The 56,337-nt window shown below is 68.3% G+C and carries 56 protein-coding genes (1 of these 56 only partly in view); 25 read left to right on the forward strand and 31 right to left on the reverse strand.

Annotated features, from left to right (window positions below; translation table 11 throughout):
• Positions 1-363 precede the first annotated feature (363 nt).
• Both AB0C30_RS27370 and AB0C30_RS27375 read left to right on the forward strand, forming a co-directional pair.
• Complete coding sequence (locus AB0C30_RS27370; protein WP_357950735.1) at positions 364-768, forward strand: Imm7 family immunity protein; 405 nt, start codon at positions 364-366, stop codon at positions 766-768.
• A gap of 522 nt (positions 769-1,290) precedes the next feature.
• A complete protein-coding gene (locus tag AB0C30_RS27375) occupies positions 1,291-2,244 on the forward strand; it encodes a serine hydrolase (protein ID WP_357949521.1) in 954 nt (317 codons plus the stop codon).
• 279 nt (positions 2,245-2,523) lie between these two features.
• On the opposite strand, the gene AB0C30_RS27380 is transcribed toward AB0C30_RS27375, so the two are convergent.
• Genes AB0C30_RS27380 through pstS form a run of 5 tightly spaced genes read right to left on the reverse strand, consistent with a single transcriptional unit; the run spans position 2,524 to position 7,008 of the window.
• On the reverse strand, positions 2,524-3,219 hold the full coding sequence (locus AB0C30_RS27380; protein WP_357949524.1) for a response regulator transcription factor: 696 nt from the start codon (positions 3,217-3,219) through the stop codon (positions 2,524-2,526).
• A gap of 26 nt (positions 3,220-3,245) precedes the next feature.
• A complete protein-coding gene (gene pstB, locus AB0C30_RS27385) occupies positions 3,246-4,022 on the reverse strand; it encodes a phosphate ABC transporter ATP-binding protein PstB (RefSeq protein WP_357949527.1) in 777 nt (258 codons plus the stop codon).
• Between the two features lie 14 nt (positions 4,023-4,036).
• Complete coding sequence (gene pstA / locus AB0C30_RS27390) at positions 4,037-4,912, reverse strand: phosphate ABC transporter permease PstA (protein ID WP_357949530.1); 876 nt, start codon at positions 4,910-4,912, stop codon at positions 4,037-4,039.
• Entirely contained in the window at positions 4,909-5,889 is a 981-nt protein-coding gene (pstC, locus tag AB0C30_RS27395) for a phosphate ABC transporter permease subunit PstC (protein WP_357949533.1), read from the reverse strand. Before pstC ends, pstA begins: the two co-directional genes overlap by 4 nt.
• 6 nt (positions 5,890-5,895) lie before the next feature.
• Positions 5,896-7,008, reverse strand: coding sequence for a phosphate ABC transporter substrate-binding protein PstS (pstS, locus tag AB0C30_RS27400; protein WP_357949536.1), 1,113 nt, complete (start codon positions 7,006-7,008; stop codon positions 5,896-5,898).
• A 121-nt stretch (positions 7,009-7,129) separates the two neighbouring features.
• Between pstS and AB0C30_RS27405 the strand changes: the two genes are divergently transcribed.
• Positions 7,130-7,603: a low molecular weight protein-tyrosine-phosphatase gene (locus tag AB0C30_RS27405; protein WP_357949538.1), complete on the forward strand. Its 474-nt coding sequence runs from the start codon at positions 7,130-7,132 to the stop codon at positions 7,601-7,603.
• Positions 7,590-8,375, forward strand: a complete 786-nt coding sequence (locus tag AB0C30_RS27410) for a fructosamine kinase family protein (RefSeq protein WP_357949541.1) — start codon at positions 7,590-7,592, stop codon at positions 8,373-8,375. The genes AB0C30_RS27405 and AB0C30_RS27410 overlap by 14 nt, the downstream gene beginning before the upstream one ends.
• Here the strand turns inward: AB0C30_RS27410 and hisN are convergent.
• The 3 genes from hisN to aroA form a co-directional block, all read right to left on the reverse strand.
• The gene (gene hisN, locus AB0C30_RS27415) at positions 8,370-9,155 is read right to left on the reverse strand and encodes a histidinol-phosphatase (RefSeq protein ID WP_357949544.1); all 786 of its coding nucleotides are present in this window, start codon (positions 9,153-9,155) and stop codon (positions 8,370-8,372) included. The genes AB0C30_RS27410 and hisN overlap by 6 nt on opposite strands.
• A 117-nt stretch (positions 9,156-9,272) precedes the next feature.
• On the reverse strand, positions 9,273-10,313 hold the full coding sequence (gene rsgA, locus AB0C30_RS27420) for a ribosome small subunit-dependent GTPase A (protein ID WP_357950738.1): 1,041 nt from the start codon (positions 10,311-10,313) through the stop codon (positions 9,273-9,275).
• 220 nt (positions 10,314-10,533) lie between these two features.
• Positions 10,534-11,835 carry a 3-phosphoshikimate 1-carboxyvinyltransferase gene (aroA, locus tag AB0C30_RS27425; protein WP_357949546.1) on the reverse strand — a complete coding sequence of 434 codons (1,302 nt, stop codon included), beginning with the start codon at positions 11,833-11,835 and terminating at the stop codon, positions 10,534-10,536.
• Between the two features lie 94 nt (positions 11,836-11,929).
• On the opposite strand from aroA, the gene AB0C30_RS27430 reads away from it, so the two are divergent.
• Together AB0C30_RS27430 and AB0C30_RS27435 are read left to right on the forward strand one after the other, a co-directional pair.
• On the forward strand, positions 11,930-12,676 hold the full coding sequence (locus AB0C30_RS27430; RefSeq protein WP_357949549.1) for an SOS response-associated peptidase: 747 nt from the start codon (positions 11,930-11,932) through the stop codon (positions 12,674-12,676).
• A gap of 153 nt (positions 12,677-12,829) precedes the next feature.
• On the forward strand, positions 12,830-13,162 hold the full coding sequence (locus tag AB0C30_RS27435) for a TraR/DksA C4-type zinc finger protein (RefSeq protein ID WP_357949551.1): 333 nt from the start codon (positions 12,830-12,832) through the stop codon (positions 13,160-13,162).
• A gap of 35 nt (positions 13,163-13,197) precedes the next feature.
• Here the strand turns inward: AB0C30_RS27435 and AB0C30_RS27440 are convergent, their stop codons facing one another.
• A complete protein-coding gene (locus AB0C30_RS27440; RefSeq protein WP_357949554.1) occupies positions 13,198-14,028 on the reverse strand; it encodes a methyltransferase domain-containing protein in 831 nt (276 codons plus the stop codon).
• A 234-nt stretch (positions 14,029-14,262) separates the two neighbouring features.
• Here AB0C30_RS27440 and AB0C30_RS27445 point away from each other — a divergent pair, with 234 nt between their 5' ends.
• The 7 genes from AB0C30_RS27445 to AB0C30_RS27475 all read left to right on the forward strand — a co-directional run bounded on the left by AB0C30_RS27445 (position 14,263) and on the right by AB0C30_RS27475 (position 20,991).
• On the forward strand, positions 14,263-14,868 hold the full coding sequence (locus AB0C30_RS27445; RefSeq protein ID WP_214640210.1) for a sigma-70 family RNA polymerase sigma factor: 606 nt from the start codon (positions 14,263-14,265) through the stop codon (positions 14,866-14,868).
• The gene (rsrA, locus tag AB0C30_RS27450) at positions 14,865-15,131 is read left to right on the forward strand and encodes a mycothiol system anti-sigma-R factor (RefSeq protein WP_225301833.1); all 267 of its coding nucleotides are present in this window, start codon (positions 14,865-14,867) and stop codon (positions 15,129-15,131) included. Before AB0C30_RS27445 ends, rsrA begins: the two co-directional genes overlap by 4 nt.
• A gap of 9 nt (positions 15,132-15,140) precedes the next feature.
• Entirely contained in the window at positions 15,141-16,079 is a 939-nt protein-coding gene (locus tag AB0C30_RS27455; RefSeq protein WP_357949558.1) for an NAD-dependent epimerase/dehydratase family protein, read from the forward strand.
• Positions 16,080-16,322: 243 nt separating this feature from the next.
• A complete protein-coding gene (locus tag AB0C30_RS27460) occupies positions 16,323-17,678 on the forward strand; it encodes an HD-GYP domain-containing protein (RefSeq protein WP_357949560.1) in 1,356 nt (451 codons plus the stop codon).
• Entirely contained in the window at positions 17,675-18,937 is a 1,263-nt protein-coding gene (locus AB0C30_RS27465) for an HD domain-containing phosphohydrolase (RefSeq protein WP_357949563.1), read from the forward strand. The genes AB0C30_RS27460 and AB0C30_RS27465 overlap by 4 nt, the downstream gene beginning before the upstream one ends.
• Before the next feature lie 441 nt (positions 18,938-19,378).
• Positions 19,379-20,737 (forward strand): biotin carboxylase N-terminal domain-containing protein, encoded by a 1,359-nt coding sequence (locus tag AB0C30_RS27470; RefSeq protein WP_357949566.1) that lies wholly within the window; start codon positions 19,379-19,381, stop codon positions 20,735-20,737.
• A gap of 41 nt (positions 20,738-20,778) precedes the next feature.
• Entirely contained in the window at positions 20,779-20,991 is a 213-nt protein-coding gene (locus AB0C30_RS27475; protein ID WP_357949568.1) for a biotin/lipoyl-binding carrier protein, read from the forward strand.
• A 74-nt stretch (positions 20,992-21,065) separates the two neighbouring features.
• Here AB0C30_RS27475 and AB0C30_RS27480 read toward each other — a convergent pair whose 3' ends face one another.
• Complete coding sequence (locus tag AB0C30_RS27480; protein ID WP_357949570.1) at positions 21,066-21,446, reverse strand: thioesterase family protein; 381 nt, start codon at positions 21,444-21,446, stop codon at positions 21,066-21,068.
• A gap of 257 nt (positions 21,447-21,703) precedes the next feature.
• Here AB0C30_RS27480 and AB0C30_RS27485 point away from each other — a divergent pair, with 257 nt between their 5' ends.
• On the forward strand, positions 21,704-23,416 hold the full coding sequence (locus AB0C30_RS27485) for a protein kinase (RefSeq protein ID WP_357949573.1): 1,713 nt from the start codon (positions 21,704-21,706) through the stop codon (positions 23,414-23,416).
• 78 nt (positions 23,417-23,494) lie between these two features.
• Here AB0C30_RS27485 and AB0C30_RS27490 read toward each other — a convergent pair whose 3' ends face one another.
• The 5 genes from AB0C30_RS27490 to AB0C30_RS27510 form a co-directional block, all read right to left on the reverse strand.
• Positions 23,495-25,141: an acetolactate synthase gene (locus AB0C30_RS27490; protein WP_357949576.1), complete on the reverse strand. Its 1,647-nt coding sequence runs from the start codon at positions 25,139-25,141 to the stop codon at positions 23,495-23,497.
• Positions 25,142-25,226: 85 nt separating this feature from the next.
• The gene (locus AB0C30_RS27495; protein ID WP_357949578.1) at positions 25,227-25,997 is read right to left on the reverse strand and encodes a hypothetical protein; all 771 of its coding nucleotides are present in this window, start codon (positions 25,995-25,997) and stop codon (positions 25,227-25,229) included.
• Positions 25,994-26,647 (reverse strand): response regulator transcription factor, encoded by a 654-nt coding sequence (locus tag AB0C30_RS27500; protein ID WP_357949581.1) that lies wholly within the window; start codon positions 26,645-26,647, stop codon positions 25,994-25,996. The genes AB0C30_RS27495 and AB0C30_RS27500 overlap by 4 nt, the downstream gene beginning before the upstream one ends.
• Before the next feature lie 37 nt (positions 26,648-26,684).
• Positions 26,685-27,845, reverse strand: a complete 1,161-nt coding sequence (locus AB0C30_RS27505) for a histidine kinase (RefSeq protein ID WP_357949584.1) — start codon at positions 27,843-27,845, stop codon at positions 26,685-26,687.
• Between the two features lie 100 nt (positions 27,846-27,945).
• Positions 27,946-28,914 carry a hypothetical protein gene (locus tag AB0C30_RS27510; protein ID WP_357949587.1) on the reverse strand — a complete coding sequence of 323 codons (969 nt, stop codon included), beginning with the start codon at positions 28,912-28,914 and terminating at the stop codon, positions 27,946-27,948.
• A 76-nt stretch (positions 28,915-28,990) separates the two neighbouring features.
• On the opposite strand from AB0C30_RS27510, the gene AB0C30_RS27515 reads away from it, so the two are divergent.
• A complete protein-coding gene (locus AB0C30_RS27515; protein ID WP_357949589.1) occupies positions 28,991-29,596 on the forward strand; it encodes a hypothetical protein in 606 nt (201 codons plus the stop codon).
• Between the two features lie 10 nt (positions 29,597-29,606).
• Here AB0C30_RS27515 and AB0C30_RS27520 read toward each other — a convergent pair whose 3' ends face one another.
• Positions 29,607-30,326 (reverse strand): GntR family transcriptional regulator, encoded by a 720-nt coding sequence (locus tag AB0C30_RS27520; protein WP_357949591.1) that lies wholly within the window; start codon positions 30,324-30,326, stop codon positions 29,607-29,609.
• Positions 30,327-30,811: 485 nt separating this feature from the next.
• On the opposite strand from AB0C30_RS27520, the gene AB0C30_RS27525 reads away from it, so the two are divergent.
• Positions 30,812-32,284, forward strand: coding sequence for a PAS domain-containing sensor histidine kinase (locus AB0C30_RS27525; protein WP_225301849.1), 1,473 nt, complete (start codon positions 30,812-30,814; stop codon positions 32,282-32,284).
• Positions 32,285-32,426: 142 nt separating this feature from the next.
• Here the strand turns inward: AB0C30_RS27525 and AB0C30_RS27530 are convergent, their stop codons facing one another.
• Entirely contained in the window at positions 32,427-32,681 is a 255-nt protein-coding gene (locus AB0C30_RS27530; protein ID WP_225301850.1) for a WhiB family transcriptional regulator, read from the reverse strand.
• Positions 32,682-32,960: 279 nt separating this feature from the next.
• Positions 32,961-33,926 carry a diacylglycerol kinase family protein gene (locus tag AB0C30_RS27535; protein WP_357949595.1) on the reverse strand — a complete coding sequence of 322 codons (966 nt, stop codon included), beginning with the start codon at positions 33,924-33,926 and terminating at the stop codon, positions 32,961-32,963.
• 90 nt (positions 33,927-34,016) lie between these two features.
• Between AB0C30_RS27535 and AB0C30_RS27540 the strand changes: the two genes are divergently transcribed.
• Entirely contained in the window at positions 34,017-34,409 is a 393-nt protein-coding gene (locus AB0C30_RS27540) for a hypothetical protein (RefSeq protein ID WP_357949598.1), read from the forward strand.
• 47 nt (positions 34,410-34,456) lie between these two features.
• Here AB0C30_RS27540 and AB0C30_RS27545 read toward each other — a convergent pair whose 3' ends face one another.
• The 3 genes from AB0C30_RS27545 to sodN all read right to left on the reverse strand — a co-directional run bounded on the left by AB0C30_RS27545 (position 34,457) and on the right by sodN (position 36,208).
• Complete coding sequence (locus AB0C30_RS27545; protein ID WP_357949601.1) at positions 34,457-35,236, reverse strand: RNA polymerase sigma factor SigF; 780 nt, start codon at positions 35,234-35,236, stop codon at positions 34,457-34,459.
• A 17-nt stretch (positions 35,237-35,253) separates the two neighbouring features.
• Positions 35,254-35,679 (reverse strand): anti-sigma factor, encoded by a 426-nt coding sequence (locus AB0C30_RS27550; protein WP_214640148.1) that lies wholly within the window; start codon positions 35,677-35,679, stop codon positions 35,254-35,256.
• A 127-nt stretch (positions 35,680-35,806) separates the two neighbouring features.
• Positions 35,807-36,208 (reverse strand): superoxide dismutase, Ni, encoded by a 402-nt coding sequence (gene sodN, locus AB0C30_RS27555; protein ID WP_214640147.1) that lies wholly within the window; start codon positions 36,206-36,208, stop codon positions 35,807-35,809.
• A gap of 30 nt (positions 36,209-36,238) precedes the next feature.
• On the opposite strand from sodN, the gene AB0C30_RS27560 reads away from it, so the two are divergent.
• Complete coding sequence (locus tag AB0C30_RS27560) at positions 36,239-36,595, forward strand: S24 family peptidase (protein WP_357949604.1); 357 nt, start codon at positions 36,239-36,241, stop codon at positions 36,593-36,595.
• Here AB0C30_RS27560 and AB0C30_RS27565 read toward each other — a convergent pair.
• From AB0C30_RS27565 to AB0C30_RS27580, 4 genes are all read right to left on the reverse strand, one after another.
• A complete protein-coding gene (locus tag AB0C30_RS27565; protein WP_357949607.1) occupies positions 36,565-37,002 on the reverse strand; it encodes a CGNR zinc finger domain-containing protein in 438 nt (145 codons plus the stop codon). The genes AB0C30_RS27560 and AB0C30_RS27565 overlap by 31 nt on opposite strands.
• Positions 37,003-37,100: 98 nt before the next feature.
• Complete coding sequence (locus AB0C30_RS27570) at positions 37,101-37,844, reverse strand: amino acid ABC transporter ATP-binding protein (RefSeq protein ID WP_225301855.1); 744 nt, start codon at positions 37,842-37,844, stop codon at positions 37,101-37,103.
• Positions 37,841-38,719 carry an amino acid ABC transporter permease gene (locus AB0C30_RS27575; protein WP_357949610.1) on the reverse strand — a complete coding sequence of 293 codons (879 nt, stop codon included), beginning with the start codon at positions 38,717-38,719 and terminating at the stop codon, positions 37,841-37,843. The genes AB0C30_RS27570 and AB0C30_RS27575 overlap by 4 nt, the downstream gene beginning before the upstream one ends.
• Positions 38,674-39,540: an ABC transporter substrate-binding protein gene (locus tag AB0C30_RS27580; RefSeq protein ID WP_357949613.1), complete on the reverse strand. Its 867-nt coding sequence runs from the start codon at positions 39,538-39,540 to the stop codon at positions 38,674-38,676. The genes AB0C30_RS27575 and AB0C30_RS27580 overlap by 46 nt, the downstream gene beginning before the upstream one ends.
• A gap of 261 nt (positions 39,541-39,801) precedes the next feature.
• Between AB0C30_RS27580 and AB0C30_RS27585 the strand changes: the two genes are divergently transcribed.
• Entirely contained in the window at positions 39,802-41,004 is a 1,203-nt protein-coding gene (locus AB0C30_RS27585) for an NADP-dependent malic enzyme (RefSeq protein WP_357949616.1), read from the forward strand.
• A 117-nt stretch (positions 41,005-41,121) separates the two neighbouring features.
• The gene (locus tag AB0C30_RS27590; RefSeq protein ID WP_357949618.1) at positions 41,122-42,468 is read left to right on the forward strand and encodes a hypothetical protein; all 1,347 of its coding nucleotides are present in this window, start codon (positions 41,122-41,124) and stop codon (positions 42,466-42,468) included.
• A 65-nt stretch (positions 42,469-42,533) separates the two neighbouring features.
• Here AB0C30_RS27590 and AB0C30_RS27595 read toward each other — a convergent pair whose 3' ends face one another.
• The 6 genes from AB0C30_RS27595 to AB0C30_RS27620 all read right to left on the reverse strand — a co-directional run bounded on the left by AB0C30_RS27595 (position 42,534) and on the right by AB0C30_RS27620 (position 51,956).
• Positions 42,534-44,021, reverse strand: coding sequence for a hypothetical protein (locus AB0C30_RS27595; RefSeq protein ID WP_357949620.1), 1,488 nt, complete (start codon positions 44,019-44,021; stop codon positions 42,534-42,536).
• Between the two features lie 214 nt (positions 44,022-44,235).
• Entirely contained in the window at positions 44,236-45,744 is a 1,509-nt protein-coding gene (locus tag AB0C30_RS27600; RefSeq protein ID WP_357949622.1) for a hypothetical protein, read from the reverse strand.
• Positions 45,745-46,177: 433 nt separating this feature from the next.
• Positions 46,178-47,680 carry a hypothetical protein gene (locus tag AB0C30_RS27605; RefSeq protein WP_357949625.1) on the reverse strand — a complete coding sequence of 501 codons (1,503 nt, stop codon included), beginning with the start codon at positions 47,678-47,680 and terminating at the stop codon, positions 46,178-46,180.
• Positions 47,681-48,074: 394 nt separating this feature from the next.
• Positions 48,075-49,241: a hypothetical protein gene (locus tag AB0C30_RS27610; RefSeq protein ID WP_357949628.1), complete on the reverse strand. Its 1,167-nt coding sequence runs from the start codon at positions 49,239-49,241 to the stop codon at positions 48,075-48,077.
• Positions 49,242-49,430: 189 nt separating this feature from the next.
• Positions 49,431-50,531, reverse strand: coding sequence for a hypothetical protein (locus AB0C30_RS27615; protein WP_357949630.1), 1,101 nt, complete (start codon positions 50,529-50,531; stop codon positions 49,431-49,433).
• A 303-nt stretch (positions 50,532-50,834) separates the two neighbouring features.
• Positions 50,835-51,956, reverse strand: coding sequence for a serine protease (locus tag AB0C30_RS27620; RefSeq protein ID WP_357949632.1), 1,122 nt, complete (start codon positions 51,954-51,956; stop codon positions 50,835-50,837).
• Positions 51,957-52,231: 275 nt separating this feature from the next.
• Between AB0C30_RS27620 and AB0C30_RS27625 the strand changes: the two genes are divergently transcribed.
• From AB0C30_RS27625 to AB0C30_RS27645, 5 genes are all read left to right on the forward strand, one after another.
• Positions 52,232-53,680: an acetyl-CoA synthetase gene (locus tag AB0C30_RS27625; RefSeq protein ID WP_357949635.1), complete on the forward strand. Its 1,449-nt coding sequence runs from the start codon at positions 52,232-52,234 to the stop codon at positions 53,678-53,680.
• A 97-nt stretch (positions 53,681-53,777) separates the two neighbouring features.
• Positions 53,778-54,050, forward strand: coding sequence for a DUF2191 domain-containing protein (locus tag AB0C30_RS27630; protein WP_357949637.1), 273 nt, complete (start codon positions 53,778-53,780; stop codon positions 54,048-54,050).
• Positions 54,037-54,462, forward strand: a complete 426-nt coding sequence (locus AB0C30_RS27635) for a type II toxin-antitoxin system VapC family toxin (RefSeq protein ID WP_357949640.1) — start codon at positions 54,037-54,039, stop codon at positions 54,460-54,462. Before AB0C30_RS27630 ends, AB0C30_RS27635 begins: the two co-directional genes overlap by 14 nt.
• Positions 54,463-54,501: 39 nt before the next feature.
• On the forward strand, positions 54,502-55,389 hold the full coding sequence (locus AB0C30_RS27640; RefSeq protein ID WP_357949643.1) for a hypothetical protein: 888 nt from the start codon (positions 54,502-54,504) through the stop codon (positions 55,387-55,389).
• 9 nt (positions 55,390-55,398) lie between these two features.
• Positions 55,399-56,337, forward strand: partial view of a zinc-binding dehydrogenase gene (locus AB0C30_RS27645; protein WP_357949646.1) — the 5' portion only. Its footprint extends 18 nt past the window's final position; 939 of the gene's 957 nt are visible here — the first part of the coding sequence; it begins with the start codon at positions 55,399-55,401; the stop codon falls past the right edge of the window.

Below are 56,337 nucleotides of genomic sequence, written 5' to 3' on the forward strand. Positions count from 1 at the left end.
GAGGGTGGTGGCGCGCTGGGCTCGGTCAGGGCTTACGGGCGCCAGAGCGCTCGGCTCGTTCGCGGTGATGGGTCTCACGTCTTGGGCGTGGGGCCTTTTGCGTTCCTGGGCCTTGAGAGCTCGGTCCGCACGAGGCGGCCTGAAGGCGGCCTGCTGGAGCCGCGTCGAAGGCGCTGGAGGGACGGCTTGGCGCGTGGGAACCTTTCTTGCGTTATGGGTTAGGGGTCCGTTCCCGGGCCTCGTGCTGTTCTCGGCGCCCGGAGAGTTCGGACCGCACGAGGCGGCCTGCTGGAGGGATGGCGAAGGTTGGAGGGGACTGCGAGGGTGATGAGGCACGGCGACGTCGGGAGGAGGATGGCGGTGATGGAGTACCACGGGTGGGTGACCATCCGTCAGACGGCCCGCGCTGACGACGACGGCTCCGACGGCCTCCTGAAGCGGCAGGTGGAGGATATCCGTGCCTATCTGGCGCAGCTCCCCGACTACGGTTTGATCGACCTGCGCTGGCTGAACGGCATTCCCTCCTTGCACGTAGCCGGCCAGCCCAACCGCGACGGCGGCTGGAGCGGCATCATCATCGAGCTGTTCCAGCGGGTCGGCCAGATCGCGCCCGGCTCCTACGGGCTGCTCCACCTCTGGGACGACGAAGGCGCTCACTCGAACGAGTTCCGCGTCTACCGGCTCGTACGTGGTCGGCTGAGCGAGCACGCTGACACCCTGCTCTCTCCCACGATCCCGACCCTTGAAGACCCCGAGCCTCACTCCTGACTCGAGGTCCACTCCTGACCCGAGCTGGAGTCCTGACCCGAGCCGCACTCCCGACCCGAACAGGACTCCCGACCCGAACCGGACTCCTGGTCTGGCTCCTGACCTGAGCCATCCGTCCGTCAGTAGGAACTCGAGATAATACGACTTGGCCGGCTAGCGAGATTGTGGTGTTCGCGCGAGCAAGCCCCTGGTGTCCGTGCGAGCGCAGGAACGTTGGCGTCCGTGCGCCCGTTCGAACTGACCGAGCTCGTTGGTGAGCACCTCCTGCGGGAACAGCCGCGCTGGCAGCTCGTGCTCGCCCTGGCCAGGCCGGGCTGCCAGGTACCTGCCCACTGAGCGGGGCCGCCTCACTCAGCGGGCAGCCTCACAGGGCGAGGCCGACCCACTGAGCGAGTCGGTCCCGCAGGGCGAGGCCGACCCACAGGGGTTGCCGAATGGGACATCTGTGGCGTCGACTTGATCGTCAAACTGGGCACCACTGGCCACTAGCGTCACATCAGCACCATTCGTGATAATTCACGAATGGTCGGGGGCAGGGGCGTCGGGGGATTCTTCCGCGTGGCCCTAACGGGGTTTCTCCTGCTGCTCTTGGGCGTCTGGCCGGCGCCACCCCAGCGAGAGTCGGTCCAGCGTCCCGCCGCCTTCCACCAGCAGGCCCCGGTCCTGGTCCAGCGGCAGGCGCTGGTCGAGGTCCCTGCGCCGGTGAAGCATCGTAAGAAGCTCAAGCCGGATCCGCCGATCGCGGCCAAGAAGATCACCAAGCGGCTCGATCGTTACCTGGCCGGGCGTCCGGGGCCTGTCACAGCCATGGTCGAAGATCTCACCACCGGGCGCCTCTACCGTTATCACCGCAACGAACACCTCATCACCGCGAGCACCGCCAAAGTGCAGATCCTCATGACGCTCCTCCTCAAGACCCCCTGGCACAAGCTCTCGAAGGCCACCAGACACGACGCCGATCTCATGATCCGCTACAGCGACAACCACGCCGCCGACCGTCTCTGGCTGCGCATCGGTGGGGCCGCCGGGTTCACGAAGGCGGGCAAGAAGTTCGGGCTCCGCCACACTCAGGGAGTTCCGGGTGACTGCGTCGACCTGTATTGCTGGGGCATCACCAGCACCTCGGCCGAAGACCAGGTGCGGCTGATGAAGGCCCTCGTGTCGGCCAAGAGTCCGCTCCGGGCCAAGGATCGTGCGCAGGTGCTCAGGCTGATGGGCAAGGTGATCGACGGCCAGAACTGGGGCGTGAGCGCTGCCAAGTGCAAGGGCGACCATGTCGCGCTGAAGAACGGTTGGCTGAAGCGCGTGTCCACCAAGCGCTGGGCCATCGTCAGCGTCGGCCTCATCCACGGCCACGGCCATGACTACGCGCTGGCCGTACTGACCGAGAACAACGCCGACACCGGCCAGGGCATCGCGACCGTTCAGGGCGTGGCCGAGCGGATCATGAAATCTTTCCGCTCCTGCCACGCCTGACCGCATGGGGCCACGGCAGGGCCGCTCCTGCCACGCCTGACCGCACGGGGCCACGGCAGGGCCGGTCGTGCCACGCCTGACCGCATGGGGGGCACACGGGGCCGGATGGGGCGTCCCACCGGCTGAACGGGGTTAAGCAGGGTTAAGCGGGGCGGAACGTAGTCGCACAGAGCTGAACAGCTGCATAGGGCCACACAGAGCCAAGCAGGGTCTCGCCGGGGCCGTGCAGGGCCGCACAGGGCCGCACAGGGCCATGCCGGTCGTACGAGCCGAGCAGGGTCACACAGAGTCGGAGGGGGCGGGGGCGATCAGGCGGTAGCCCACGCCGCGGACCGTCTGGATCAGTGCGTCCTCGTCGTCGCCCAGCCGAGCCCGCAGCCGCTTGACGTGCACCGCGATGGTGTTCGTCGAGGTGCTGGACACCGTGTGCCACACATGCCGCATGATCTGCTCGCGCGTGACCGTGCGGTTCGCGTTGCGCATCAGATACTGCAGCAGCTCGAATTCGCGCAGCGGCAGGTGCACGACCCGTCCGTCCACCCGTACCTGGTAGGCCTGCGCGTCGAGTTCGACGCCGCCCACGACCAGCACCTCGCGGCCCTCCGGGGAGGCCGCGTGGATGAACGGCAATAATTCCGGCACCCGGTACGGCCTGGCCACGCAGGCGACGGCACCGGCGGCGAGCGCCTGTACGGCCTGCTCGGCGTGCCCCTCGCCGACGCCGAGCAGAACGGGCACGGACCTTGAGAGCCGTACCGCCCGTACGAAGTCGACGGCGCCGATGACCGGCAGCGTGGCCGACACGAGTACCACGTCAGGCTGCAGCGCCCCTGCCTGGATCAGGCCCTGGGCGCCGTCGGGGACGCCGGTGACCGAGACGCCCTCGCGTTCGAGGGCGGTGGCCACGTCCTCCACGACCCCGTTGTCCGGGTCCGCGATGAGCAGGATGGGCTTCGTCCTCGTGTCCCCGTTCACACTGGATGCCGCCTGCTGGTGGATCATCAGCCGAAGCGCCCGGTGATGTAGTCCTCGGTCGCCTTCTCTGTGGGATTGGTGAACATGCGGGAGGTCTCGTCCATCTCGACGACCTTGCCGGGCTTGCCCTGCTCGGCAAGGTTGAAGAAGGCGGTCCGGTCGCTGACCCGGGCGGCCTGCTGCATGTTGTGGGTGACGATCACGATCGTGTAGTCGTCCTTGAGCTTGGCCATCAGGTCCTCGATGGCCAGCGTGGAGATCGGGTCGAGCGCGGAGCAGGGCTCGTCCATCAGCAGCACCTGCGGCTGGACCGCGATGGCCCTGGCTATGCAGAGTCGCTGCTGCTGGCCGCCCGACAGGCCCGCGCCGGGCTTGTTGAGGCGGTCCTTGACCTCGTTCCAGAGGTTGGCGCCCTTCAGTGACGTCTCGACGACGCCGTCCATCTCCGACTTGGCGACGCGGCCGTTGAGCCGGAGTCCGGCGGCCACGTTCTCGTAGATCGACATCGTGGGGAACGGGTTGGGACGCTGGAAGACCATGCCGATCATCCGGCGCACCGAGACCGGCTCGACGCTGGAGGCGTACAGGTCCTCGCCGTCGAGCAGCACCTTGCCCTCCACGCGCGCGCCGGGGATGACCTCGTGCATGCGGTTGAGCGTGCGCAGGAACGTCGACTTGCCGCACCCGGACGGGCCGATGAACGCGGTGATCGAGCGCGGCTCGATGGTCATCGAGACGTCCTCGATGGCCTTGTGGCTCCCGTAGTAGGCGTCGAGGCCTGAGACCTGGATCTGCTTGGACATAGTGGCTTTACCCCTTATCGGCCTCTGGCAGGTGCGCGCCACCGGGCGATCAGGCGCGCGACCAGGTTGAGCAGCATGACGATCAGGATGAGCGTGAGGGCTCCGGTCCAGGCCCGATCCACGGCGGTGTCGTTGGGACGCCCCGCCTGGTCGAAGACGAACAGGGGGAGCCCCATCTGCGGCCCGCTGAACGGGTCGTTGTTGATGGAGTCGGTGAAGAACACGGTCAGCAGCAGCGGCGCGGTCTCGCCGGCGACTCTGGCCACGGCCAGCATGACGCCGGTGATGATGCCGGTCAGCGCGGTCGGCAGGACGACCTTCATGATCGTGCGCCACTTGGCCACACCCAGCGCGTACGAGGCTTCGCGCAGGTCGTTCGGGACCAGGCGGAGCATCTCCTCGGCCGATCTGACCACGGTCGGCATCATCAGGATCGACAGCGCCAGCGCACCGGCGAACCCGGAGAACGGCTGGCCCAGGAACAGGACCCAGAACGCCAGGATGAACAGGCCGGCGACGACAGAAGGGACGCCGGTCATGACGTCCACGAAGAAGCTGATGTACCGGCTCAACCGGCCGCCGTTGCCGTACTCGACCAGATAGATCGCGGTCAGCAGCCCGATGGGGACGGAGATGATCGAGGCGAGCAGGACCTGTTCCAGCGTGCCGATGATCGCGTGGTAGGCACCGCCACCCGCGTCGCGGGCGCCGATGTTGCGCATCGAGTGCGTGAGGAAGTCCAGGTCGAAGCGCCCGAGACCGTTCTTGATCACCAGCCAGAGCACGGACACGAGCGGCACCACGGCCAGGGCGAACGCCAGGTAGACCAGCCCCTGGACGACGCGGTCCTTGATGCGGCGGCTGGTCGAGATGTGCTGGATCGCGGTCATGCGGCGGCCCTCGCGTACTCCTTGCGGCGGTTGATGATCATGCGGGCCGCTATGTTGACGAGCAGGGTGATGACGAACAGCACCAGGCCGGAGGCGATCAGCGCGCCCCTGCCGATCGGGGTGGCCTCACCGAAGCCGTTGGCGATGTTCGCCGCGATGCTGTTGGCGTGCGGGGTGAGGATCTCGAAGGTGATGTCGAAGGTGGCGGGGAAGATCAGCGCTACCGCGATGGTCTCGCCCATCGCCCGGCCGAGGCCGAGCATCGCGGCGCTGATGACGCCGGGACGGCCGAACGGCAGCACGGCCATCCGGATCATCTCCCAGCGGGTGGCGCCGAGCGCGAGCGCCGCCTCCTCGTTCATCTTGGGAGCCTGGAGGAAGACCTCGCGGGAGATGGCCGCGATGATCGGCAGGATCATGATCGCCAGGACGATAGATCCCGCGATCATGGTCTTGCCGCCGATGGCGCCCTCGCCGGCGAAGAGCGGGAACCAGCCCAGGTTCTCGTTCAGCCATTGCGACGGCGTCTTGAGCAGCGGCACCAGGAAGACCACGCCCCACAGGCCGTACACCACACTGGGGACGGCGGCGAGCAGGTCGATCAGGTAGCCGAGCGGCCCGGCCAGGCGGCGGGGCGCGTAGTGGGAGATGAACAGCGCCACGCCGACCGCGATGGGAGTCGCGATGACGAGCGCGAGGGCCGAGCTGAGCACGGTGCCGAACGCCAGGGCGGCGATGCCGAAGACCTGGCTGCCGTTCGGGTCCCAGACCAGCTCGGAGAAGAAGTGACCCTTGTTCGCCTGCAGGGCGGGGATCGCCTCGCTGATGAGGAAGACGGCGATCGCCGCCATGATCCCCAGCAGGATGACGCCCGCGCCGGTGGCGGCGTAACGGAAGGGCCCTTCACCATGGCTGCGCCGCGAGGCGGGCCGGCTCGTGGCCGGTCCGCCATCACGGGTACGAACGTTGGACGTCATCGGCTGCTAGGAGATCGCCTCGACAGCGGTGCGGACCTTGGTCAGCAAATCGCCCGAGAGGGGGGCGTAACCGAGGTCCTTCAGCGCGGCCTGGCCCTCGTCGCTGGCGGTGTAGGTGAGGAAGGACTTGACCAGCTTCGCCTGGTCGGCGGGCAGGCCCTTCTCGCAGGTGATCTCGTACGTCACCAGGACGATCGGGTACGCGCCCGCGGTCTTGGTGGCGTAGTCGATGCCGAGCTTCAGGTCGTTGCCCGTGCCCTTGATCTCCGCGGTCTCGATCGTCTTGGCGGCGCTGTCGGAGTTCAGTTCGACGAACTCGCCCGCGCCGTTGGCGACCTTGGCCTTCTGGAGCTGGGAGTTCTCGGCGAACGACAGCTCGACATAGCTGATCGAGCCCTCGGCGCCCTTCACCGAGGAGGCGATGCCGTCGGAGCCCTTGGCGCCCTGGCCCTTGGCCTCGGCGGGCCACGCCTTGGCGGGCTCATACGGCCACTCGGCCGTGGCCTTGAGGAACTTGGTGAAGTTGTCGCTGGTGCCGGACTCGTCAGCCCGGTGGAAGGCCTGGATCGGCGTCGAAGGCAGCTTGGCCTGCGGGTTGTCGGCCTTGATGGCCGCGTCGTCCCACTTGGTGATCTTGCTGCTGAAGATGCCGCCGAGAGTCTTGGGGGACAGCTGCAGCCCGTCGACACCCGGGAGGTTGTAGACGACCGCGATCGGGCCGGTCACCATCGGGATGTTGATGGCCTTGCCGGTCTTGCACCGGGCGTCGGCCTGGGCGGGCTCGCCCTTGTCGTCCTTGAGGGCCGAGTCGGAACCCGCGAAGGCGACCGTACCCTGGATGAAGGCCTGGACACCCGCGCCCGAACCGCTGGGCTGGTAGTTCAGGCTGGCCCCGGGGTTCTTGCTCTGGAAGTCCTTCTTCCACTGGTCGATCGCGTTGGCCTGGGCCGAGGATCCGGCGGCGTTGATCGTGCCGCTCAGACCGTTGTCGTTACCCGCGGCGGTGGTGGCACCGGCGGACGCGGTGGCGTCGGCGCCGCTGTTGTTGTCTGTGCCGCACGCAGCGAGCGAGAGCGCGCCGACGACGGCGACGGCGGCGAGCCGGCCTGCATACTTCACGGTTGGGTTTCCTCCCACTCGGTCCTTAGTCGCTACGAAGTTATGCAGCCAAAGTGACTCAATCCCCCTACCAAGGGTGAACGGACGGTGAACGGCCCTGGTCACCCTCATGATGGGAGGTATGACCTATCGCGTATGCCTGGTGTGCATGGGAAACATCTGCCGTTCACCTATGGCGGAGACCGTGCTCAGGCGGACTCTGGCCGACCACGGACTCGATGAACAGGTGGCCGTCGACAGCGCCGGCACCGGTGCCTGGCACGCGGGCGATCCCATGGACGCGCGGGCTCTGCGGACGCTGGCCGACCACGGCTATGACGGCTCCGCGCACCGGGCCAGGCAGTTCACCTCGGGGTGGTTCGACCGCTACGACCTGGTGCTGGCCATGGACCGGGACAACCTGTCGTTCCTGCGGCGGATGGCCCCCGAGGGTGTGGAGGTGCGGCTGTTCCGCTCGTTCGACCCCGACGCGCCGGACGGCGCCGAGGTGCCCGATCCCTACTACGGTGAGGCCGACGGTTTCGTGGAGGTGCTGCGGCTGGTCGAGGCCGCTTCTAGTGGCCTCGCGAAGCACATCGCCGATGAGATCGACTGAGGACCTCGGGGCCTCCCACGGGTGGCGGCTGCAGCGGGGCGTGCTCGACGACGGGCGCGTGGTGTTCGCCAAGACCGGAGCCGTTTCTCCGGTGTTCACTTCCGAGGCGGAAGGGCTGCGGTGGCTGGGTGAGGCCATCGCCGTGCCGGAGGTGATCGAGGTCTCCCGGGATCGGCTCGTCCTGTCATGGGTGGACACCTCCGCGCCGACGGCGGCGGCCGCCGAGCGGTTCGGGCGCGATCTCGCGCGGCTGCACCGCGCCGGCGCGCCCGCCTTCGGCGCGCCCTGGCCGGGCTTCATCGCTGACCTGCCGATGGACAACTCGCCCGCCGACGACTGGCCCGCCTTCTACGCCACCCGCCGGGTGCTGCCCTTCGTACGCCAGGCGCGGCTGCCCGCGCGGGACGTGGCGCTCATCGAACGGGCCGTGTCACGGTTCGGCGAGGTGGCGGGGCCACCGGAGCCGCCTGCCCGCATCCATGGCGATCTGTGGAGCGGGAACGTGCTCTGGTCGGACGGACGCGGGGTGCTCATCGACCCGGCGGCGCACGGCGGGCATCGGGAGACGGACCTGGCGATGCTGGCGTTGTTCGGGGCGCCCTATCTGGATCGGATCCTGGGGGCCTACCAGGAGGAGGCGCCGCTCGCGGACGGGTGGCGGGAGCGGGTGCCGCTGCATCAGCTGCATCCGCTGCTCGTCCACGTGGTGCTCTTTGGTGGGACTTATCGCGACAGCTTGCTGGCTGCCGTGGCGCGGGTGCTGGCGCTATGAGGCGTTCAGGCGTCTGAGGACCTCGTCGTGCAGGAGGCCGTTGGTGCAGACCAGGCTGCCGCCCTCCAGACCGGGGACGCCCGCGAGGTCCGTCCACCTGCCCCCGGCCTCCTCGACGATCACGGTGAGGGCCGCCATGTCCCACGGCGACAACTCCGGCTCGGCGGACACCTCCACCGAGCCCTCCGCGACCATCATGTGCGACCAGAAATCTCCATAGGCCCTAGTGCGCCAGCAGGCCCGCCCGAGGTCGAGGAAGTTGTCGAGGCGGCCCATCTTCTCCCAGCCGCTGAAGCTGGAGTAGGAGAAGGACGCGTTCTCCAGATCGGAGACCGACGAGACGCGCATCCGGGTCGCCTTGGTCAGGCTCTTGCCGGTCCAGGCGCCGCCCTCGGTGGCCGCCCACCATCGCTTGCCCAGGGCGGGGGCGGACACCAGACCCACCTTGACCTGGCCGTACTCCATCAGCGAGATCAGCGTCGCCCACACGGGCACGCCGCGCACGTAGTTCTTGGTGCCGTCGATCGGGTCGATGATCCAGGACCTGGCACCCCAGCCCGTCTTGCCGAACTCCTCGCCCACGACCGCGTCACGCGGCCGGGCCCGCCGGAGAGTGCCGCGAATGGCCTCCTCGACAGCGCGATCGGCATCGCTGACCGGCGTGAGGTCCGGCTTGGTGTCGACCTTGAGGTCGACCGCCTTGAACCTTCGCATGGTCAGGTCATCGGCGTGGTCCGCCATGACATGCGCCAGACGTAGATCATCGTTATAACCCGTCACGATGAGCCACGCTACCGTGACTTACCTCCCGAACATCAGTCGAGCGGCGCTGCATTTCTGGTAAGTCCCGTCCGCCGACGGATGGGTGATTCTTCGGATAGGTCCCGGCTTGGTATCTCAGGTGCCGTCGTCCGGGGTGCCTTCGCGGCTGGACAGGAGGCGGCGGAGGGACTCCAGGCGGGCCGGCTCGGCGTGCCCGGCCGCCACCCAGGGGCCCAGCGCGCAGTCGGCGTCCAGGTGGGTGCAGCCCTTGGGGCAGTTGACCGAGCCTTCGATGAGGTCCGGGAAGGAGGCGAGGACGGTCTCGACCGACACGTGGGCCAGGCCGAAGCTGCGTACGCCGGGCGTGTCGATGATCCAGCCGCCCTCCGGGAGTTCGAGGGCCACGGCCGAGGTCGAGGTGTGGCGGCCCCGGCCGGTGACGGCGTTGACCTGGGAGACCGCCCGGTTGGCGGCCGGGACCAGGGCGTTGACCAGGGTCGACTTGCCCACGCCCGAGTGGCCGACCATCACGCTGAGGCGGCCGGTCAGGTGGTCGCGGAGCTGGTCGAGCGAGCCGCCCTTGTGGACGACGACGTGCGACACCCCGAGCGGCTCGTACATCGCCACCAGCTCGTCGGGCGGCGCCAGGTCCGACTTGGTGAGGCAGAGGAGTGTTTCGATCTCGGCGTCGAAGGCGGCCACCAGGATCCGGTCGATCATGCGCGGCCGGGGCGGCGGGTCGGCGAGCGCGGTCACGATGACCAGCTGGTCGGCGTTGGCCACCACGGGGCGTTCGATGCCGTCGGTGTCCTCGACGTCGTCGGCCGAACGGCGCAGCATCGATGTGCGCGGCTCGACGCGTACGACCCTGGCCAGGGCGTCGGGGCGGCCCGAGACGTCGCCCACGAGGGCCACCCGGTCGCCGACGACGATGCCCTTGCGGCCGAGCTCGCGCGCCTTCATGGCGGTGACCAGGCGACGCTCCGGCTGTTTGCGCTTCTGGGCCGATCCCTTGGCGCGTTCGGGTTCGACCAGTGTGGTGTAGCGGCCCCGGTCGACGGCGACCACGAACCCCTCCACGGCGTCCTCATGCGCAGGCCGGATCCGGGTCCGCGGCCGTGAGCCCTTGCCCGGCCTGACCCGTACGTCGTCCTCGTCGTACTCCCGCTTTCTCAGCGGTCTACCCCCATGTCACCGTGCGCCGCCCGTCCATCGCGGCGGTCCTGTCCACATGTTGCCCCACCGGGCGGGGTGCCCAGCGAATCGTGCGCGCGCGCCGCTCCACCGCGTCGGTTGTGCCCGCGTGTCCATCCCACCATGCCGACCGGCCTGGCCGCCCGCCCGAGCATCCGCGTCGGGCGGGTGCCCGTGGGTGGCGGACCGGCAGGTCGGGTGGTCATCGCTCGCTCAGCATGGTCGTCCACATCTGGACGAACTCCGGGAGCGTCTTGGCCGTCGTCGCGATGTTCTCCACCTCGATGTCCGGGACCGCCAGCCCGATGACCGCACCGGCCGTGGCCATGCGGTGGTCGTCGTAGCTGTGGAAGACGCCGCCGTGCAGCGGGCGGGGCCGGATGAGCAGGCCGTCGTCGGTCTCCTCCGCGTCGCCGCCCAGCCGGGTGATCTCGGTGACCAGGGCGGCCAGGCGATCGGTCTCGTGGCCGCGCAGGTGCGCCACGCCCCGGATCCGGGACGGCGAACTCGCCAGTGTGGCCAGCGCGGCGATCGTCGGCGTCAGCTCGCCCACCTCGCGCAGGTCGGCGTCGATGCCCTCGATCCGCCCGGTGCCGGTCACGGTCAGGGAGCCGGCCTCGCCTGCCGCCTCGTGTGCCGCCGGGGACAGCCGGACCGTGGCGCCCATCGAGGTGAGCAGGTAGCGCAGGGCGTCGCCCGGCTGCGTGGTCGTGTGGGGCCAGCCGGGGATGGTGACCGTGCCGCCCGTGACCAGAGCCGCGCCGAGGAAGGGCGCCGCGTTGGACAGGTCGGGCTCGACGGCCAGGTCCCTGGCCGCGATCGGTCCCGGCTCGACCCGCCAGATGTCGCGTTCGCTGTCGTCGACCGTCACCCCGGCCGCCCTGAGCATCTGGATCGTCATCTCGATGTGCGGCTGCGACGGCACGGGCGGGCCGACATGGCGGATCGTGACGCCCTTCTCGAAGCGCGCCGCCGTGAGCAGCAGCCCCGAGACGAACTGCGACGAACCCGACGCGTCGAGCGTGACCTCGCCGCCCGCCAGCGGGCCGTGGATGGTGAAGGGCAGGGCGTCGTTGTCGACGCGGGCGCCGAGCGCGCGCAGGGCGTCGAGGATGGGACCCATGGGGCGCTTGCGGGCGTGCGGGTCGCCGTCGAAGGCGACCGGGCCGTCGGCCAGGGCGGCCATCGGCGGTACGAAGCGCATGACGGTGCCCGCCAAGCCCGCGTTGATGCTCGCGCCGCCACGGATCGGGCCGGGGGTCACCTGCCAGTCGACGGCGGCCGTGGTCTCGTGCACCGGTGTCAGGGTGGCGCCCAGGGCACGCAGCGCCGCCACCATGAGGTCGGCGTCACGGCTGCGCAGTGCCTGGCGCACCATGCCGGGGCCGTCGGCCAGCGCGGCGAGGAGCAGCGCGCGGTTGGTCACGGACTTGGAGCCGGGCAGGTGGATCGACGCGATCACGGGAGCGGTCGCGGTGGGTGCGGGCCAGTGCGGTGCGGGCATGGTCAAAGAATACTGGCGCCGGTGAAGTTCACGGCTGCCGACGACCCGGACGGCCGCGCATGCGGTCGCCGGTTGTACATGGCAGTGTGGGGACATGTGCGGGAGATACGCGTCGGCGCGCAAGAAGCACGAGCTGCTGGAGGAGTTCCAGGTCGAGCTCGACGGTGACCCCGACAAGGAGCTCGGGCCCGACTACAACGTCGCGCCCACCAAGAACGTCTACGCCGTCCTCAGCCGGGTCCCGAAGGACGCCGAGCGGGCTGTGCGGCAGCTGCGGATCGTCAAGTGGGGGCTGGTGCCGGCCTGGGCGAAGGACCCGTCGGTGGGCTCACGGATGATCAACGCGCGGATCGAGACGGTGGCCGAGAAGCCGTCCTACCGCCAGGCGTTCGCCAAGCGCAGGTGCCTGCTGCCGGCCGACGGCTACTTCGAGTGGATGCCGGTCGAGGGCGACAAGAAGAAGAAACAGCCGTACTTCATCCACCCGGAGGACGGCGGGGTGCTGGCGATGGCGGGCCTGTACGAGTTCTGGAAGGACAAGTCGCGCGACGACGACGATCCGCTGAAGTGGCTGGTGACCTGCACGGTCATCACCACCGACGCCGAGGACGACCTGGGCCGCATCCACGACAGGATGCCGATGATGATCGAGCAGGAGCGCTGGGCGGAGTGGCTCGACCCCAAGCTCACCGACCCGGAGCAGGCTTCGGGTCTGCTGGTGCCGGCCGACACCGGGCGGCTGACGGCGGTGGCCGTTTCCACCGATGTCAACAATGTTCGCAACAACGGCCCGGACCTCATCAAACCCCTGCCCCCGGAGGAGGAAACCGCTCTCCGCTAGAGGTGTAAGAGCCACGCTTAGTGGGCATTCGGTGGGGAAAGCGATGCATCCGTTCACCCGGAGTCACCGCCACACATGCCCCCCAACGCGCCGGGTAGGACTTCCGGGGAGTCCCGCTGCGGCTTGCCCCCCTTTACCCGGAGGTGCGGATCCGTGGACGACGCGACCGCTCGTAAGCAGCTGGAGAAGATGCTCACCGACCTGGACCGATCGATCGGGGTGCTGCAGGGCGACCCCGTCGCGATCCGCGAGCACTCCGCGGCCGACGCGGGGTCCGACCTGACCGACGCCGACCGCGCCCAGGCCATGCTCACCGTGGCCACCGCGCAGCGCAGGGCCGTGATCGAGGCGCTCAAGCGCGTGGACGAAGGCACGTACGGCAGGTGCGTCGACTGCGGCAAGCCGGTCCCGGAGGGCCGGTTGGAGGCCCGTCCGGAGGCGGCGCGGTGCGTGGAGTGCCAGGGCAGGCAGGAACGCCGCCGCTAGCGGTACTTTCGTTGGCGGTACCGCCAACGAGCAGACTAGGTCTTGCGGGCGCTGGCCACGAGGTGGATGCCGACCGTGTCGTCGTCGTCCGGGTGCGCGTCGAGCTCGGTGCGCACCAGCCAGGCCAGCGACCTGGCGTCGGAGCCCAGCACGTGGTCGACGGTGGAGGGCGACAGCACGGTGCGCGGGCGTACCCACTCCACCTCCAGACCGGCGCCGGTCAGCAGTTCGCGTAGCTGCGCGCTGCTGAAGCAGCGGGTGATGCTGCCGTCGGGCCACGGCACCAGCATGACCTCGCCCGTCTGCCGCAGGTGCTGCCACTGCTCCTGCTCGGCGAGGATCGCCATGCCCAGCACCAGGGAGTCGACGCAGATCAGCGCCCGGCCGCCGGGCCGCAGCACCCGGAACACGTCGCTCATCGCCGACTCGGCCATGAGCTCGATCGACATGGCACGTTCTTCGGCGACGACCGCGTCCACGCTCTCGTCGGGGAGGAAGGCCAGGTCGTCGGCGCGTACGTGACGGACGCGCCCGGCGTCGCGCAGCCGCGCCTGCGGGTCGGGCATCAAGGGGGAGCTCGGCGACTGGGAGTTGAGCGACTGAGAACTCGACGACTGAGAGGTCAACGACGCAGAGGTCAACGACAACGAGGTGGAGCGGCGGAAGTCGAGCAGCTCGATCACCCGGTGCCCGGCTCGGGCGGCCTGCCCGGACCAGCGTCCCCGGCCCCCTGACAGATCGAGTACGACAGAGGGTTGGTCGGGGAGCCACCGGGTCAGCTGCTCGGCGACAACGGCGCGGTAGAAGGTCCAGTACGGCCCGAGCGTCCCTGAGCCGTTCAGTTCCTCGGCCGGAATGGGCAGCACACGCGACTCCTGGGTTCCGGGAAAATGGCTACCAGCCGGTACGTATGGTTTTCCCCGCACCGGGTCGTTCGTCACCTTCTATCTTGCGGGAACAGACGAGGGCGCGGGCGTGTTGCGACGTGCATGCTCACATTGCTCGAACCCCTCCCCAGTGACGGACCGGTCCGTGACGAGCGGGTATTCTCCCCTGAGTACGGTGTACCGCAACAGCCGGCCACCGGTGATCTTAGGGGGGTGGGTCCGGTGCCCGCGACAGGCGCGGAGACTCTGGAACAGCGAAGTGAGCGGTTCGAGCGCGAAGCCATGCCTTACCTCGAGCAGCTCTACTCCGCGGCGCTCCGGATGACCCGGAACCCAGCGGACGCGGAGGACCTGCTTCAGGAGACCTTCGCCAAGGCGTTCGCCTCGTTCCACCAGTTCCAGGAAGGTACGAACCTCAAGGCGTGGCTCTACCGGATCCTGACCAACACTTTCATCAACAGCTATCGCAAGAAGCAGCGCGAGCCCAAGCAGTCGGGCACCGAGGAGATCGAGGACTGGCAGCTCGCCCGCGCTGAGTCGCACACGTCGAGCGGCCTGAAGTCGGCTGAGGTCGAGGCGCTCGAGCATCTCCCCGACGGTGATATCAAGCAGGCCCTGGCGGTCCTGCCCGAGGAGTTCCGGATCGCGGTCTATTTGGCCGACGTCGAGGGCTTCCCGTACAAAGAGATCGCCGACATCATGGGGACCCCGATCGGCACCGTGATGTCCAGGCTGCACCGCGGTCGCAGGCAGCTCCGCGGACTTCTCGAGGACTACGCCCGCGAGCGCGGCCTGGTCCCGGCGGAGGGATCGAAATGAGCTGTGGCAACCCGCATGACACCGACTGTCGGGAAGTACTCGACAAGGTCTACTCCTATCTCGACGGCGAGCTGACCGAGGGCGACGTGGTCGACATCCGCGTGCACCTCGAAGAGTGCAGCCCGTGCCTGAAGGAATATGACCTCGACAAGGCGATCAAGGCGCTCGTGGCCAAACACTGCGGCTGCGACCCGGTCCCCGGCGACCTGCGCTCCAAAGTGCTGGCCCGCATCGCGCAGGTGAGGTCGGAGCTGTCCGACTAGGATTCCCCCATGCGCGTGCTTGTCACCGGGGGTGCCGGGTTCATCGGTTCGAATCTCGTCGACCGCCTGCTGGCGGATGGGCACGACGTGGCGGTCGTCGACGACTTCTCGTCCGGCTGCCGGGACAACCTGGCCGACGCGGCCACGCATGACCGCTTCCGCCTGCACGAGGTCGATGTCCGCGATCCGGCTTTGATCGAGCTGGCCGCCGAGCTGCGGCCCGAGGTCATCTGCCATCTCGCCGCGCAGATCAGCGTGCGTAAGAGCGTCACCGACCCGGTCCACGACGCCAGTGTGAACGTCCAGGGCACCGCGTCGGTCCTGACCGCCGCGCAGGAGGCCAGCACCCGCAAGGTGGTCTTCGCCTCCTCCGTCGCGGTCTACGGCCGGCCCGCCACGATCCCGGTGCCCGGTGACGCCGCCACCGACCCGCGCTCGCCGTACGCCGCCTCCAAGCTGAGCGGCGAGACCTACCTCGCCACCTTCAAGGCGCTCTACGGCATCGAATACACCACGCTCGTGCTGTCCAACGTCTACGGCCCGCGCCAGTCGCCAGAAGGCGAGGCCGGAGTGGTGGCCATCTTCACCGACGGCCTGCTCGGCGGCACGCCCACGGTGCTCTACGGCGACGGCACGCAGACCCGCGACTACATCTACGTCGAGGACGTGGTCGACGGCTTCGTCCGTGCTTGTGGGGCCGAGGGCAACGGGCGCAGGTTCAACCTCGGCACGGGCATCCAGACCACCGACCGCAGGCTGCACGCGCTGATCGCCGACGCGGCCGACGCGCAGGACAAGCCGGGGTTCGCGCCGCCGCGCGTGGGCGACCTGCCGGCCATGGCGGTCGACCCGGTGCCCGCCTATGAGGGGCTCGGCTGGCAGCCGCGCACCGACCTGGCGACCGGGCTGAAGAACACGGTCGCGTGGGCCGCCCGTCGCCCAAGGTAGTGGATTGATTACGCTTTGCTTGCGATTCTCGACTCTGGCCCTGCACAGACCGGGCCTTCTGTAGCGTGACCCACAGGAGTCGGCGTAACGAGTCGACGTGGAGGCGAGCACATGCTGAAGGCTATGATCGCCCGGCTGATCGCGGCCGCGGTGCTGATCACCCCTGTGATGACACTGCTGATGAGCGCGGGCGGGGCCCTGCCTCACGGGGTGTCCTGGACCTGAGCACCCTTGGGGGCCGCAATGCGTGATCTGCCGTGGCCTGCGAAGGTCTATCTCATCGCCGTCATCGGCGCGGCGACCATCCTCCTCGGGCATAGCGTGATCACCTCCGGGCGCCTGGTGGCACCCGGTGATCTGGGCATCCTGCTGGTGCTCGCGCTGCTGTTCCTGGTCTGCGAGTCGATGCCGACGTTGCTGAACGTGGAGCAGTTCGCGGTGTCCGTGAGCTTCTCCGCGGCGCTGGCGGCCGTCGTCCTGATCGGTCCAGAAGGGGCCGCTCTGGTGGGGTTCACGGCGGTCTTCAGCGTGCGTCCGGGGCTGCCGTTGATCAAGAGGTTGTTCAACGGGGCGCAGTTCGCGATCTGCGGCTACGCGGCCGGCTGGATCTACCAGGGGCTGGGCGGGGTCTCCGGCGTGCCGGGGGTCAACGCCTTCGACGGGCTCATCGGCCCCTACGCCGCGGCCACGGGCGTGTTCGTGCCGCTCAACATCGTGCTCACGCTTACCATGATCCGGCTGGCCACCCGGGTGCGGGCCATGGAGGTGCCGCTGCGGGGCATGGTCCAGTTCTTGCTGTCCTATCTGGGTTACGGCACGTTCGGGCTGCTGGTGGCCGGGCTCTGGGCGACCGTGCAGTCGATCTCGGCGGTGCTGGTGCTGCTGCCGCTGTTCGTCGCCCGCTGGGCGTTCGGTCAATATCACGCGCAGCAACGCTCGTACGATGCCACGATCGCCGCCCTGTGCCAGGCGGTCGAGACGAAGGACTACTACACCAGAGGCCACTGCACCCGCGTCTCGCTGGCCTCCTCGATGATCGCCCAGGAGATCGGCATGGGCCTGGAGCGGCTGCGCGCCATCCGCTACGCGGGCATGCTGCACGACGTGGGCAAGCTCGGCGTGCCGACCAAGGTGCTGCAGAAGGAGGGGCCGCTGACCGAGGAGGAGTTCGCCGCGATCCAGCTCCACCCGATGCGTGGGCTGGAGATCGTCCGGGGGATCGACTTCCTCGACGAGGCGTACGCGGGGATCATGCACCACCACGAACGCCACGACGGCAAGGGCTACCCGATGGGGCTCGCGGCCGACGAGATACCGGAGTTCGCCCGGATCATCGCGGTGGCCGACGCGTTCGACTCGATGACGTCCGACCGCTCCTACCGCCACGCCCGCTCGGTCGAGGTGGCCGTCGAAGAGCTGCGCAAGAACGCGGGCCGCCAGTTCGACCCGGTCATGGTGGCGGCCTTCGCCAGAGCGCTCGAACGCGAGCCGTGGCAGCCGCCCCGCCGCGTCGAGTCGCCGCCGCCCGAGGCGACCGAGACCCCGATCAAGGACCATGACGACCCGACCAGGCCGATCGAAGTGGTGAGCGGGCCTTGACACGTGCCTTCCAAAGCCTGGACTCCGGGCAGCTGCTGCTCATCTGCGGGGCGGGGCTGGTCGCGGTGGCCGGCGTCGCGCACACCTCCGCCGTGGGGCTCGACCGGCCCGAGATCGCGATCGGCTTCGGCGCGCTGATCGCGGTCGGCGAGCTGGCCAGGCTCACCATGCCGGGCAACCGGGAGGTCGCGCCCATCGGCGCCGCCGCCGCGCTCGGCTACACGCTGCTGCTCGACCTCAGCGACAACCCGCTGCGCCACACGGCGCTCCAAGTGGTGGCCGTGATCGCGGTCGGCATGATCGCGGGCGCGCTGCCGCACCTGGCGGTCGGCCGCCCGCCGCGCCTCGACGCCATGGCGCGCCGCCTGCTGACCGGCGCGCTGCTCGCCTTCGCCTTCCGGCCGCTGGCCGACCCGCTCTTCCAGCTCACCCGGCAGGACCCCCCGACGTGGTGGCCCGCGCTCGGCGTCATGGTCACGCTCATCACGCTCACCCTGCTGATCGACGTGCTGATCGCGGCCCTGCTCAGGGCCGAGCAGGTACGCACCGCCTTCAAGGTGGCCGTACGCGACGAGCTCAACATGGCCTTCCCCCTCGGCGCCGCCGTGGCCGCGTCCGGCGTGCTGCTCGCGCTGGCCACCCACAGCATGGACCTGGTGGCGCTGCTGGTCTTCGCCGCTCCGCTGCTGGTCACTCAGGTGGCCTTCCGCAAGTACGCCGGGATCCGCGCCACCTACCTGCAGACCGTACGGGCCCTGTCGCGGGTCACGGAGGTCGGCGGCTACGTCGAGCCCGGCCACTCGCGTCGGGTGAGCCGTCTGGCCGTGGCGGTCGGCCGCGAGCTGGGCATGGCGGAGCCGGAGCTGCTGGAGCTCGAGTACGCCGCCCTCATGCACGACATCGGCCAGCTGTCCCTGAGCGACCCCATCCCGGGCGGCGCGACCGTGCTCGCCGATCCCGCGCAGGCGCGCCGCATCGCGGAGCTGGGGGCCGAGGTGATCAAGCAGACGGGCGTGCTCGACCGGGTGGCCGAGCTGGTACGCCGCCAATGCGACCAGATCGCCGAGGACCCGCCGCTGTCCAGCCGGATCATCAAGGCGGCCAACGCCTACGATGACCTGGTCGGGGGGTCGGCTGATCGGGACCGGGCGGGGGCGGCGCTTGAGCGGCTGCGGCTGGCGGCGGGGACCGCGTATGATCCGGCGGCGATCGAGGCGATGACGAGGGTGGTGGACCGGCTGGCGGTCCACAAGCTGTAACGCCTCTGTGGGCGGTGACCGCCGTAATTCCCGGGTGGTGCGTCACGCGCCGATCTGGATCCCTGTGACGGTCTGTGGTGGTTGAGGTCCTTGTGGGAGAAACCCCTTTCGGGGGAGCAGGGGGCTGTCCGTTGTGGTTGGGGTTCCTGTGCGGGATGCCCGCTTCGGGGAGCGGAAGAAGACGGTCCGTCGGCCTGGAACTCGGTCGCGCCACTGGCTCGCCCGTCCGCGCCACCGGCCAAGGACGCGCACGTAACGGCGCCCAGCCCTGTGCGGGGTCAGCGGGCGTTTTCCTGGAGGCCCTTAGCCATGTGCGGTGGGTGGCGGTGGGGGTGGCTTGCCGTAAAACATGGCGTTTGTGGGTTTTCTACAGAAGACGTCCCGGCGATCGGTGGTTTAGCGGGAAAGGGACCTCCCGCCCAACGGCCGTAGATTGGGCGGGTGCTTACTGAGACGCTTGGGGCTGTTCTGGTCGCCAATCGAGGGGAGATCGCCCGGCGGGTCATCCGCACTGTCAAGCGGCTTGGGCTGCGTTCCATCGCCGTCTACTCCGAGGCTGACGCGGATCTGCCGTTCGTGCGCGAGGCGGACGAGGCCATGCTGATCGGGCCGGCCAACCCTCAGTTGAGCTATCTCGATGCCGGAAAGGTACTGGAGGCGGCTCGGGCCACCGGGGCGCGGGCGATTCATCCGGGCTACGGGTTTCTCGCGGAGAACGCGGCGTTCGCCAGGGCGGTGATCGATGCCGGGATGGTGTGGATCGGCCCGGCTCCCGAGTCCATCGACCAGATGGGCGACAAGATCAATGCCCGCAACCTGATGGAGGACGCGGGTGTGCCCGTGGCGGCCGGCACCCGGGAGCCCGTCAGTGATCTGGAGCAGGCGCTGCGGGCGGCGGGCCGGATCGGCTATCCGGTCATGGTCAAGACCGCGGGCGGGGGTGGCGGCATCGGGATGAGCGTCGCCCACGACGACGAAGGACTGGCCAAGGCGTTCGAGCAGGCCGCACGGGCGGCGGCGAGGTTCGCCGCCGGTGACGTCCTCGACGGGCCCGCCATCCTGCTGGAGCGCTACATCGAGCGGGCTCGCCACGTCGAGGTGCAGATCCTCGGCCTGCCCGACGGCACGGTCGTGGCCCTGGGCGAGCGCGACTGTTCCGTGCAGCGTCGCCACCAGAAGGTCGTCGAGGAGTCGCCGTCGCCCGGTATCACGCCCGAGCTGCGTGAGCGCATGCTCGCCGCCGCCGTGCGGGCCGGCGAGGCCGTCGGCTATCTGGGCGCGGGCACCGTGGAGTGCCTGGTCGACGCCGACGCGCAGGACTTCGTCTTCCTGGAGATGAACACCAGGCTCCAGGTGGAGCACCCCGTCACCGAGCTGGTCACCGGGCTGGACCTGGTCGAGCTGCAGCTGCGGGTGGCCGCGGGCGAGAGTCCCGAGGTGAAGGTGGAGACCGGTGGCCACGCCATCGAGTTCCGTGTGTACGCCGAGGATCCCAAGAGGTTCTTCCCGGGGCCGGGCAAGATCTCCGCCTGGCGAGAGCCGGTCGGCGAGGGCGTCCGGGTGGACTCCGGCTACGAGGAGGGCAATACGGTCACGCCGTTCTACGATCCCCTCATGGCCAAGCTCTGCGTCTTCGGTGCGACCCGGGCCGAGGCGCTGCGGGCCGGTCGCGAGGCCGTCGCGGGGTTCGTCGTCGAAGGACCCAAGAACAACCTGCCGTTCTGTACGGAACTGCTGGACAACGCCGAGTTCGTCAGCGGCGACTATGACACCGGCTTGATCGGGCGAATGCGCGCCTAGCGCACATGACATTGTTAGCTCATTGGAAGAGGGGAGTCGCGGTGGCTGAGGTACGCGCGGAGATGGTGGCGAATGTCTGGAAGGTCGTCGTCCAGGAGGGCGACACCGTCTCCGAGGGCGACACACTGGTCATCCTCGAGTCGATGAAGATGGAGATCCCCGTCCTGACCGAGGACGAGGGCGTCGTCGCGCAGCTCAAGGTCAGCGAGGGCGACGTGATCCAGGAGGGCGACCTGATCGCCGTCATCGAATAGCCGCCGGTCCCAAGAGCTCAGCGGGCGGCGCGGTCGAGAAACTTAGTGCGATCGATCACTATTAGCGATCACTATTAGCGGGCGGCGCGGTCGAGGAACTTGGCGCGATCGACCACCACGCGCTCGATCGTGCCCCGGCCGACGACGTTCTGCTTGTCGCGGGCCTCGAAGCCGAAGACCAGCCGCCTGCCGTCGACCTCGGTGAGCTCGGTGGTGATCTGTACGTGCGTGCCCAGCGGGCTCGGCGCCAGATGCACCAGCTCGACCCGGGTGCCGACGGTCGTCTCACCGGGAGCGAGATGCGCGTGCACTGCCTCGACCGTCGCCCTCTCGGCCAGCGCGAGCAGCCGCGGAGTGGCGAGCACCGGGACGTCGCCGCTGCCGATTTTCTCAGCGGTGTCGGACCTCTCGACCATGATGAGCAACTGGGAGCGGAGACCCGGAGCGAGCGTCATACCGCCAGCGTACTGCGATCATCACCGCGGCCCGCTGTCAAGGGCCCTGATCTCCCGGAAACGCGGACAAGTACGGTCAGAAGGCCGCAGGATAGGGTTTGTAGGGCTTACGGCATTTAAGTGGCAGGTGGGACTCGTGAGTCGTACACTCTCGAAGTTCCGTGACCTCTGTGTTACCTCACCGCGACACAACTTCGCTTTGTTGGAGATCCTTGGGGTGGGAGAGGTTATAGAGGTAAAGGGGTAACGGGGGAGTCATGGTAGCCCAAGGAACGACGCTGGCGGGGCGCTATCGCCTGGACACCCGCATCGGCGCCGGCGGCATGGGCGAGGTGTGGCGGGGCGAGGACATCGTGCTGGCGCGCACCGTCGCGGTCAAGGTGCTGCTGCCCGGCCGCATGGACGATCCCGGGTTCGTCGCGCGTTTCCAGGCCGAGGCCAGGGCGATGGCGACGATCAACCACCCAGGTGTCGTCGACGTCTACGACTACGGTGTGAGCGGGGACACCGTCTATCTGGTGATGAAGTTCGTCGACGGGGAGCCGCTCGACAAGTTGCTGATGCGGCTGGGCCGGATCCCGCCCCAGCCCGCGATGGAGCTGATCGCGCAGGCTGCCTCGGCGCTGCAGGCGGTGCACCAACAGGGGATCGTGCACCGTGATGTGAAGCCGGGCAACCTGCTGGTCCAGCGCGACGGCACGCTCGTGCTGACCGACTTCGGCATCGCCCGTTCCGACGTGGCCAGCAGGCTCACGGACGCGGGCATGGTGCTCGGCACCGCCGCCTACTGCGCGCCCGAGCAGGCCGAGGGCGCGCCGGTGACGCCCGCGGTGGACATCTACGCGCTGGGCGTGGTGGCCTACGAGTGCCTGGTGGGGCAGCGGCCGTTCGACGGCGAGAGCGCGGTCACGATCGCGCTCAAGCACATCCGCGAGGCGCCTCCGCCGCTGCCCGCCGAGATTCCCCCGCCCGCGCGCGCCCTCGTGGAACGCGCCCTGTCGAAAGATCCGCTCGCCCGTTACCCGACGGCCAGGGCGATGAGTGAGACGGCCCGCAAGATCGCGGCCGGCGAAACACCCCCTCCAGAGCCCGCGCCGCCGGTGACGGGTGCCACCATGGCCGCGCCGATGGAGGCGTACCAGACGGGGTCCCGCCAGTCGGGTCCTCACCCGACCGGATCTCACCAGGCGGGCTCTTACCAGACGGGGTCCTATCAGGGAGCTCCCCATCAGACGGGGTCCTACCAGGCCGGTGGGCCGCCCCAGACGGGGTCGTACCAGGCCGGGCAGCACCAGACCGGGTCCCATCAGGCTGGGACGTCTGAGGCGCAGACGTTGGCCGGGCCGCGGCAGGGCGCCCGCCGCGCCGGCACCAAGGCGCCCCGCAGGGGTGCCCTCGTCGCCGGGATCGCGGCCGCGGTCGTCCTCGGGGCGGGCGCTGGTGCCGTCGCGCTGACGAACATGTCGAGCCAGCTCGAACCCGAGCCGACCGTCACCACGTCGAGGGCGAACTCCGAGCCCACTCCCGATCCGACCCCTCCGTCGCCGAAGCCCAAGCGCACCAAGACGACCAAGCCGCCCACGCAGGAGGCGGTGCCCACCAGGACGATCGCCGAGCCGACGGAGACGGAGAAGGAGTCACCGACCCCGGATCCGACGGAAAAGAAGACGCCGACCAAAACCCCCAGCAGTTCGCCGAAGCCGAGCACGACGGTCACGAAGAAGCAGGTCCCCGCCGTGGTCGAGCTGCCGTACCCGCAGGCGACCCAGAAGATCCGGGCCGCGGGCTTCCAGAACATCCGGCTCGACGACCAGACCACCAACGAGCAGGGCGTCGCCTGCGGCCGGATCGGCCAGAGCTTCCCCGACGGCGGCACGTGGCTAGAGGTGACCAAGCCGGTCAAGATCGTCGTCATCGACGGCGGCCCCTGCCCGTCACCCAGCCCGACCCCGACGCCCGGGACCAGGTAGCTCAGACCCCCGCCGGGGTGCGGGGAAGACGGTTAGGGCATATCCCCCGGCGGGTGGGCGATCTGGGGGTCGGTCAGGTCAGATCCCCGTCGTGGTGCGCGGGTAGGCGATCTGGGGGTCGGTGGCGATGTTCACCATGTACGGCACGCCGGAGTCGAACGCGCGACGCAGCGCGGGACCGATCTCCGACGGCCGGGTGACCAGTTCGCCGCCGCCGCCCAGCGCCGTCACAACCTGGTCGTAACGGCACTGTGGCTGCAGCTCGGCGGCCACGTCGTAGCCGTAGAGCATCTGCATCGGGTGCTTCTCCAGGCCCCAGATGCCGTTGTTGCCGCAGATCATGACCACCGGCAGGTTGTGTCGTACGAGCGAGTCGACGTCCATGAGGGAGAACCCGGCCGCGCCGTCGCCCAGCAGCAGCACCACCTGCGAGGACGGCCGGGCCAGCCGGGCGGCGATGGAGTAGCCGAGGCCGGTGCCGAGGCAGCCGTAGGGGCCCGGGTCGAGCCAGTTGCCGGGCTGCTTGGGCTCGACGTACTTGCCGGCGTAGGAGACGAAGTCGCCGCCGTCGCCGATCACCACGGCGTCGTCGTCGAGCACCTTGCCCAGCTCGCCGTAGATGCGCATGGGGTGGATCGGGTCGGAGTCGGCCGTGAGCAGGGCGGCGTCGTCGGCGATCGCCGCGGCGGCGGCCTCCGACAGCTGGGACACCCAGCCGGAGTAGGCCGTGGGCTTCAGGCCGGCGTCGCCGCAGGCAGCGCCGAGGCTCCAGAGCACCACGGACAGGTCGCCGGCGGCCGACGCGGCGGGCTGGGTGTGCGTGGCCAGCTGCGACGGCGTGTCGGCGATGTGCACGACCTTGGCCGGCGGCGCGCCCTGCTTGCCGCCGAACCAGCCGTAGCCGAGCCGGAAGTCGAGCGGGGTGCCGACCACGATGACCAGGTCGGCCTTGGCGAAGGCGAGGCCGCGGGCGCGGGTGACGAGCAGCTCATGGCCGGCGGGCAGGATGCCGCGGCCCTGGCCGTTGGGGATGACCGGCAGCCGCCAGTTCTCGGCGAAGTCGCGCGCGGCCTCCTCGGCCCGGTCCATCCACACGTCGGACCCGTAGACCAGCACCGGGCGCTCGGCCTCGGCGAGCAGCCTGGCGATGGTGGCCAGGGACTCGGGGTCGGGCTCGAGGGGCGACGGACTCTGCGTCTCGACCGGGTGCGCCGGCGACGGCGCGAACAGGTCGTCCATGTAGAAGTCGAGGAAGACCGGCCCGCGGTGCGGCGCGACGGCCGTGCGGAAGGCCGCCTCGACGTCCTGGCCGATGGAGTCTGCTCCGGTCGCGGTGAACGACAGCTTGGTGATCGGCCCGAGCAGCGGCGGGTGGTCCATCTCCTGCAGGGCCCCGCTGCCCCAGCGTGAGCGCGGGGCCCGCCCGCCCATGACGACCACGGGGGAGCCGTTGAAGTGCGCGGTCGCGACGCCGCTGATCCCGTTGGTGATGCCGGGGCCCGCCGTGAGGACGGCCAGCCCGGGTTTCCTGGTCAGCCGGGCCGTGGCCTCCGCGGCGAACACGGCGCTCTGCTCGTGGCGTACGTCGAGGATCCGCATGCCCTCGTGCACGGCGCCGTCGTAGAGGGGGAAGACGTGCCCTCCCGACAGCGTGAACATGGTCTCGACACCATAGGCCTTGGACACGGCGACGGCGGCGTCACCGGCGTGCTTCGCAGACTCCATGCCGGGAACCTACCAACGAGCCATCAGAGTAAACAGATGTCAACGGTTGCGTCGTCACGCAGCCATGGCGGCCGGTTCCCGGTCCTCACCTGCAGCAGACATTCGCCATGCCGGCCGGCGCCTGCACGGTGATCTTCCTTGGCGAGGCAGGCTCCTTCATGATGTCGAGGTTGACGTTCTTGGCAAGCGCGTCCACGTCGTAGGACAGGCCGGGGACCAGCACGGTGACATCGCCTCTGGTTCTGACGACCGCCCGGACCTTCGTCGGAGCGTTTTCGAAGGACAGGTCGACGCGGCCCGAGCCGATCTCCACGTCGGCCTCGCCGCCCGTGAGCCTGCTACCCGTGACATCGCCGGAACCACTCCTGGCCCAGACGGTGCCCGATGTCTCGGCCACCCGCAGCGGACCCGACTCGGAGATCATCCGGACGTTGCCGAAGATACCGTTGACCGCCAGCATGCCGTTGGCCGACTCCGCCGCTACATCGGTCTCCACCGGCACGAACAGCGCGTAGTCGACATCGCAGACCGGCGCGTGCCGCTCGTCCGTGCCTGGGCACGAGGCATCGAGCCGCAGCGTCCGGCCGTCCCAGTCCTCCTTGACGGTCGGCTTCGTCTTCGACCAGCGCACTGACCGTTCGAGGAACAGCTCGCCCGCCTCGCCGGGATGGATGCTGACATTCACGCTTCCGCGCCCCGCGATCACCTTCAGCTGTGACAGCTTGAACGAGATGCTCCTGCTGGTCGTCTCCGTCGGTGGACTGGCGTGGGCGAACCCATCCCAGAACGCGGTACCGCTGATCAGCAACGCGCACACGGTCGCCACGGCGCCCGCGCTCAGCCACAGCGCCCTCATGGCAGACTCCTGATCTTGAGGAACTGCAGGACGGCGAGGACCCGGCGGTGGTCGCCTTCGGCCGGGGACAGGTCGAGCTTGGTGAAGATGTTGCCGATGTGCTTGCCGACCGCTCCCTCGCTGAGCACCAGCGCCTGCCCGATGCCCGCGTTGGAGCGGCCTTCGGCCATCAGCTTGAGCACCTCGCCCTCCCTGGGCGTCAGCCGGTCGAGCGGGTCGCTGTGCCCGCGCAGCAGCAGCTGGGCGACGACCTCGGGGTCCAGCGCGGTGCCGCCCGCCGCCACCCGGCGCAGCGCGTCGATGAAGTCGGTCACGTCGGCCACCCGGTCCTTGAGCAGGTAGCCGACGCCGCCGGTGGCCGAGGCGAGCAGCCGGGCCGCGTAGCGCTCCTCCACGTACTGCGACAGGACCAGCACCGGCATGTCGGGATGCTCGCGGCGCAGCACGAGGGCCGCGCGCAGGCCCTCGTCCGTGTGTGTGGGAGGCATCCGTACGTCCGTGACCACCAGGTCGGGCAGGTGCTCCTCAGCGGCGCGCAGCAGGCCCTCCGCCTCGTCCACGGCCGCCACCACCCGCATGCCGGCCGCGTCGAGCAGCCGGACGAGCCCTTCGCGCAGAAGTACGGAGTCTTCCGCAAGTACTACTCGCACGACAGGTCCACCTCAATGGAGTCTTCCGCCAGAACTACTACTCGCACGGCAGGTCCACCTCGATCGTGGTCGGCCCGCCGAGCGGGCTGGACAGGCGGAGCGTCCCGTCGACCGAGTCGATCCGCTGGAGGAGGCCGCGCAGCCCGGTGCCGCCGTCGAGCCGGGCGCCACCGCAGCCGTCGTCGAAGACGCGCAGGCACAGCCGGTCGCCCTCGCGGACCACGCTCACCTGGGCCTTGGTGGCCGCCGCGTGCTTGGCGATGTTGGTGAGGGCCTCGGACACGATGAAGAACGCCACCGCCTCGATGGTAGGAGAAGCGCGCAGATCGATGTCGACGCGCAGCCGCACCGGGATGGGGGCGCGCGCGGCGATGCCGGAGAGCGCCGCGTCGAGGCCCTGGTCGTTGAGCACGGCGGGATGCAGGCCGCGGACGAAGTCGCGCAGCTCTTTGAGCGCCTGCTTGGACTCCTCGTGCGCCTGCGCGATCGCCTCGCGGGCGGGCTCGGGCAGGTCGGTCAGCGTGGCGCGGGCCAGCCCGAGGTTCATGGCCAGCGAGACCAGCCGCTGCTGGGCGCCGTCATGCAGGTCCCGCTCGATGCGCCGCCGCTCGGCGTCGGCCGCGTCGATCACCCCGGCGCGGCTCTCGGTCAGCGTCTCGATCCGCTGCCCCAGCTCGTGGCGGCTGGGGCCGAGCAGAGTGCGCGCCACCGACAGGTCCAGACGCGCCATTCCCCGCGCCAGCGTCGGAGCCACCAGCAGCAGGACGAACCCGACCGCCATGTACACGGAGACCACGCCCGGTTCCCTCAGGTTGAACTCGAACACGAGCGGACGCTTCTGCAGCATCGGCTGCAGGAACGCCGTCAGCCCCACCCCGGCCGCTCCCCACGCGGCCGCCACCAGGACGGTCCCGGCCAGCCCCACCAGCGGCGAGAGCAGGTGGTAGCCGATCTGCCGCCAGGTGATGCGGCTGCGCCAGGTGGTCGGCGAGCGCACCGGCGGGATGCGCGCCCCCAGGAACGCCTCGAACCGGGAGCGCTGCACCCGGGTGAAGAGCGGCAGACCGCGGCGCATCAGGGGCGGCACTGCGGCGCACACGAGGGTCAGCCCGGCGAGGATCACGCCGACAGGCAGCCCGATCACGACATGCGCCGTGTCCAGCCAGGCGCGTGCCGACCACGGGCGGGGGACTTTCATGGCACCAACGGTATTGACCTCCGGGGCCCGCGCGACATGGGCTTGGTGTGTGCCTGCGGGGTAGGGCTAGCCCCACCCCGCGGGCGAAGAGGGGCCAGCCTCACAGCGGTGGGACGGACCAGCCCTTCTCCCTGTACAGCGGGGCGTGCTCGGCGTTGACGAACAGCCGATCCTCGGGATTGGGGATGCGGAAGTAGCTCTGCGGGTGCAGCAACTCCCTGGCGTTGTCCGACAGGTCGAGCACATAGCGGTCGGGCGCCCGTCGCTGGGCCAGGAAGCGCAGCTCGAACGGCAGCAGGGCGAGCGGGTTCGCGTGGTCCCAGAGGCCCAGCCCCGCCTCACGGGCCCGCCGTACGGCCTGCCTGGCCCGGCCCAGCGCCCCCGCTTCGGCGACCGTCCTGGCGCTGCCCGGCGCCGGCACCGCGTCGGCCAACCGGCCCTCCTGGCGGACGAACGGGTCCACGTTGGGCCAGATGAAGTAGGGGATCACGTGCCCGGCCGCGAGCAGTCGCTCGTTGTACGGATCGGGGCGGGGCTTGTCGCGCTGGTCGCGGTTGACGTAGCAGAGGAGCCTGCCGTACCGGTCGAGGATCTCGTACGCGAAGGCCAGCCTGATCTTGAACGTTTCGTCGGTGAGGCCCTGCTCAGTGATGTCGAGCTGCATCATGGTCTTGAGCGCCTGGGTGGCCGGGGCGGCATGGGCGGCGTGGTTGGGCGCGGCCGCCGGGCCCAGCCTGCCCAGCAGGTTGTTGTGCAGGGCCGTGCGGAGCGTGAGCTCCTGGTAGCCCTTCTCGAACGGGTCGGTGAGGAAGGTCGTCCAGGCGGGCTTGTCGATGGACACGAAGCCTTTGGGGAAGTCGGGGAAGTTCGGGTTGCGGGGTAACTCGAAGCTGACTTCGGGAGCGTCGACACCGAGCAGACGTACGCCGAAGTTGCCGTCGGCCGCGATGTTGATCGTGTCGCCGTCATGCACGATCTTGTCCACCGGCTGGGCCGCGCCTTTGGAGCGGCCGAGAAGAGCGTGTCCGACTGTGACGCCGGGAACGGGTTGTTCGATCGCCTTTGCCATGCCTGCATCATCACCCCGCGATGGCCGCAAGTCCCGAAATAGTTGAACGAATCGGTATTGCGGGCCGTCTCACGTGGTGACGGATGAGCTGGAGGTCCAGATGTTACAGATCGGGGTAGCCGTGGCAGCCGCCGCGGCGATGTCCATGGGGGCGGGCGTGCTGCCCGACGGGATGCTCTTCCTGGAGACCCACCCACCGGCCAAGAAGTGGGAGACCTACAAGACGACGGAGTCGAAGAGCCTCCCGCTCCGGCTGAACCCGTGCGAGCGCCGCACCGCCTCGACCGCCGACCGCCTGGCGACCCGGGCCGTCCACTACCGCTCGGAAGACACGATCAAGTACGAGCAGCTCGTCGTCTACAAGAGCGTCTCCGCCGCCCGTACGGCGATGCGGGGGCTGCGCGCGGACCTGTCCCGGTGCGCGAACTTCGGCAAGGGCCCCGACCGCCACCACTACTACACCAAGCCCCTCAAGGTGGGCGACGACGCTCTCCGGGCCGGCAGCAGCTTCTTCGAGAGCGGTGAGCAGACGGTCGTCGTGCGGAACGGCGCGACCGTCTACGTCGTGGGCGGATCGGGCTGGGCGGCGAAGAGCCTGCCGCTCAAGCGCTTCAAGGGCCTCATCTCCCAGGCGGAGCGGATGAGGGCGAAGGTCTGCGACCTGCCGAAGGCGGCCTGCTGAAGAAGCTGCCTCACGGGCGGCGCAGGCGCGTGACGAACTTGTACCGATCGCCGCGATAGAGCGACTGCGCCCACTCGACCGGGTTTCCGTCGGCGTCGAAGGCGTGCCGGGTCAGGAGCAGCATCGGCAGCCCGACGTCCACGCCGAGCGCCTTCGCGTCATAGGGCGTGGCGAGCACGGTCTCGATGATCTCCTCGGCGTCGGTGAGCCGGACGTTGTAGGCGTTGTGCAGCGTCTCGTACAGGGACGCGTGCACCTCGAGCTCCCGCCGCAGCCTGGGGAAGCGGCGGGCCGACAGATGGGTGGTGTCTATCGAGACGGGCTCCCCGTTGGCCAGGCGCAGGCGGTGGATGCGCAGGACGCGTCCGCCCGGGTTGATGGCCAGCCGCCGCGCGAGCGGCTCGTCGGCGGTGATGTAGCCGATCTCCAGGATCTTGGTGTCGGGCTCGAGGCCGGCCGTGCGCAGGTCGCCGATGTACGACGTCAGCTGCAACACCTGCGCCACCTTCGGCTGGGCCACGAAGGTGCCCTTGCCCTGGATGCGCAGCAGCCGCCCCTCGACGACCAGCTCGGTCAGCGCCTGACGGACGGTGGTGCGCGAGGTCTCAAAACGTACGGCCAGCGTCCGCTCGGGAGGCAGCGCCGCGCCGGGAGGCAGGCTCTTGGTGAGCTCGAGCAGGCTCCGTTTCACGTCGTAGTACTTCGGTACGCGAGGGCCGTCGTCCGTCACGCTCTCACCTTCACTTCTGCCACGGCGGTGAGGGCGTGTCTGATCACCGCGAGATCATCGGAACTCAGATTGGCCCGAGCGGTCAACCACCGGCACGACACAGGCAGGGGCGCGCTCGTCGTCAGACCGGGCTCGCCCGCCGTGATACATGCCGGATCGGGCAGCTCAGGTTGATTGTGAAGGATATACACAGTGGCAGGCGTGGCCGCAACCGAGGCGGTAGCCGACGCCGTAGCCGAAGTCGGGACAAAGATGAGTGACGTGTCGATCACCTCCGTTGCGCGCCGAACGGTCCCGCTCCGAGGATCGACCGAACGGAACAGTGTGACGGTTTTCACAGTGTGAGATTCCCGAAAATCAGCGGTTGACCGCACGGCGACACGCCCGTGTTCATCGGTGTTCGCGGCCTGGTGAGCACGCCGGCGGGAGGGGCGGGCCGGGTCGCCGGTTTGGTTGTTGCGGCGGAAAGCACGCATGATGCACTCGTGCCGACTCTCAGCGACCTCGTCGTCCGCCACACCGCTCTCGACGCGGCGGACCTCGACTGGCTGCACTCTCTGGTCTCCGACTGGCAACTGCTGGCCGACCTGTCGTTCGCCGACCTCATCCTGTGGGCGCCGCTCCAGGGCGAGGGCGGCGGCTGGATCGCGATCGCGCAGATGCGCCCGACCACCGGACCCACCGTCTACCACGACGACATCGTCGGCACCGTCGCGGCCAAGGGCGAGCGCTACCTGATCGACACGGCGTGGAACGAGCGGCGCATCTGCCGCGAAGGCGACCCCGACTGGTCGACGGGCGTGCCCGTCCGCGAGGAGACCATCCCCGTACGGCGGGCGGTCCCCGTCGGCGAGGCCCGCTTCCTCGCGGTGATCCAGCGCTCCACCAACCTGTCCTCGGCGCGCACCCCGTCGCGCCTGGAGCTCACCTACCTGCAGAGCGCCTCCGACCTGGCGCAGATGGTGGCCGAGGGACGCTTCCCGTTCTCCGGCGAGGAGCCGATCCTGGTCCGCTCCCCGCGCGTCGGCGACGGCCTGCTGCGGCTGGATCGGGCGGGGCGCGTGACGTACGCGTCTCCGAACGCGCTGTCGGCCTACCGGCGGCTCGGTCTGCACGCGGATCTGGTCGGGGCCGAGCTGGGCCGGGTGACCGCCACGCTCTGCTACTCCGACGAGCCGATCAACGAGGACCTGATGATCGTGGCCAGCGGGCGCGCGGCCAAGGAGACAGAGGTCGAGTCCGGCGGGACGATCGTGCAGCTCCGGGCGATCCCGCTGATCGTCGGCGGCGGCCGCATCGGCGCGCTGGTGCTCATCCGTGACGTGACGGAGCTGCGCCGCCGCGAACGTGAGCTGATGACCAAGGACGCGACCATCCGCGAGATCCACCACCGGGTCAAGAACAACCTGCAGACGGTGGCGGCCCTGCTCCGGCTCCAGGCACGGCGCCTGCGCGTGCCCGAAGGGCGGGAGGCGCTGGAGGAGGCGGTGCGGCGGGTCGGCTCGATCGCGATCGTGCACGAGACGCTCTCTCACGCGCCGGAGGAGTTCGTCGACTTCGACGACATCGCCGACCGCGTGATCGCGATGGCGGGCGAAGTGTCGGCGGCGGAGGCGGCGGTCACCCCGCGACGGATAGGCAGCTTCGGCACCCTTCCGTCGCTCATCGCCACACCTCTGGCGATGGCTCTCACCGAACTTCTCCAGAACGCCTTGCAACACGGCCGCCCCAAACACCTGCAAGTGGTCGTGGAACCGACTCCCGACAGGCTGCACGTGACCGTCTGGGACGACGGTCAGGGTCTGCCCGACGACTTCGAGCTGGACAATTCCACGAGCCTGGGCCTGCAGATCGTCCGCACGCTCGTGGTCGGCGAGCTCTCGGGCAAACTCTCGATCGCCCCTCGCCTGGAGGGCGGCACAGAGGTGACGCTCTCCATCCCACTGCCGGCCGCCTGACGGCGTGCCCTTGTCACGGGCGCGCTTATCGGCGGCCCGCCACGTGCGGGTTCAGCGCGCGTCTCCCTGGAGGCCCTCCACCACGGATGGCGGGTAGGGCCGGCCCATGCCTGCCGTACGAGCTGCGGATCGGGCGGTTCGGCTAGGCGGAGGCGCGAGCGCGGGCACGGGCGCTGCGGCGCTTCAACGCCCTGCGCTCGTCCTCGCTCAGGCCGCCCCAGACGCCGGCGTCCTGGCCGGACTCAAGGGCCCACTTCAAGCACAGGTCGACCGCCGAACACGAGCGGCACACCTGCTTGGCCTCTTCGATCTGCATGAGTGCCGGGCCGGTGTTGCCGATCGGGAAGAACAGCTCGGGGTCGACGTCACGGCAGGCAGCTCGGTGGCGCCAGTCCATGCGTTTCACTCCTTAGTAGATGGAACCTCTGGTCGGCTCCGTGCGGCTACTACTTTGTGAAGAGTTTCACTAACTCGCGCGAGCAACGACCCGGATCCTGCGTTGGACCGGGGTTGCCCGCTGAGCGTCGGAGCGGACCCGGTAAGGCTTGTTAAAGGTCCTACGTTCCGACGTCAAAGTTGAGCCTGTCAGCCACTGAGAGTGCACGCAAGAGGGTTGGTAGGAAGTTTTGGTGTGGATGGATGTCGGATGCGTCACACAATGACCGAATGTAACCAGCTAGACCAGAACTTGTAATGCGTTCGGGATAGAGCGGAATGTCACTGATTCCCGTTCCCCCAGGTAGTCGCCGTCCAGCTCGAAGGCCACAGGGCGGTCTGCCGCGAGCGTGAACTCGGACTCGTCGTGGAGCTGGACGAGGTGCCGGCCCGATGGAAGGGTGTCACGCTCCGTGAGGATCTGCCGGATGGCGGGAAGTATCGAGGTCACGCCTATCTCTTGGAGTCCCAGCAGGTCGAGCCCGGTCTCGAAGCCGGCCCAGGGTGTGGGCAGGACCGGCCGGGTGCCGATGTAGGTCCAGGGCGAGGTGTTGGAGATGATCGCCATGTACACGCCCTTGGCGGCGGGAATGCCGGGGCCGCTCAGCGTCATCGCCGGGTGGCGCTTGTCAGTGGCGAAGTAATGGCGCAGCGCGGTGTTGACGTAACGCGTGGGTGTCGCCTTCCGGCCCGTGCCGCGCAGCCCCTCGACGGCCCGGATGACCTCGGCGTTGTACCCCATCCCACCGCCGAAGGTGAAATATCGGCTCTGATCCTCCCAAAGGGCTTGCCCCAACCCCACGGTCCTGCGGCGGCCGTCACGCAGCGCCTCGAGCACAGCGCCCGTGGCCTCGACCGGGTCGTTCGGCAGGCCCAGGTCGCGGGCGAACACGTTCGCGCTGCCCCCGGGGATGACGATCAGCGCGGGCCGCCCGGCGCTGGGGTCGTCCTGGTACGCGGGGTCGTCGCCGTTGACGGCGTTGAGCAGGCCGTTCACGGCCTCGTTGATCGTCCCGTCGCCGCCCAGCACGGCCACCACGTCGTAGCCCTTGGCGTGCGCGGTGGTGGCCAGCGCGGCCGCGTGGCCCCGGTACCGGGTCTGTTCCACGGTCAACTCGACGGCGGCGCCGAGCGCGCGGATCAGTACGTCACGCCGGCGGGCATTCGTGGTCGTGGCCTTGGGGTTGACCAGGAGCATCGCTCGCATGTCGTTCAGACTAGCCGGTGCCCGATATCTGGCTTATCGGCCATTAGTCGGAATCTGGAGGCGGCGAGGGGCACCGATAGGGTTTGGGGCGTGAACCGACCTTGGACACTTCTCGCCGCCGCGCTCATCGTCGCCCTGGAGGGCCTCGTGGCGCTCGGTCTCGGTCTGTACGTCGCGGTGGAGACGCTGGCCGGCGCGGCGGAGGACATCACCAGCGCGCTGGCCGAGTCGGCGTTCGGGGTGCTGATCGGCGCGGGATTGGTCTGGGTGGCCTGGGGCGGCCTGTACAAGATGGAGCGATGGGGGAGATCGCCCAGCGTGCTGGCCCAGATCTTCGTGCTCCCGGTCGCGATCACGCTCATCCAGTCGGACAAGCCGCTCTATGGGATCCCGCTGATCGTGGTGGCCGTCGCCGGCCTCGGCACGTTGCTCGCGCCCCCCACCACCCACGCCCTATATGGCGAGGACTCGCAGAAGGGTTAGCTGTCGAGGGTCGGTCGTCGGCCCTCGATCGCGTTAGTCGTCCAGGGTCAGTCGTCCGCGGTCAGGCCCTCGCGCAGCTGGGCCAGCGTGCGGGCCAGCAGCCGTGAGACGTGCATCTGCGAGATGCCCAGCTCGGTGGCGATCTGCGACTGGGTCATGTTGCCGAAGAAGCGCAGTAGCAGGATGCGCTTCTCACGGGGCGGCAGTCGTTCGAGCAGCGGCTTGAGCGACTCGCGGTATTCGACGCCTTCGAGCGACTCGTCCACGATGCCCAGCGAGTCGGACACGGCGGGCGCGTCGTCGTCACCGGAGTCGGGCGCGTCGAGGGACACGGTGGAGTAGGCGTTGGCCGACTCCAAGCCCTCGAGGACCTCCTCCTCGGTCATCTTGAGGTAGGCGGCCAGCTCCGCGACGGTCGGTGCCCGGCCTTCGCGCTGCGACAGCTCGCTGATCGCCTTGGTCAGCGACAGCTTGAGCTCCTGGAGACGGCGCGGCACGCGCACCGCCCAGCCCTTGTCACGGAAGTGGCGCTTGATCTCGCCGACGATCGTGGGCGTGGCGTAGGTGGAGAACTCCACGCCGCGGTTGAGGTCGAAGCGGTCGATGGACTTGATCAGTCCGATGGTGGCGACCTGGGTGAGGTCGTCGAGCCACTCGCCCCGGTTGCGGAAGCGGCGAGCCAGATATTCGACCAGAGGAAGGTGAAGCTCGACCAGCTCGTCCCTGATGCGCTGCCGACGCGGCTCGTCAGGCCCCAGCTCGGACAGCTCGGCGAAGAGGATGCGGGCCCGCACCCTGTCGGGCACGGCGTGGTCGCTGGTGGCCATGGCTCCAGTCCTTTCCGTCACGCCGGCCTCGCCGTGCCTCGGCGCTTACGCAGGACGATCGCCATGCGATCGGGAGAGTCGATCACCGCTTCCACATCGTCTGCCAGGGCGGTCAAGACCATCCAGGCGAAGTCGTCCCGCTTTGGCGCGGAGCTGCCGACCGTCGCGACCTCGACCCTGACCTGCATTTCCTGCCCGGTCAGCTCGAACTCGGCGGTCAGATCGGTCCCGGGCACGGCCTCGCTCAGCAACATCGCGCACGCCTCGTCGACCGCGATCCGCAGATCCTCGATCTCGTCCAGCGTGAAGTCGAGCCGTGCGGCCAGTCCGGCAGTGGCCGTACGCAGTACGGACAGGTAGGCACTCGCGGCCGGGAGCCTGATGCTCACCACGTCGCGGATGCCGGCCACGCCCTCAGCCCGCGTCTCGGTTTCCTCGGTCACGTTCCTCCTCGCGAATACGGCGCTGACTGCAACTTACCGCCCCCGGGAGGTGGTTGGCGGAATCAGACTCGCCATCGACCGAAAAGGCTCTGCGCGGAAGGTCGCCGCACAGAGCCTTTGTGCCGATTTAGGCGGCCTTCGTCTCCCAGAAGATCTTGGAGATTTCGTCGATCTTGCCGAGAAGGTCCTCGGCCTTGGTGACCTCGACCGTGCCCTTGCCGCCGGCCGCGCCGGCGAGCTTCGTGGCCTCCCAGAAGAGCTGGTGAAGCTGGGGGTACTGCTCGAGGTGCGGGGGCTTGAAGTAGTCGGTCCAGAGCACCCACAGGTGGTGCTTGACGAGCTCGGCCCGCTCCTCCTTGATGGAGAGCGCCCGGGCCCGGAAGATCGGGTCCTCGTTGGCCGCGTACTTCTCCATGATCGCCTTGACCGACTCCGCCTCGATCCGGGCCTGCGCGGGGTCGTACACCCCACAGGGCAGGTCGCAGTGGGCAGAAGCGACATGCTTGGGTCGTAGCAGTCGTGCGAGCATCAGAAAGTCCTTCCTTGATGCTGAATCAGCTTGGTCCAACTACCGACCTTACTCGGGTCCAAACGCCTGCGGCGGAGGGGGTCACAGCCCATGAGAGTGCGTGTCGAGGGGGATTCGATGCGGCCGGCGCTGGTGCCCGGCGACTGGCTCCTCGTACGGCGTGGCGCCGCGGTGCATCCCGGTGATCTGGTCGTGGCGCGGCTCCCGGGCGAGCCCGAGCGGCTCATCGTCAAGCGGGCCCAATGGCACGGCGACGACGGCTGGTGGCTGGAGAGCGACAACCAGCGGGCCAGCGGGCGCCGCGACAGCTGGGACTTCGGCCCGGTGAGCGACATCGTGGGCCGGGTGGTGCTGCGCTACTGGCCGCTCCTGCGGCGGGCACGGTAGGCGGCGACGTTGGCCCTGCTGGCGCACCGGGCGGAGCAGTAGCGGCGCGAGCGGTTGGAGGAGGTGTCGAGGAAGGCCCGCAGGCATCGTGGCTCCTGGCAGCGGCCGAGCCGGTCGGCGCCCAGCTCGGCGACGAGTGCGGCCAGGCCCATCACGGCGCCGGCGGCGGCCGTGCCGTGCGCGTCCACAGCCAGGTGGAGGTGCCAGTGCTGCCCGTCGTGGTCCGACAGTTGGGGGCGCACCGGATGGCGCACGAGCAGCGCGTTCAGGCGCGCTACGACGGCCTGCTCGCCGCCGGTCCCGTCGAACACGGCCGCCAGTTCGTCACGCAGCTCCAGGAGCTCCGGCGGCGGGTGCGGATCGTTCACCAGCCGGACCGCCCACTCGGCGTAAGAGGTGAGGTCCATGCCGGAGTATTACACGAGCCGCGGGGCGCCCAGCCTCGGACGCCCCGCATATAGGCTCTCAGGGGCTGCGGGGCTCGCTTTGGAGGCCCCGCTGAAGGTCAGCCCTCCGGGTGCAGGACGCGCCTGAGGAAGGAGCGGGTCCGCTCCTGCTTCGGGTCGCCGATCACCTCGGTGGGCGTCCCCTCCTCGACGATCACCCCGCCGTCCATGAACACCACGCGGTCGGCCACCTCGCGGGCGAACCCCATCTCGTGGGTGACCACCAGCATGGTCATGCCCTCCTCCGCCAGCTTGCGCATAACGGCGAGCACGTCGCCGACCAGCTCCGGGTCCAGCGCCGAGGTGGGCTCGTCGAAGAGCATCAGGTCCGGGTTCATGGCCAGCGCCCTGGCGATGGCCACCCGCTGCTGCTGTCCGCCGGAGAGCTTGCCGGGATATTCGTCGCACTTGTCGCCGACACCGACCTTGGCCAGGTTCTCCCTGGCGACGATCTCGGCCTCCTTCTTGCTCCGGTTCAGCACCCGCTGCTGGGCGATCATCACGTTCTGCAGCGCGGTCAGGTGCGGGAAGAGGTTGAACTGCTGGAACACCATGCCGACGTGCCGCCGGGCCGCGTCGATGTCGGCGTCGGGATGGGTCAGCTCCAAGCCGTTGACGAACACCCGGCCCTTGGTCGGCGTCTCCAGCACGTTCACGCAGCGCAGCAGCGTCGACTTGCCCGAGCCTGAGGGGCCGATGACGCAGACCACCTGACCGGGTTCGACGGTGAAGTCGATGCCCTTGAGCACCTCGTTGTCGCCGAAGTACTTGTGGAGTTCCCTGATCTCTACGGCGTGCGTCACCGTTTCCTCCCCTGGCGCGCTTCGAGGCGGCGTACCACGAACCCGAGCGGAATCGTGATCAGCAGGTACGTGGCGCCGGCCACGATCAGCGGCGTGCTGTTGGCCTGGTCGATCGTGGTGTCGGAGCCGAACTTGGTCAGCTCGGTGGTCGCCGCCGTCACGCCCAGCGTGAAGACCAGCGAGGAGTCCTTGAACAGCAGGATCAGCTCGTTGGTCAGCGGCGGGATCACGATCCTGATGGCCTGCGGCAGGATGATGGAGAGCATCGCCCGGCCCGGCTTCATGCCGAGCGACCTGGCCGCCTCCATCTGACCCTTGGGCACCGCCTGGATGCCCGCGCGGAACGACTCGGCCATGTAGGCGGCGGCCACCAGGCCCAGCGCGAGCGCCACCGTACCGTAGACGTCGCCGGGGAGCTTGAACCCGGGGAACGCGATCGGCAGGCCGAACCCGAGCAGCAGGAAGATGATCAGCGCGGGCAGGCCGCGGAAGATCTCGATGTAGACGAGGGCGACCACCCGGTAGGGGACCACCGAGGACAACCGCATCAGCGCCAGCACGAGACCGAGCGCGAAGCCGATCACATAGCCGGCGACGGTGAAGATCAGGGTGTTCTTCAACGCGACCGTGAACAGCGTGGGGAACATCCCCGCGGCGACCTTGCCGTTCAGGAAGTTCTCGAAGATCTTCGGCCAGTCCGCGAGCAGGATCACCGCGAGGAGGACGAGGACGAAGACGGCGTACTGGATGGCGAGGCTGACGCGGCGGCGCTGGCGGGGGCTGAGCCCGCTTTTCGCGGGCTCAGCCGTGGTCGGCGTGGTCGTCATGATCAGGAGGTGGGCGTCGGGGTCGTGACGGGCGCGGCGCCCATCCACTCCTGGTACTCCTTGGTCCAGGTGCCGTCCTTGATGGCCTCGGCCAGGGACTCGTTGATGACCTTGAGCAGCGCGGCGTTGCCCTTCTTGACGGCGAAGCCGTACTGGGCGTGGGTCGGCACCTGGCCGGACAGCTCATAGGCGGAGGAGACGTTCGGCTTCTTCATCCAGTCGACGACGACCGGCAGGTCCTGGATCACCATGTCGACCTGGCCGGACTGCAGCGCGAGCAGCAGCTTGCCGGAGTCCTTGAACTCCTTGGCCTCGATGCCCTTGCTCTTGGCGAGCGTGAGGCTGGTCGTGCCGGCCTGCACGCCGACGCTCAGGTTCTTGCTCTTGGCGGTCTCGAGGTCGGGCACACCGGCGCCCTTCTTGGTCACCAGGCCGAGCACTTCGTCGAAGTAGGGGTTGGAGAAGTCGAGATGCTGCTTGCGGTCCTCGGTGATCGTCATTCCGGCGGCGGCGACGTCGCACTTGGCGGCGCTGAGCGCGGCACCGCCCTTGATCGAGTCGAAGTCGATGTCCACGATGTCCTGCGTCACGCCCAGCTTCTTGGCGACCAGGTCGATCATGTCCACGTCGAACCCGACGACCTTGCCGCTGGCGTCCTTGGACTGGAACGGCGGGTACGGCAGGTTGGTGCAGGTGGTCAGCTTTCCGGGGGCGACCAGCTGTACTCCGCCCGCCGCTGTGGCGGGTGCGGAGGACGAGGCGCTGGTGCCCGTCTGCGAGGTGCTGCCGCAGGCGGACAGCGCCAGGGCGGCGGTCAGGGCGAGCGCACCGGTGGTGTAGCCACGGCGCGTCCTGGGCCAGAGGGCCATGTGCGGGCCTCCTCGAGTGATATGTAAGGAAAGTTGGTTTTTGTGAAGTTTAAATGGCCTTTTGCTGCGGACCGTCATCTGAGAATTAACAATGCGTCAACAGAACGGAGTCGGTCCTGAGACAGACCCCATCTCAGCATGTGGCACTATGGAGCGACGGGTGACCCCCGTAACCCCTCTTACGAGACGATCGGGGAGGGGCACCTGGCGGCTACCGAAGCCAGGCCTCTCGCGCCGTCTGCCGAAGGTCTCATCCGTCCGATGACTACTGGGGTCGCTGTGACTACCACACCCGCTTCCGTTGAATCCCTCGATCTCGATCCCGCCTTCGCGTTGCATCGCGGCGGCAAGCTCGAGGTCCGATCCACCATCCCCGTCCGCAACGCCGACGACCTTTCCCTTGCCTACACCCCCGGGGTCGCCCGCGTCTGCACCGCGATCGCCGACACGCCGTCACTCGTCAACGACTACACCTGGGTCTCCAATGTGGTCGCCGTCGTCTCCGACGGCACGGCCGTGCTCGGCCTCGGCGACATCGGCCCGGCGGCCGCCATGCCCGTGATGGAGGGCAAGGCGCTGCTGTTCAAGGAGTTCGGGGGCGTCGACGCGGTCCCGATCTGCCTCGACTGCACCGACGTCGACGCCCTGGTCGAGACCGTCGTACGACTGGCGCCCTCGTTCGGCGGCATCAACCTGGAGGACATCAGCGCGCCCCGCTGCTTCGAGGTCGAAGACCGGCTGCGGGACCTGCTCGACATCCCCGTCTTCCACGACGACCAGCACGGCACCGCCATCGTGGCCCTCGCCGCGCTGACCAACGCGGCCCGGCTGACCGGCCGCTCTCTGGGCGACCTGCGCGCCGTGGTGGCCGGAGCCGGCGCGTCCGGGGTCGCGGTCACCCGGATCCTCCTGGAGGCCGGCATCGGCGACATCGCGGTCGCCGACTCCAAGGGCATGATCTACGACGGCAGGGAAGGGCTCAACCCGGTCAAGCAGGCCCTGGCCCGCGACACCAACAAGGCGGGCCACAAGGGCTCGACCGAGGAGGCCCTGGCGGGCGCCGACGTCTTCCTCGGCCTGTCCGGCTCGACGGTGTCGGAGGCGGCCATCGCCTCGATGGCCGCGGACTCGATCGTGTTCGCCCTGTCCAACCCCACCCCCGAGGTGCATCCCGAGGTGGCCGCGAAGTACGCCAAGGTGGTCGCGACCGGCCGCTCCGACTTCCCCAACCAGATCAACAACGTGCTGGCCTTCCCCGGCGTCTTCCGCGGCGCGCTCGATGTACGGGCCACCACGATCACCGAGAACATGAAGGTCGCGGCGGCCGTCGCGCTCGCCGACGTGGTGGGCGCGGACGTCAGGGCCGACTACGTGATCCCCAGCCCGTTCGACGCGCGTGTAGCGCCCGCGGTGACCGCCGCCGTGGCCGCCCAGGCCCGCGCCGACGGGGTCGCCCGCCTGTAGTTCTGCGGGAAGCCGTAACTCCCTTAGGAAACCGCCAAATTTCCTTTACTCTCCGTGCTATAAAGAGGGCTCTCTGTAAGGATGCGGGCGCCGACTCCTGTTGCCGCGAGGAGAGCGATGGAACGCGAGCCCAATCGACTGCTACAGCAGCTGATCGCGGAGGCCGGCTTCTCCCACAAGGGGTTGGCCAGGCGCCTCAACGACCTGGGAGCCGCGCGTGGCACCCCTGGCCTGAAGTACGACCACAGCTCCGTGCTGCGCTGGATCGGCGGTCAGCGGCCTCGGGACCCTGTGCCGTGCCTCCTTACCGAGATTTTCGCACTCCGGCTCGGCAGGCCCTTCTCCCCCGTGGAGGTGGGCATGCCGGCCATCGTTACACCCCTGGATCTCGGACAGGAGTTCACGCACACGTGGAAGGAGGGGGTCGCGACCGTGACGGCGCTGTGGCGGGCCGATATGGAGAGGCGGCGCTTCCTGATCGATTCGACTTTCGCGATTGGTGCGGGCTCGGTAGGGGCCGTCCGCTGGCTGACGGCCCCGCCGGAGGAACGCCCGGGCGGCTCCGGCGCACGCCGCGTCGGCAGGGCCGACATCACCGCGATCCACGAGGTCACCCGTTCCTTCGGTGAGCTCGACAACAGGTTCGGCAGCGGACGCGTCCGCGCGTCGGTCATCAAATACCTCGACACCGCGGTCTCGCCGCTGCTCAAAGAGGGCGCCTACGGCGAGGCCACGGGCAGGCAACTGGCCGGGGCCGCCGCGGAGCTGACCCGCCTGGCCGGTTGGATGGCCTACGACCTGGAGCAGCACGGCCTGGCCCAGCGCTACCTGATCCAGGCGCTGCGCCTGGCCCAGGGCGCCGACGACCACGCGCTGGGCGGCGAGATCCTGGCCGGCATGGCGCACCAGGCCATCTACATGGGTCAGCACGCCCACGCGCTCGACCTGGCCAGGGCCGCCCAGCTCTCGGCCCGCCGCGCGGGCGTCCACACCCTGCTGTGCTCCGGCCTGGTGCTGGAGGCACATGCTCAGGCGGGCCTCGGCGACGCGCGCTCCTGCGGCAGCGCTCTGCACGCGGCCGAGGTGGCCTTCGACTCGCGGGCTCCCGCCGACGAGCCGGCCTGGCTGAGCTACTTCGACGAGGCGTATCTGGCGGCCAAGTTCGCCCACTGCTTCCGCGACCTGGGAGAGGGGGAGCGGGTCGTCCGGCAGGCGCACCGCTCGCTCGACATGGACGGCCGCTACGTGCGCGGGCGGATGTTCAACCTGTCGCTCCTGGCGGCCGGGTTGCTGCAGTGCGGGGAGCTGGAGGAGGCGTGCAAGGTGGCGGAGACCGCGTTCAAGCTGGCCGGTGAGCTGCAGTCGGTCCGGTCTCGTTCGTACGCGGCCGACCTGCGGCGGCGGCTGGAGCCGTACAAGAGCGAACCCGCGGTGCGGGCGCTGCGCGAGCTATCCGCTGTTTGAGCTTTCCGCTATTAGATGAGCCCGCCGCCGGATCTCCGGCGGCGGGCTCGTTATGTACCTATCTATTACTGCATCATCTCGCCGTTGGGCCCGACGATCGACTTGGTCGCGGCGTACTGGGCCTTGTTGTAGACGTCAGCGGTCTCGCCGTCGAAGTAGGCGGAGCTGATGAAGTCGATCCGGCCGTTGCCGTCCTGGTCGTGGAACATGCTCGTCACGCCGTTGACGAAGCCGGTGCGCTTGTTGTTGTCGTACTTCATCAGCCAGGGGCCGCCGTCGGCGCCGGGGGTCATGGAGCACTTCAGCACCTGGTGCGTCTCGACCTTGAAGGTGTTGACCTGGTAGGTCTTCGTACCGGTCTTGCCGGCGCACCACTTGGGCGTCACGCCGGTGAAGGCCTTGTCGCCGTCGGGGTGGGGGGCGCTGGGGTAGCCGAAGGCGGTGACGGTCTGGCCCATGGGCTGGTTCCAGGCGACACCCTGGCCGCCGACGATGTCGCCGAGGCGGCCCAGGTCCTTGGCGATGCCGATGACGTACTCGGCCATGTAGAACTTGCGCGAGGTGCCGGGCTTGACCCACTTTTGTGTGTAGTAGTGGGTGATGGAGTAGTTGCCGAGCTTGTCGACGCCCTTCTCACCCAGGCCCTTGTAGGCGGCGTGCTCCAGCTGCGTCACGGGGAGCGTCTCGGGCGCGCCGAACTTGAAGCCGTTGCCCTTGCCGGTCCTGGCGGCGTCGTACTCCTTCTTACCGACCTCGACCTTCTCCAGGACCGCGCCAGGATAGTCGGGGCCCACCTTGTCGGCCGGGGTGTCGGCACCCTCGGACCAGCAGTTGCCGAGGGTCAGGACGCACTTGGCGTACTCGGCGGGGCTGATCTCAACCGGCTTGACCCACTTGTCGCCACGCCACTCCTGGAACTCCTTGAACGACACCTTCTTGTCGTTGGGGAGCGCGAAGCCGTTGTGCACGGCCACGAACGCGAAGTCGCCGTCGTAGTCGTCGTAGGTGTCGAGGTCGTAGGTGGTGAACGCGTAGGCGCCCGCGTACACGCCGAACGGCGCCTTGCCCTGGTAATAGCCGGGGACGAACACCCACTTGCGGAAGACGTCCTTGCCGCGCTCGTAGACGCAGTGGCCGGCCGTGGCGACCAGGTTGCGGTTCCTGGCCTGGACGGAGGTGGCCGAGCACCAGCGGTAGTTGCCGCCGCTGTCGAGGAAGAAGACCTTGCCGATGGTCTTGGGCAGGTTCACGGCCTTGGTCTTGGTGGCGGCGGGCGTGGTGCCGGTGGGGGAGGCCGAGCCGGGCTTGCCGTCGGGCGCCTTCGCCTGCGTGGAGACCAGCTTCTGGACGTCCTTGGCGTCGACGTTGTACTGCGTGGCCTTCTTGAGGGCGGCACCGTTGGCGTCGAGCCAGAAGTAGGCGTTGCTGTAGGCCTCGGCGGCCTTGGGCGCGAGCGGGTCCTGTACCCAGTCGGGGGCGGCGGCGTTGGCGGGGAGGGTGAGGGCGGCGGCGCTCAGGCTGGCGGCGGTCAGGGGGACGAGCAGGCGCTTCACTGAGGATCTCCACAAAGTTAACAAGCAGGTTGTTAAGACCCTATCGACCCTCTGGTCACTCTGGTAACAGATTGTTCGGGAGTGTTACAGAAATGGTGGAGTACCAGGTCATGGCCTAGTTTGTGCAAGAGAAAGGCCGAAGGGCCCGGCAGGATGCCGGGCCCTTCGGTAAAGCTGGTGGACGATGACCTAAGCCCTCGTCCGGTTCAGCGAACTACTTGACGAGCTTGCCGGACCACGAGGCCGCAGCGGCCTTGTAGATCGCAGCGGTCTCACCGTCGAAGATCGGCGAGGTGATCGTGTCGTAGCGCTTGTTGCCATCGAGGTCAACGATGAGGCTGGTGACACCGGTGACGTAGCCGAGACGCTTGGCGTTGCTGTAGTTCGCCAGCCACGGGCCACCGTCGTAACCGGCGGTGACGGCGCACTTCAGCGACTGCTGCTCCTCGACCTTGCGGGCCGGGATCTTGACGACCTTGCTGGCGGTCTTGCCGTAGCACCACTTCGGCGTAACGCCGGTGTAGGGCTTGCTACCGTCAGGGTTGGGGCCGAAGGGGTACCCGAAGGTACGAACGACCTTGCCCGGAGCCTGGTTCCACGCCACACCCTGGCCGCCGACGTTGTCGCCCAGACGGCCGACGTCCTTCAGCGCGGCAGCGGAGGTGTACAGGTCGTAACGGACGAACTTGGTGTCCGTTCCCGGCTTGTACCACTGCTGCGTGAAGTACTCGGTGATGAGGAAGTTGCCGCGGCGGTCCTGGGTCTTGTCACCCTTGCCGTGGTACCCCTTGTACTCGCTCTCGGTCACGACCGAGGTGACGGGCTCACCGAAACGCTTGCCGTTGCCAGTGCCGAAGCCGGCCCGACGGTACTCGTCAGCGGTGACTTCGACCTTCTCGACGACAGCACCAGGGAACTCGGGGCCGGTCTTCTCCTTGGCCGTGCCCCGCTTGATGCCGTAGTAGTCAGCCCGCTTCGGGTCGAGACGCCCGGCGCGGTACTCGTCGAAGCCAACCTCGACTTCCTTGACGAACTTCTCGCCCTCGTAGGCCTTGAAGGTCGCCCAGTCCACCTTGGAGGCGCTGTTCTGCACGCCGCCGATGCCGTTGTAGACGGTGACGAACGAGTAGTCGCGGTCGAAGTCCTCGTAGACGTCGAAGTCGTAGTGGGTGAAGGCCTGCTTACCCACGTACAGACCGTAAGGCGTCTTGCCCTGGTAGTAACCCGGGACGAAGACCCAGCGCGAAACGACCTCGTCGTTGCCGGCGATGTCGTAGACGCAGTGACCGGCCGTGGCGACCAGGTTGCGGTACTGCGACTGGACCGAGGTACCCGAGCAGTAGTAGAGCTTGCCGTCGCGGCCCTCGAAGAACACCTTGCCGATGGTCTTCGGCATGTTGACGTTCTGGGACTTGACGGCGACCTTCTTCTCCTCGCCAATCGGCAGGGAGGAGCCGGGCTTCGTGTCGGCGCTATAACCGCCACCACGGGAGATCTTCTCAACCTCGAGGGAGTCGGGGTTGAAGGCCACAGCCTGCTTCAGCGCCGCGTTGTTCGACTTGGTCCAGAAGTTCAGGGTCTCTTCTGCCTGAGCCTGAGTCTTCGCCAGGGCGTCGGACGCGACGTCGCCGGTTGCGTTGGCCGCAGCGGTGCCGGCGAGGCCGGCAGCCAGCAGACCGGTGGCCAGAATGGCGCCACCGGCGGGGAGGAGGATGCGCTTCAAGGTAACTCCTTGGTCTGTCGTGGAGCGCTTCTTGCGCCCCATGCGTCAGTAAAGGGATAGCCAGGAACATACAGTGTCGATCTTGAAGTTAGGTAGCTGCTTTGGAGGGAAAAACAGCCCTAAGTCCGGCGTGATCGTTCTGTGATGTTTAAGTCGCGATAGAGGATGACTTGCCGGAAGTGCCGGATGACACCGTTTCCGCAGATCAACATAAGGAAGTTGTCAGTGTGACTGCGGTGGCTCCAGTGCCGCCCTCCCGACTGCGATCCGACTGATGTGACGCAGATCACACCACCTTGATGGCACCGTCCGGGCGCCCCATGCGTCCAAACGCCCTTCAGATTTGCCCGGGAACGCCGAAGGGCCCGGCGATGCCGGGCCCTTCGCGAGTTACCACTGTGCGCACCGTCCTGGAACGGTCGCGGTGTGTTACTTAGATGATCTTGCCGGACCACACGTTCGCAGCGGACTTGTAGACCGCAGCGGTCTCACCGTCGAAGTACGGCGAGGAGATGTAGTCGACTCGCTTGTTGCCGTCCTGGTCGTTGAAGGTGCTGGTGACACCGTTCACGTAGCCGAGACGCTTGCTGTTGCTGTAGTTGAGCAGCCAAGGGCCACCGTCGGCGCCCTCGGTCATCGCGCACTTGAGCGCGACGTGCTCTTCGATCTTCTTGGCGGCCGAGCCGACGACCTTCTTGCTGGTCTTGCCGTAGCACCACTTGGGCGTGATGCCCGTGTAGTTCTTGTGGCCGTCAGGGTGCGCCGCGGCCGGGTAGCCGAACACGCGGACGTACTTGCCCGTGGGCTGGTTCCAGGACACGCCCTGGCCGCCCACGACGTCACCCAGGCGACCGACGTCCTTGGCAGCGCCTTCGATGATGAAGAACTCGGTCTTGTAGAACTTGGTCGCCGTGCCGGGCTTGAACCACTGCTGCGTGAAGTAGTGGGTGATGGTGTAGTTGCCACGAGCGTCCTGGGCCTTGGTGCCCGGGCCCTTGTAGGCGTCGTACACCGCCTTGGTGACGTTCTCGGTGACAGGCTCGCCGAACTTGTACCCGTTGCCCTTGCCGACCTTGGCGGCGTCGTACGCCTCCTTGCCGACCTCGATCTTGGCGACCTCGGCGTTGGGGTAGTCCGGACCAGCCGGCTCGGCCTTGCTGCCGCGCTTGGCCCAGCACGCCTCGATCGACGTCGGGTCGAGCTTGCACTTGCGGAACTCGTCCCGCGAGATCTCGACGTCCTTGGCGTCCTTGATGCCCTGGTACTTCTCGAAGTCGGCCTTGGAGACCTTCTTCGCGGTACCGCCACCGAGCTGGATGCCGTTGTACACGGTCACGAACGCGTAGTCGCGGTCGTAGTCCTCGTACACGTCGAAGTCGTAGTGGGTGAAGGCCTGCTTACCCACGTAGATCCCGAACGGCGTCTTGCCCTGGTAGTAGCCGGGGACGAAGACCCACTTGGACATGACGTCCGAGTTGGTGGCCGTGTCGTAGACGCAGTGACCGGCCGTGGCGACCAGGTTGCGGTACTTCGACTGGACCGAAGTGGCCGAGCACCACTTCTTCTCGCCCTTGCTGTTGACGAAGAACACCTTGCCGATGGTCTTCGGCATGTTCACGTTCTGGACCTTGGTGGAGGTCTTCTTCTCCTGGCCGATCGGGACGGACGAGCCAGGCTTGCTGTCGGCGCTGTAGCCGCCCTTGCTCTGCAGCTTGGCGACGTCGCCGGAGTCCCAGACGTTGGACTCCTTCGCGGCCTTGAGGGCGGCGTTGTTGGTAGCCGACCAGAAGTCCGCGATGGCCTTGGCGTCAGCGGCGCTCTTCGCCATCGGGTCGGAGGCTACGTCGCTGGCGGCCGTGGCCGTACCGGCGAGGCCGGCAGCCAGAAGGCCGGTAGCCAGGATGGCGCCACCGGCGGGGATGAGGATGCGCTTCAAGGGAACTGCTCCTTGCTCTGTCGTGGGTCGCAACACGCGTCCCATGCGTCAGTAAAGGGATAGCAAGGAACATAGCGTGGTGATCTCCGCAGGTAAAAGCCGTTCTGCCCCATCCGGTAGGCGCCCTTACCGTCGTGACCTTTCCGTTACCAGTCAGAGATCTTAGCGGAGCGTGATCAAATTGCCACGTTTTCGCAGGGTATGAAGGGGGTTCGGCGAAGGGGCTGTGAGGAGTGCGACACGCTTCGCGGTCGCTCCAATGTGACTCAGATCACAGGAACCAGATTGGCGCGAGCTCCGTCTAATATCGCCAAATCCGCATAAATGATCTTGTGGGAGCACAAAAAAGGGGCTCGGCCGAACCCGGCCGAGCCCCTTTTTGGGTGTTGAGTGGTTACTTGTACAGCTCGCCGTTCGGGCCGACGATCTTGCCGGACCACGTGTTCTTGGCCGAGTTGTACACAGAGGCCGTCTCACCGTCGAAGTACGGCGAGGTGATGTAGTCGATGCGGTCGTTGCCGTCCTGGTCGGCGAAGGTGCTGGTCACGCCGTTGACGTAGCCCAGACGCTTGCCGTTGCTGTAGTTGGCCAGCCAGGGGCCGCCGTCGAAGCCGGGCGTCACGGCGCACTTGAGGCCGATGTGCTCCTCGATCTTCAGCCACGGAGCGCCCACGGCCTTGGCGGTGGTCTTGTTGTAGCACCACTTCGGCGTCACGCCGCTGTAGGGCTTGTTGCCGTCGGGGTGCGGGCCGGCCGGGTAGCCGAACGCGCGGACCTGCTTGCCGGTGGGCTGGTTCCACGACACGCCCTGGCCGCCGACGACGTCGCCGAGACGGCCGGCGTCCTTGGACAGCAGGATGTAGTAGCGCCCGCCCCAGTTCCGCTTGGGGCCGACGAAGCCGTCGTACTCCTTCTTGGTCACCTGCTTGACGCCGTTGAAGGAGATGCCGTTGTAGACGGTCACGAACGCGTAGTCGCGGTCGTAGTCCTCGTACACGTCGAAGTCGGTGTGGGTGAATGCTTGCTTGCCCACGTAGATTCCGAACGGGGCCTTGCCCTCGTAGTAGCCGGGCACGAAGACCCAGTTGTCGAGCAGGGCCTTGTTGCTGTCGGTGTCGTAGACGCAGTGGCCGGCCGTGGCGACCAGGTTGCGGTAGTTCGACTGGATGGACGTGGCCGAGCAGTAGCGGAACTTGCCCTTGCCGTCGACGAAGAAGACCTTGCCGAGCGTCTTGGGCATGTTGACGTTCTGGGCCTTGCCGGGGGCCTTCTTCTCCTCCCCGATGGGAGTGGCGCTGCCCGGGTTGCCGTCGGGGCTGTAGCCGCCCTTCGAGACGACCTTCCTGACTTCCTTGGCGTCCCAGGTGTACGCGGTGGCGGAGCGGAGGGCGGCGAAGTTCGACGCGGCCCAGAAGGACGCGACCGAGGAGGCCTGTTGCGTGTTGCGGGCCATGGGGTCGGTGGCGATGTCGCCTTGTGCCTGAGCGGTGCCTGCCAGGCCGGCGGCCAGGAGGCCGGTCGCCAGGACGGCGCTACCGGCCGGGAGAAGGATGCGCTTCAAGGTAAAACTCCAGACGCGGGGCGCCTCGTGCACCCCAGAATGCAGCAAACGGACAGGCGGGAACCTATCGGTCTGACTCTGGTCGTGTGAATTACCCGATACTGGAGTCAAGCGCGACGATCATGGCCGTGACCATCTCGAGATGTGAAACCGGCTGATCACTCGGGGTGGCGATACGCTGGGTGTAACTTACGTCACATTTTGCGGTGTTGCGAGCCCTGCGGCGCGTCGGTAGACCTCGCCGGTCGTGGCGTTGAAGGTCGGGGAGGACACCGCGTCGTAGGCGCCCTTGGCGTCTCTGTTCCAGGTCAGGCTGTTGATCCCGGTGAGGAGTCCGAGCTTCTGCACGGGCTGGTAGTTGAGCAACCAGGGGCCGCCGCTGGCGCCGGCGCTGAAGTCGCACGGCTGGAGCTGCACGCCGTACTGAAGGTCGAGGCTGGGAGCGACCGTGCGTCTTGTGCTCCCCGAGCAGACCTTCAGCGTCTTGCCGTCGAACGGGTGGCTGCCGTCGGGCTGCGGGCCCGCCGGGTAGCCGAAGGCGGTGATCGTGAGAGCCAGGCCCTTGCCGAGCGTCAGGCCCTGCCCGCCGACGTTGTCCTGCAACCGGCCCACATCCTGCATGGTGAGCTGGCCGTTCTTCTCGACCCACTTGAAGCCGCGGTGCACGGTCACGAACGCGTAGTCGAAGTCGTAGTCGCCCTTGCCCGGCCAGTCCTCGTGCATGCTGATCGACGCGCCCACGTAGATGCCGTCGGGCGTCGCCCCACCGGGACCCGGATTGGGGACGAAGATCCAGTAATCGGCGGGCTTGCCCTGGCGCGAGTCGTACGCGCAGTGTCCGGCGGTCGCCACCACGCTGCGGTTCTTGGCCGCGATCGAGCTGGCCGAGCACCAAAATTCCTTGTCGCCGAAGCGGAAGAAGACCTTGCCCATGGTCTTAGCGGCCGCGCTGTCCTTCGGGAGGGCGGGTCCGACGTTCGGCGGGATCTGCCGGCTCTTCGCCGGGACGACCCGCAGGCTCTTCGCTGGGACGATCTGGCCGCCACCGGAGGCGGTCTTGGAGGTGGGCGAGGACTGCGAGGCCGGCGTGGCGGGGCTGTACTGGTCGGCATTCTTGAGCCGGTCGGGCTTCCAGTATTCGGCGACCTTCTTCATGTCCGCCGCCGACTTGGCCAGCGTGACCGAGTAGACCCGGCTGTTCGGCGCGGCCGAGGCGGTCCCCGCGAGGGCAGGCAGCATCAGCAGCGCGCTGAGCGCAGCCGCTACCAGGTGCCATGCCCGGGGGATCATGGAAATGCCTTGCCTTTGGGGGTTAGTACTTCTGGGGGTGTAACGATGGATTTTTCCAGATCACTCACTGTATTGCAGCTCGGATGGAGATTCGTTATCTGATCAAGCGTGACTTGTGTCCCATAAGGAGTGCGTCAAGGGGTTCGATCCGGATAGCGTCTCCGATCCATGTGAGGATCGTTTCCGCATGTCAGAGGCATAGTACATGAGCCGACTTCGTTGTCCATCCGCCTTTCCTGTGTGTTTCTTGATCACGCGTGAGAAGGGCCCCGGCCGGGAGTAGCCGGGGCCCAGGGTGGGGTGCTACGGCATGTTGCCGGTCCACCGGTTCGCGGCGGCCTTGTACACGTTGTAGGTGTCGGTGTTGAAGTACGGCGACGAGATGTGGTCGTAGCGGTCGTTACCGTCCGTGTCCCACGCGACGCTGTTGACACCGATCAGGTAACCGGTACGGGTGGAGCTCTTGTAGCTGTACAGGAGCGGTCCACCGCTGGCGCCGGCGGTGAAGGCGCACTTGAGGCCGATGTGCTCCTGGAGGTTGTACTTCGGCGCGGCGGGCATCGGGGCCGTCTTGCCGTAGCACCACTTCATCGTGCGGCCGGTGAACGGCTTGTCTCCGTCGGGGTGCTCGCCCGCCGGGTAACCGAAGGAGAACACGTTCGCCTTGGTGCTGCGGTTCCAGGTGAAGCCCTGGCCGCCGACGTTGTCACCGAGGCGGCCGACGTTCTTCCGCGTCCACTGCCACTTGTCGTTGACCTTCTCCCACTTGACCTTGATGCCGTTGTAGACGTTGACGAACGCGTAGTCGTAGTCGTAGTCCTCCTTCACCACGAAGTCGTCATGCGCGTTGAACGTCTTGGCGGCGTAGATGCCGTAGGGGGCCTTGCCCTCCCAGGCGTTGTTGCCGTCCCAGTACGACGGGATGAAGATCCAGTTGTCGTAGAAGGTGTCCTTCTTGGTGTCGTAGACGCAGTGGGCCGACGTTGCCACTAGGTTGCGGTACTTGCCCTGCACGGAACTGGCCGAGCAGTACCGCCAGCTCGCCGGATTCGCCGGGTTCGACCCCGGCAGCGTGAAGAACACGCGTCCGACCGTGTTGGGCAGATTGACCTGCTTACTCTTGATGCTTTTGGTCTTCTCCTCACCGATCGGGGGGACGGATCCGGGTGGGCCGTCGGGGGTGGAGTTGACGCCCTTGACGCCGTTGGAACGTGCGTCGAGGTTCGTGTCGTAATCGGCCGCCCGCTTGATGCGGTCGGGCGTCCAGAACTGGACCGCCTGCTCCGCGGGAGTGGCCGCGTTCTTGGACACGACGTCGGAGGGTGGGGTCGCGTTGGCGGCGGTGCTGCCGACCATCCCCGCGGCCAGGCCGATGGCCGTCAGACCGGCGAGCGGGATCGCGATACGCCTTGCTCGGGAATACATGAAGCTCCTCTCAGTTCTCGGCGGCCCAGAGCGGGGTACTGCGCCCCGGTGGGCCAGGAAAACGTTCGGAACGTTAATGAATGGCGCAACCCGACAGCCAGGAAACGACGTGAAAAAGTCTGGCCCGGTTCCATTCCGTTATGGAAATAACTAGATCGCATGTATTCCTAGAAAGCATTCCTGCAGGTCGATGCCGGTGTTAATTTCCTCTGGCACCACTGGTAACAGTGATTATCAAATGCCACCGCTTATCAACCGAATGTTATTCTGGTTAGATGGGTGACATGGATCCACGCACCCCCTGTCTCATAGGTACGGCCCAGCGCACCGTTCACGAACAGCCGGGCCCGGAGCCACTCGACCTGTGGGAAAACGTCGCGCGCGAGGCGGCTCGCGAGGCGCGGCTGCCGGTCGAGCGACTCGACTCGATCCAGCTCGTCTACACCGACTCGTGGCAGTACGACTCCCCGGTCGGCCGGCTCGCCGACCGCCTCGGCGCCGCGCCCCGGCACCGGGCCTACTCCATGGTCAGCGGTACGGCCCCGCAACTCCTCATCGGCGAGGCCGCGGCCAGGATCGCGGCGGGGGAGCTCGACTCGGCGCTGATCGCCGGCGCCGAGGCGTTGGCCACGCGCCGGTCCTACCGGCAGGCGGGCGAGCACGTGCCGTGGAGCCATCCGGCCGATCCCAAGCCGCCCTACGGCTGGGAACGGCCGCCGCATCCGGCGGAGCTGGCCCACGAGCTGTTCCTGCCGGTACACACCTACCCGATCATGGAGACGGCCCGCCGCGCGTCCCTCGGTATGTCGATAGATGAGGAAATGGTGGACCGGGGGCGGATGATGGCGCCGATGACTGAAGTCGCGGCCGCGAACCCGCACGCCTGGCGGCGTACCGCCCGAACTCCGGAGGAACTGGTCACCGGCAACCGCTTCATCGGCTGGCCGTACACGCGCAACACCGTGGCCGTGGGGGAGGTCGACCAGGCCGCGGCCGTCGTCCTGGTCGCCGCCGGGCTCGCCGACCGGCTCGGCGTACCGCGCGATCAGCGCGTGTACCTGCGCGGCTGGGCTTACGGCGAGGACACGTGGGAGGTGGCGGCGCGGCCCGCGCTCGGCGCCTCGCAGGCCATCGCGCGCACCGCCGAGGCCGCGTTCGCGCGGGCCGGGCTGGGCCTCGACGACATCCACGCGCTCGACCTCTACAGCTGCTTCGCGATCGCGCTGCGGCAGGCGTGCGACGCGATCAAGCTGGACCCCCTCGACCGGCGCGGCCTGACGGTCACCGGCGGCCTGCCGTACGCGGGCGGCCCCTCCAGCGACTACGTCCTGCACTCGACGGCCACCATGGCCGGGCTGCTGCGCGCCCAGCAGGGTCACGGGCTGGTGACAGGGGTCGGCATGCACCTGACCAAGCACACGTACGCGATCTGGTCCACGGACCCGGGCGGCACCCTGGGCGATGCCGCACCTGTCTTCACCGCCGATCCGGTGGAGATCGTCGCCCTGTACGACGGTCCCGCCACGGTGGCCGGCTACACGGTGACGCATGGGCGCGACGGGGCGCCGGAGAAGGGCATCCTCGTCGTGGACCTGCCGGGCGGGGGGCGCGCTCATGCTCACGTACTGGAGGCCGAGCTCCTGACGGACGCCATGTCCAGGGAGCTGGTCGGCCAGGGGGTGCGGCTGGCGTCCGACGGGAAGGTCAATGTGGCGCTCTGGTGAGGTTAAAGACTGTGCAAGAATTGTGACCGCGCGATTACTATCTGCTGTTGACATTTTTATGTCAGGGGCGGACGCTGGTGTCATGCGGAGGACCACGGTGCGGATCGACGACGCACTCCTCAACGAGGCCAAGGCGTACGCGGCACGAAACGGACGCAGTCTCACCTCAGTGATGGAGGACGCTTTGCGACAACTACTCAACCGCTCCACGGAAGTGGCCGCCCGGCCTCGAGTGGAGCTCCCGGTGTCCGGCGCCGCGGCCGGGCCCAAGCTCACCTGGGCCGAGATCAAGGAGCTGATGGAAGCGGACTTCGTGGAGCATGAGCTGGCGAAGATGGCGCGCTGCGGAGGCCGCGATGCGGATGCCTGACGTCAACATCCTGGTCAACGCCCAGCGCCGCGACACCGAGCACCATGACGAGTGCCTGACCCTCGTCGAGGAGCTCGTCAATGGCGACGAGGCCTATGCGGTCAGCGACTTCGTGATCAACGGTTTCCTGCGGGTCGTGACCAACCACCGCATTCCGCAGAGCACCTCGTTCGAGACGGCCTTCAAGTTCGCGGAGAGCGTCCGCAACCAGCCGCATGCCGTCCTGGTGAACGCCGGATCGAGACACTGGGAGATCTTCGCCAAGATCTGCCGTTCATCGGGCGCCACCGGCAAGCTCCTGCCCGACGCCTATCTCGCCGCACTGGCCATCGAGCACGGTTGTGAATTCGTGACCTGCGACGCTGATTTCGCCAAGTTCCAGGGCTTGCGCTGGCGGCATCCCCTCAACTGAACTGGGGAGTGAAACAGCACTCCTCGGCAGGGGATGTCCGTGGCCGATCAGTTCGACGTCATCGAGGCGGGCGCCCGTGGCCGGCGCCGGTGGGTCGGGATCGGTGTGGTGGCGGTGCTGCTGGCGGTCCCCGTCGTCAGCCTGCTGGCCAGCCGTGACCCGGAGCCGGATCGCGCGCCGCCGACGCCGACCCCCGCACCGCTGCCCATCCGGTCGTTGGCCAGGATCGAGGGCGCGCCCAACGTCGTGAGCGCGCCGGTCAAGGCCAAGGGCGGCAACGAGGTCATCGCGGTGGTGTTCCCCGACGGGACGCGGGCGGCGGTTCGCTACCCCGCCGAGCTGCGGCTCAACGAGCTGGGCGCGCGGCCGTTTCAGGGGGCCTGGATCGCCGGGCAATACCGCAGCTTCTCTGCCCCCTACGGCGGTGAGATGGAGATCTCCAGGGGTGCTCAGCCGATCAGGAACCTCACGCCCAACGTCACGCTCTGGCCGGGACCGGCGGGTGTCGGTTCGGCTGGGCAGGTGCTGATGTTCGCGTTCGGCAAGTGGCGGCTGGCGATGTACGACCGGCGGGAGGGGCTGACCTTCGAAGATCGGCTGGCGACGGCCAAGGGCCTGCGCGGGAAGGTCGGCAAGGACGGCTACCTCGTCCTGAGTGGCGGTGGCTCGATCCGTCTGGCGAAGCCGGGCGAGACCATCCAGGGCGAACCGGTCGGGCCGCAGCTCTGGTTCGGCGGCGGGACCGGCGACATGGTCGTGTTCATCCCGACCCCCAGCTGCCGGAAAAACGCCAGGACGCCGTCGGCGACCAACGGCCTCAAGCGGCCCGCCCGTACCGTATGCAGGGGCGATGTGCAGATCGTCGCCTCGGGCTCGCGCGCTTTCGTCCAGCAGGCCATCGCCGGGATCCGGATCACCCTGAAGTAAGGTGCGGCCATGTTCGCCGTAACCGCCTCACAGACCGATCCCGACAATCCTCTCGCCGGGCTGACGCTCGGCGAGCATCCGGAGCCGCAGGTCCCGGACGGCTGGACGACCGTCACCGTACGGGCGACCGCCCTCAACCACCATGACCTGTGGACGCTCAAGGGCGTGGGCATCAGGCAGGACCGGCTGCCGATCGTGCTCGGCTGCGACGCGGCCGGGGTGGACGCCGACGGTAACGAGGTCATCGTGCACTCGGTGATCGGCTCGGGGGCCGACGAGACGCTCGATCCCAAGCGTTCGCTGCTGTCGGAGGTCCACGACGGCACGTTCGCCGACCGGGTCGCCGTGCCGCGCCGCAACCTGGTGCCCAAGCCGGCCGCGCTCAGCTTCGAGGAGGCCGCATGCCTGCCCACGGCCTGGCTGACCGCCTACCGCATGCTGTTCGACAAGGCCGGTCTCGAGCCCGGCTCCACCGTGCTCGTGCAGGGTGCCGGCGGCGGGGTCGCCACCGCGCTGATCGCGCTCGGCCGGGCGGGCGGTTACCGGGTCTGGGCGACCAGCCGCTCGGCCGCCAAGCGGGAGCAGGCCGCCAAGCTCGGCGCGGACCGGGTGTTCGAGCCCGGCGCGCGGCTGCCCGAACGGGTCGACGCCGTCATGGAGACCGTCGGTCAGGCCACCTGGGACCATTCGCTCAAGTCGCTCAAGCCCGGCGGCCGCATCGTGGTCTGCGGCGCCACCAGCGGCGCGGTCCCGCCCGCCGACCTGAACCGGGTGTTCTTCCTCCAGCTCTCGGTGATCGGCTCCACGATGGGCACGCGTGACCAGCTCCAGCGGCTGGCCGTCTTCCTGGAGCAGACCGGACTGCGGCCGGTCATCGACCGGACGATGCCGCTGACCGACGCACGCGACGGCTTCGCCGCCCTGGCTGAAGGCGACATATTCGGAAAA

Source organism: Nonomuraea sp. NPDC048901 (assembly GCF_040649695.1).
Classification (GTDB): domain Bacteria; phylum Actinomycetota; class Actinomycetes; order Streptosporangiales; family Streptosporangiaceae; genus Nonomuraea.

Bases quoted from the DNA above. Each gene is read 5' to 3' on its own strand.
- AB0C30_RS27370 (WP_357950735.1), top strand. From the start codon at position 364: ATGGAGTACCACGGGTGGGTGACCATCCGTCAGACGGCCCGCGCTGAC.
- AB0C30_RS27375 (WP_357949521.1), top strand. From the start codon at position 1,291: ATGGTCGGGGGCAGGGGCGTCGGGGGATTCTTCCGCGTGGCCCTAACG.
- pstB (WP_357949527.1), bottom strand. From the start codon at position 4,022: ATGTCCAAGCAGATCCAGGTCTCAGGCCTCGACGCCTACTACGGGAGC.
- pstA (WP_357949530.1), bottom strand. From the start codon at position 4,912: ATGACCGCGATCCAGCACATCTCGACCAGCCGCCGCATCAAGGACCGC.
- pstC (WP_357949533.1), bottom strand. From the start codon at position 5,889: ATGACGTCCAACGTTCGTACCCGTGATGGCGGACCGGCCACGAGCCGG.
- AB0C30_RS27405 (WP_357949538.1), top strand. From the start codon at position 7,130: ATGACCTATCGCGTATGCCTGGTGTGCATGGGAAACATCTGCCGTTCA.
- AB0C30_RS27410 (WP_357949541.1), top strand. From the start codon at position 7,590: ATGAGATCGACTGAGGACCTCGGGGCCTCCCACGGGTGGCGGCTGCAG.
- aroA (WP_357949546.1), bottom strand. From the start codon at position 11,835: ATGCCCGCACCGCACTGGCCCGCACCCACCGCGACCGCTCCCGTGATC.
- AB0C30_RS27430 (WP_357949549.1), top strand. From the start codon at position 11,930: ATGTGCGGGAGATACGCGTCGGCGCGCAAGAAGCACGAGCTGCTGGAG.
- rsrA (WP_225301833.1), top strand. From the start codon at position 14,865: ATGAGCTGTGGCAACCCGCATGACACCGACTGTCGGGAAGTACTCGAC.
- AB0C30_RS27455 (WP_357949558.1), top strand. From the start codon at position 15,141: ATGCGCGTGCTTGTCACCGGGGGTGCCGGGTTCATCGGTTCGAATCTC.
- AB0C30_RS27460 (WP_357949560.1), top strand. From the start codon at position 16,323: ATGCGTGATCTGCCGTGGCCTGCGAAGGTCTATCTCATCGCCGTCATC.
- AB0C30_RS27480 (WP_357949570.1), bottom strand. From the start codon at position 21,446: ATGACGCTCGCTCCGGGTCTCCGCTCCCAGTTGCTCATCATGGTCGAG.
- AB0C30_RS27485 (WP_357949573.1), top strand. From the start codon at position 21,704: ATGGTAGCCCAAGGAACGACGCTGGCGGGGCGCTATCGCCTGGACACC.
- AB0C30_RS27490 (WP_357949576.1), bottom strand. From the start codon at position 25,141: ATGGAGTCTGCGAAGCACGCCGGTGACGCCGCCGTCGCCGTGTCCAAG.
- AB0C30_RS27495 (WP_357949578.1), bottom strand. From the start codon at position 25,997: ATGAGGGCGCTGTGGCTGAGCGCGGGCGCCGTGGCGACCGTGTGCGCG.
- AB0C30_RS27505 (WP_357949584.1), bottom strand. From the start codon at position 27,845: ATGAAAGTCCCCCGCCCGTGGTCGGCACGCGCCTGGCTGGACACGGCG.
- AB0C30_RS27510 (WP_357949587.1), bottom strand. From the start codon at position 28,914: ATGGCAAAGGCGATCGAACAACCCGTTCCCGGCGTCACAGTCGGACAC.
- AB0C30_RS27530 (WP_225301850.1), bottom strand. From the start codon at position 32,681: ATGGACTGGCGCCACCGAGCTGCCTGCCGTGACGTCGACCCCGAGCTG.
- AB0C30_RS27535 (WP_357949595.1), bottom strand. From the start codon at position 33,926: ATGCGAGCGATGCTCCTGGTCAACCCCAAGGCCACGACCACGAATGCC.
- AB0C30_RS27545 (WP_357949601.1), bottom strand. From the start codon at position 35,236: ATGGCCACCAGCGACCACGCCGTGCCCGACAGGGTGCGGGCCCGCATC.
- sodN (WP_214640147.1), bottom strand. From the start codon at position 36,208: ATGCTCGCACGACTGCTACGACCCAAGCATGTCGCTTCTGCCCACTGC.
- AB0C30_RS27565 (WP_357949607.1), bottom strand. From the start codon at position 37,002: ATGGACCTCACCTCTTACGCCGAGTGGGCGGTCCGGCTGGTGAACGAT.
- AB0C30_RS27580 (WP_357949613.1), bottom strand. From the start codon at position 39,540: ATGGCCCTCTGGCCCAGGACGCGCCGTGGCTACACCACCGGTGCGCTC.
- AB0C30_RS27585 (WP_357949616.1), top strand. From the start codon at position 39,802: ATGACTACTGGGGTCGCTGTGACTACCACACCCGCTTCCGTTGAATCC.
- AB0C30_RS27590 (WP_357949618.1), top strand. From the start codon at position 41,122: ATGGAACGCGAGCCCAATCGACTGCTACAGCAGCTGATCGCGGAGGCC.
- AB0C30_RS27615 (WP_357949630.1), bottom strand. From the start codon at position 50,531: ATGATCCCCCGGGCATGGCACCTGGTAGCGGCTGCGCTCAGCGCGCTG.
- AB0C30_RS27620 (WP_357949632.1), bottom strand. From the start codon at position 51,956: ATGTATTCCCGAGCAAGGCGTATCGCGATCCCGCTCGCCGGTCTGACG.
- AB0C30_RS27625 (WP_357949635.1), top strand. From the start codon at position 52,232: ATGGGTGACATGGATCCACGCACCCCCTGTCTCATAGGTACGGCCCAG.
- AB0C30_RS27635 (WP_357949640.1), top strand. From the start codon at position 54,037: ATGCGGATGCCTGACGTCAACATCCTGGTCAACGCCCAGCGCCGCGAC.